This is a genomic window from Amycolatopsis thermalba (genome assembly GCF_003385215.1).
GTDB classification, from domain to species: domain Bacteria; phylum Actinomycetota; class Actinomycetes; order Mycobacteriales; family Pseudonocardiaceae; genus Amycolatopsis_E; species Amycolatopsis_E thermalba.
In genome coordinates, this window is the sequence record NZ_PQHW01000048.1 from 1 (window position 1) to 49069 (window position 49069).

Here is a 49069-nt window from a genome sequence, read left to right on the forward strand (position 1 = left end):
GTGAGCGTGCCGCGCGGACACCCGCCCCGCGCGGCACGCTCACCAGCCATCCCCCGCCGGCCGGACACCCCAACTAGGGTCGGGGCGTGCTGATTCTGCGCTCGATCGCGTTGTTCGTGCTCGCGGCGCTCGCCGAGATCGGTGGGGCCTGGCTCGTCTGGCAGGGCGTCCGGGAGCACCGCGGCTGGATCTGGGCCGGGGCGGGCGTCATCGCGCTCGGGCTGTACGGCTTCGTCGCCACCCTGCAGCCGGACGCCCACTTCGGCCGCATCCTCGCCGCCTACGGGGGTGTGTTCGTCGCCGGGTCGCTGGCCTGGGGCATGGTCGCCGACGGGTACCGGCCCGACCGGTTCGACGTCCTCGGCGCGCTCATCTGCCTCGCGGGGGTCGCGGTCATCATGTACGCCCCGCGCGGCTGAACACCGTTTCACCGGCCGCGCCCGGGGTAGTGGCACCGGTGTGGGGCACGTCGTGGCGCTGCGAGCGCTCAAACTCGGCGACTTCCTCGTGACCGTCCCGGCGCTGAAAGCGACCCGCCGCGCCTGGCCGCACCACGAGATCATGTTCGCGACCTCCGGCTGGCTCGGTCCGCTCGTCGAGCTGACCGGCTGCGTCGACACCGTGCTACCCACTCACGGCATGGCCCCGCTCGACCGCCGCGCCCACCACCCGGACGTCGCGATCAACCTGCACGGCACCGGCCCGCACAGCAACACCGTGCTCGACGCCCTCCACCCCGGCCGCCGCATCGGCCACAGTGGACACGGCTGGCCCGGTCCAGTGTGGATCGACGACCTCCACGAACGCGTCCGCTGGTGCCGTCTGCTCACCGAACACGGCATCCCCGCCGACCCGGGCGACCTCCACCTGCCTCCGCCCACGCGCGCCAGTCAGGCACCGGGCGCGATCGTTGTCCATCCCGGCGCCGCCTTCGGCAGCAAACGCTGGCCCGTCGACCGGTTCGCCACCGTCGCCCGTGCCCTTCGCGCGGCCGGGCACCGCGTGGTGATCACCGGTACCGCGTCCGAACGGGACCTCGCCGCCACTCTCGCGGCGCCGGTGGACCGCCTCGCGGGACGGACGGACCTGCTCGGTCTGGCCGCACTCGTCGCCGAGGCCCGGCTGGTGATCTCCGGCGACACGGGCATCGCGCACCTCGCCTACGCCTTCGGCACTCCGTCGGTCACGTTGTTCGGGCCCGTCCCGGCCCGGCACTGGGGACCGCCACCCGGCCCGCACCGCACGCTGTCAGCCGACGAGCTGCGCCGCGGGGACCCGTTCGCGCCCGATCCGGACCCCGCGTTGCTGCAGGTCCAGCCCGCCGACGTGCTCGCCGCGGCCGCCGAACTGGTTTGCGCACCAGCGGAAGTGGTAGCCGAGAGCGGACGAAGGGAGGCGACCGTGCCGGACGACAAGCACGACGAGCTGGCCGAGTCGAAGCAGGCACTGGCCGAGGCGAAGGAGGCGGCGCGCGCCGCGAACCTCACGCGGCCCCACGAGCAGGCCGAGCAGGAGGGCGCCCCGACCGAACACCCACCCCACCAGGAGGACGACGACCACTTCTCCCCGTCCTGAGGGGCGAGCTGTGCTGGTTGGGGCCGCGGCCGCCTTGGCGGCGGGTCAGGCCCATGGGCGCGGCCGCCGCACGTGGAGCGCACTGGGACCGCCTCGGCAAGGGTCAGGCCCGCCAGCGGGGCCCTATCGCACTGACGGCAGCGAGGCCGCCCGCCGCGGCGCTGCCCCTTGGCGGCTGGTCGGGCACCCCGCGGTGCCGCCCTTGACGGCCCTCGCCCACTCCGGCGAGCAGCACCTCCGGCGGCCCGTACGGGCGCGGCGGCGGCGTGAACACGGGCGTCATCACCGTGTGCGTGTCCGCAGCGCCAGCACAACCGCCCGCCGGAGAGTTCCTGCAGGTCGTTCGCGGTCTGGGCGACCGTCCTCGGGTTGCGTGCGAACGCCACCGCGATCGCCGTGCCCAGCGAGATCCGCGCCGTGGCGCCGGACGCTACCGCCTGCGGTTCCGGAACAGGCACTCCTGCGCGAGGCTCGCCAGCAGCACCCCGTCCCGCGTGCGCACGGTGCCGGTGTACCAGCCGCGGCCGCCCGCGACGCTCTGCGGCACCAGGTCCATGTGCACCCAGTCGTCGAGCCGGCCCGGCCGGTGGAACCACACCGCGTGGTCCAGGCTCGACGACGCGGACGCCTCTTCGTTGCCGAACGCCGCGACCCCCGACGAGATGTCCGACAGGTAGGTCAGGACACAGGCGTGGATCAGCGGGTCGTCGGGCAGGTCGAGCCGGCAGCGCGCCCAGAAACGCGTCGGCCACTGGCGGTCCGGGTAGGGCTGCGGCGGCAGCGCGCCCTGCATCGAGAACAGCCGCGGCATGCCGCCGCTGGGCAGCTGCTCCGGGTCGCCCTCGGGCCGCTCGGGGTGGGCCTCGCGGTCGACGCCCTCCTCCCGGCGGTGGAAGGACGCCGACATGTTGAAGATGACCTCGCCGTTCTGCACCGCGACGACCCGGCGGGCGGAGTAGCTACCGCCGTCACGGTCGCGGTCGACGTGGAAGATCGTCGGCCGGGTCGCGTCACCCGGCCGCAGGAAGTAGCCGTGCAGCGAGTGCGGCAACCGGTCCGCGTCCACGGTGCGGCCTGCCGCGGCGAGGGCCTGCGCCGCGACCTGACCGCCGTAGAGCGGCAGGGGGTCGTCGAACACGAGGTTGGCGCGGTAGAGGTCGCGGTCGATCTCCTCGAGGTCGAGCAGGTCGGCCAGGGTGGGCTCGTCCACCGCTTTCTCACTGACGGCGTGCATTACCGCACGGTAATACAGGAAGTGCGTCCAGGCAGGCAGGCGGTGGTAGACAGGTATCACAACGGGAGGAGGCGTCCGTGACCGAGCGCAAGCCCCCTGACGTCAGCTTCGAGACCTGGGTGGAAAAGCAGATCCGCGAGGCCGCCGAGCGTGGCGAGTTCGAGAACCTGCCCGGTGCGGGGAAGCCGTTGGCGTGGCTGAAGAAGCCGCACGACGAGAACGCGTGGCTGCGGGAGAAGCTGGCGCGGGAGAACATCACCTACCTCCCGCCGTCGCTGGCCCTGCGCAAGGAGGCGGCGCAGGCCAGGGCGGCGGCGGGCGCGGCGGATTCGGAAGCCGAGGTGCGGCGGATCCTCACCGAGATCAACGAGCGGATCGTCGCCGCGATCCGGCGCCCGCCGCCGGGGCCGCCGCTGAACCTGGCGCCGTTCGACGTGGAGCACATCGTCGCCGAGTGGCGTGCGGGCCACGCCTCGAGCGGGGGACACTGATCATGAACGCGCTCGCCGAGCACGTCGCCGCGGTGCCGCTGGTGGACCACCACGTGCACGGCGCGTTCACGGTCGAGCTGGAGCGGGCCGAGTTCGAGGGCCACCTCAACGAGGGCTCCCCCGATCCGATCCCGCCGTGGATGACGCAGTTCGACTCGCAGCTGGGCTTCGCGGTGCGGCGGTGGTGCGCCCCGGTGCTCGACCTCCACGCGCACGCCCCCGCCGACGAGTACTGGCAGCGGCGCGCCGAGCTGGGCGTCGAGGAGGTGACCCGGCGGTTCCTCGGGGGCGCCGGGGTGAGCGACTGGATCGTCGACACCGGGTACGCCACCAGCTCGCTGCTCGGGCTGGAGGGCATGGAGTCGGCCTCCGGCGGGCGGACGCACGAGGTGGTGCGGCTCGAGGCGCTGGCCGAGGAGCTGGCGCTGGAGAACGTGTCCGGGCGCGACTACGCCGACGCGTTCACCGCCCGGCTGGCCGCGCGGGCGGAGAACGCCGTGGGGGCCAAGTCGATCCTCGCCTACCGCACGGGTTTCGACATCGACCTGACCCCGCCGTCGCCGGCCGAGGTGACGCTGGCGGCCGGCCGCTGGCTGGACACCGCGGGCGACGAGCCGCGGCTGGACGACGAGGTGCTGATCCGGTTCGGCCTGCACGCGGCGATCGCGCGGGGCCTGCCGCTGCAGCTGCACACCGGGATCGGCGACCGGGACCTCGACCTGCACCGCGTCAACCCGCTGCACCTGCTGGACTTCCTGCGCGCGACGCCGGACGTGCCGGTCCTGCTGCTGCACTGCTATCCATACCACCGCGAGGCCGGGTACCTGGCGCAGGCGTTTCCGAACGTGCACTTCGACGTGGGGCTGGGCATCAACCACACCGGGGTGCGCAGCGTGGCGGTGGTGGCGGAGTCGTTCGAGCTGGCGCCGTTCGCGAAGCAGCTGTACTCGTCGGACGCATGGGGGCCGCCGGAGCTGCACTACCTGGGCGCGCTGCTGTGGCGCCGCGCGGTGGCCACCACGTTCGGCCGGTGGGTCGCCGAGGGCGACTGGTCGGAGGCCGACGCGCGACGCGTGGCGACCATGATCGCGCGCGACAACGCGCGGCGGGTCTACCGGCTCTGACCGCGGCGCGGGGTGCGGCGTCGGGCGGGCAGCACGCTCCCCCGCGCGACGGGTTGCCGCCCCGGCGGCACGCCCCCGGCGGGTTGCCGCCCCGGACGGGGGCACGCTCTCGGTGCGCCTCCGGTGGAGGCGCCGGGGTGCGTCAGCACCGGCCAGCCGCCCCGCCGGCGCGGGGCACGACCGCAGGCGCCACTCGTGCCTGCCCGTGCAGGCGGCGGTCCCGCTTCGCGCGCGTCACCGGCACCAGCGCCACCGGCGCGGACGGCACGGTGCGTCGGCGCTGCCTACGGCATCGCCACCGGCCGGCCGGGCCAGGCGCGCGCGGATTTCCCGGCCGGGGCCACCCAGCACCTACCGCCCAGGCGTCAGCGGCTCGGCCAGCCCAGGCGCCAGCCGACCGGGCCAGGCCGAGCGCCAGCCGGCCAGGTCAGGCCCGCGGCGGTCCAGTCGCTTGCTCAGGCCTACCAGCCCTGGCCGCGCAGCCGGTCCAGCAGGCGGCGGTCCCGCTTCGTGGGGCGGCCCGCTCCGCGTTCGCGGCGGGCTACTGGGGTCAGTGCCTCCGGTGGGGGCGCCGGGGTGCGGTCGATGTAGCACGTCGCCGCGTCGGGGGCTCCCACTCGCTTTTCGATGACCCGCACGACCTCCACGATCCGCGTCCGGTCATGCACCCTGGCCCGCACCGTGTCGCCGGGGTGCACGCCCGTCGCGGGCTTCGCTGGGCGGTCGTTCACCCGCACGTGCCCGCCGCGGCACGCCGCGGCCGCGTCCGATCGGGTCTTGGTCAGCCGGACCGCCCACAGCCAGCGGTCCACGCGCGTGGACTCCATGGTCATCCATCTTGCCTCGCCGGCGCCTTCACCGGCAGGATCGCCGCCAGGCCGGCCGCCAGGATCAGCACGATCCCCGCCATGCCGGCCCGCTGGCTGTCGAAGATCGCGATGAACCCGCTGAACGCCAGCGGCCCCAGGAAACTCACCGCGCGGCCAGTCGTCGCGTACAGGCCGAACGCCTCACCCTCGCGCTCCGGCTCCACGATCCGCGCCAGGAACGTCCGGCTCGCCGCCTGCGCCGGGCCCAGGAACACCGACAACGCCAGCCCGCACACCCAGAACGTCGCCTTGCCGGGCAGCGCGGTCAGCGCGACCCCGATGATCACCAGCGCGATCAGCGACACCACGATCACCGTCTTCGGGCCGAGGCGGTCGTCCAGCCGTCCCCCGCTGACGGCGCCGATCCCCGCGGTCACGTTCGCCACGATCGCGAACAACACGACCTCGGTCTGGCTGAACCCGAACGTCCCGGCCGCGATCACGCCCCCGAAGGTGAAGATCGCGGTCAGCCCGTCCCGGTAGACGGCGCTCGCGGCGAGGAACCACAGCGTCCGCCGGTCGGTTCGCCACAGGTGCGCCAGCCGCTTGGCGAGCACCTTGTAGCCGGAGAAGAAGTTGCCCCGCGCCTGTCCGCGCAACGGCGGGTTCTCCGGCACGAACAACAGCACCGGCAACGCGAACACCAGGAACCACACCGCGACGAACAACGCCACCGCGCGGATGTTCAGGCCGTCCTCGGAGGTGACGCCGAACAACCCGACGTCCGGCTGCACGAACGCGAACAACACCACCGCCAGCGCGATGACGCTGCCGAAGTAGCCCATGCCCCAGCCGAACCCGGACACCCGGCCCATCGTCTTCGGCGTGGACACCTGCACGAGCATCGCGTTGTAGTTGACCTCGGCGAACTCGAAGAACACGCTGCCGACCGCGAGCAGGACCAGCCCGGCCAGGAGGTACGACGGTTCGTCCTCGACGAAGAACAGCCCGGCGGTGCAGGCGATCGCGACGGCGCTGTGGATCCCCAGCCACAGCTTGCGCCGCCCGCCGACGTCGCTGCGCTGCCCGGTCACCGGGGCCAGCAGCGCGACCGCGACCCCGGCGATCGTCAACGCGACGCCAAGCGCTTGCGATCCGCTCTCCGTGTCGGCGGCGACACCGTCGGTGAGGTAGACGCTGAAGACGAACGTGAGGATGACGGCGCTGAACGCGGACGCTCCCCAGTCCCAGAACGCCCAGCTCAGCACGGCTTTCCGGGCACCTGGCGCGGCGTTGGTGGTGGCGGTCACGGCATGATTGTCCACGAGCCGGATGAACCGCTCCGCCCGGCCGGGTGAACGGCGTCACCAACGCCAACTGGCAAATGTTGACAAGCTCACGACCGGTAACCCGGACCCCTCCCCCGGCGATACCAGGGGTATCCGGAAGATCGCGGGAGGGTTCGCAGTGGGTTTCGGCCAGTCCAAGACACCGGTCACCGACCGTCCGGTCTGGCTCGTCCTGACGGCGGTGTTCGCGGTGACCGCGGCGGTGCAGGCCTACCTGGCGCTCGCCATGGGGGTGTGGTTGTCCGGCGTGCTGGCGGTCGTGCTCGCGATCGCCGCGGCGGGGTCGTTCGCCGCCGCGGCGAAGGCGACGCCGATCACACGTCGAAGTCGACCGTGAGCTCGTCCGACACCGGCAGCGACTGACAGGTCAGCACGAACCCGTCGGCGACCTCGCTCTCCTCGAGCGCGAAGTTGCGGCGCATGTCCACCGCCCCGGCGGTCACCTTGGCGCGGCACGTGCCGCACACGCCGCCCTTGCACGCGAACGGCAGGTCCGGCCGCGCGCGCTGGGCGCTGTCGAGCACCGGCACGTCCCGCGGCACGGTGATCGTGGTGGACCGTCCGTCCAGGACGATCGTCGCCTGGCTGACGATGCCGTCGAGCGGTTTCTCCTCGTGCCGCACCGGCTCCGGCGGCACGTCGTCCACGTAGAACAGTTCCTGGTGGATCCGTTCCGCGGGCACCCCGGCCGAGCGCAGCCGGTCCTGGGCGACCGTGACCATGCCGAACGGGCCGCACAGCCACCAGTGGCCGACCGCCGAGACGTCCGGGATCAGCGCCAGCAGCGCCGTCAGCTTCTCGCCGTCGAGCCGCCCGGTGAACAGCTCCGCCTCGCGGGGTTCGCGGGAGAGCACGTGCACCAGTTCGAGCCGGTCCGGGTAGCGGTCCTTGAGGTCGGCCAGCTCGTCGGCGAACATCACGGTGTCCGTGCGGCGGTTGCCGTACAGCACGGTGACCGTCGCCGCCGGGTCGCGCAGCACCGTCGCCGCGATCGACAGCACCGGCGTGATGCCCGATCCGGCCGCGATCAGCACGTGGTGCTCGGGCACCGACAGGTCCGGCGTGAAGTTCCCGGTCGGCGTGCCGACCTCGATCTCGTCGCCGGGCCGCACCTGGCGCACCAGCCACGTCGAGAACAGCCCGTCCGGCACCTCACGCACCCCGATGCGCGGCTTGCTGCCTTCGGCCGCGCAGATCGAGTACGACCGGCGTTCCTCGCGCCCGTCGATCGTCCGCCGCAGCGTCAGCGACTGGCCGGCGCGGAACGCGTAGGCCTCCGCCAGCTCGGGCGGCACGTCGAAGGTGACCGCGACGGCGTCGTCGCACAGGCGCGTCACCTCGGCCACGGTCAGCGTGTGGAAGTCGCCCCGCAGCCTGGACTTGGTGCTCGCGGTCACCTCAGATCTCCTTGACGTGCTCGAAGGGTTCGTCGCAGGACCGGCAGCGCCGCAACGACTTGCACGCGGTGGCCCCGAACTCCGACACCAGCTCGGTGTCCGCCGACCCGCACCGCGGGCAGGACACCCGCCGCACCGGCGGGCTCAGCGTCAGCGGGACCGGCCCGGACGGCCGCCGCGGCGCGCTGCCCGGGGGCGCGATACCCGCCTCAGCCAACGCCCGGCGGCCCCGCTCGCTGATCCAGTCGGTGCTCCAGGCCGGCTGCAGCACCGTGCGGACCTCGACGCGCGAGTACCCGGCGCCCTGCAACGCGTGCACCAGGTCGTCGCGCATGGTGTCCATCGCCGGGCAGCCGGTGTAGGTGGGCGTGATCGACACGGTCACCGCACCGTCCGATTCGGACACCTCGCGCAGCACGCCGAGGTCGGCCAGGGTCAGCATGGGCAGCTCGGGATCGCGGACGGTCTCCGCGACGGCGCGGGCGCTCACCATCTCGCCTCCGGATGGGCGCGGGCGACGCTCTGCAGCTCGGCCAGCAGGTAACCCATGGCCTCGGTGTGCCGGCCACCCCGTCCGGTCTGCCCGTTCACCCCGGCCTTCGCGGCGGCGTCCGGCCGGTCCAGCGAACCGGCGGCGAACACCTGCGCCAGCACGTCGTGGAACTCCGCGCGCACCTCCGCGGGGTCCACGGCGACACCGGCGGCGGCCAGGCGGGACTCGGTCTCGTGCGGCACGAACAGCTCGTCCACGTACGGCCAGACCTGTGCCAGCCCGGCCTGCATGCGCTCGTGCGAGAACGCCGTGCCGTCGCCGAGCCGCACGGCCCACTGGGCGGCGTAGTCGCGGTGGTAGGTCAGCTCCTTGACGCCCTTGTCGGCGATCGCGGCGAGCACCGGGTCCACCGACTCACGCAGCCGCTGGAACAACGCCAGCCGCCAGGTGGAGAACACCAGCAGCACCGCGATGAGCTGCCCGAAGTCGCCGCGCTCCAGCTCGGCGAGCCGGACGTTGCGGAACTCGTGCTCGTCGCGGAAGAACGCGTAGTCGTCCTCGCCGCGATCGGTCCCGTCGGCCTTGCCGGCGCGGGCGAGCAGCAGCCGGGCCTGGCCGAGCAGGTCGAGGCCGATGTTGGCGATCGCGACCTCGTCCTCCAGTTCGGGCGCGCGCGTGCACCACTGCTGCAGCCGGTGCGAGAACACCAGCGCGTCGTCGCCCAGCATCAGGCAGTACCGCGCCAGGTCCTCACCGTCCACACCGGACGGTACCGAGGTGTCCACCCCGGCGAGCGGCTCTTCGAACCCGGTGCCGAACGCCCACCGCGAGTCGTCGTGAGCGTCGATCAGTGCCTCGTAGGCGTTGTCAAAGGACATGGTCAGCTCACATGTGGGGGACGTTGTCGGGGATGTCGTAGAAGGTGGGGTGCCGGTACACCTTGTCGCCGGACGGCGCGAAGAACGGGTCCTTCTCGTCCGGGCTGGACGCGGTGATGTCGGCCGCCTTGACCACCCAGATGCTCACGCCCTCGTTGCGCCGCGTGTAGAGGTCACGCGCGTTGTGCAGGGCCATCTGGTCGTCGGCCGCGCGCAGCGACCCGACGTGCACGTGGTTGAGGCCTCGCTTGCCGCGCACGAACACCTCGTACAGCGGCCACTCGCTCTTGCTCACTTCGCCTCCGCCATCTTGCGCGCGTGCGCGGCCGCGGCCTCGCGGACCCACGCGCCGTCCTCGTGCGCCTGCCGCCGCCGCGCCAGCCGCTCGGCGTTGCACGGGCCGTTGCCTGCCACGACCTGCTTCATCTCGTCCCAGTCCACCGGGCCGAAGTCGTAGTGCCCGCGCTCGGCGTTCCACTTCAGATCCGGGTCGGGCAGGGTCACGCCGAGCGCCTCGGCCTGCGGCACCGTCATGTCCACGAACCGCTGGCGCAGCTCGTCGTTGGTGTGCCGCTTGATCTTCCACGCCATCGACTGCGCGGTGTTGGCCGATTCGGCGTCCGGCGGGCCGAACATCATCAGCGACGGCCACCAGAACCGGTTCACCGCGTCCTGCACCATGTCCCGCTGCGCCTGGGTGCCCTTCATCATCGTCATCAGCAGCTCGTAGGCCTGACGCTGGTGGAACGACTCCTCCTTGCAGATCCGGATCATCGCCCGGGCGTACGGCCCGTACGACGACCGGCACAGCGGCACCTGGTTGCAGATCGCGGCGCCGTCGACCAGCCAGCCGATCGCGCCGACGTCGGCGAACGTCAGCGTCGGGTAGTTGAAGATCGACGAATACTTCTGCCGGCCGCTGATCAGCTTCTCAGTCAGGTCCGCGCGGTCGGCGCCCAGCGTCTCCGCCGCCGAGTACAGGTAGAGCCCGTGCCCGGCCTCGTCCTGCACCTTGGCGAGCAGGATCGCCTTGCGCCGCAACGACGGCGCGCGGGTGATCCAGTTGCCCTCCGGCTGCATCCCGATGATCTCGGAGTGCGCGTGCTGCGCGATCTGCCGGATCATCGTCTTGCGGTAGCCCTCCGGCACCCAGTCCCGCGGCTCGATCCGCTGGTCCTTCTCGATGGTGTGCTCGAAGTGCTGTTCGAGGTCCTTCTCGGACAACGTGGCGGTCATCAGTTCTCCTTCGCAACCAGCGTCAGCACGTCGTACTTGGCGACGGACTCCGAGTTCTGGTTGGTCACGTCGGCGTCCCAGCGCACCTCGCCGTAGTCGGCGTTCTCGCGCGGGGTGATCTGCTTGGCGGTCAGGGTCACGGTCAGCTCGTCACCGGGCTTGACCGGGGTCAGGAAGCGCAGGTTCTCCAGGCCGTAGTTGGCCAGCACCGGGCCGGGCTCCGGCGAGACGAACAGGCCGGCGGCGAACGACACGACCAGGTAGCCGTGCGCCACGATGCCGCCGAACAGCGGGTTCGCGGCTGCCGCCTCGGGGTCGGTGTGCGCGTAGAAGGTGTCGCCGGTGAACTCGGCGAAGTGGTCCACGTCCTCCTGCGTCACCGTGCGCGGACCGGCGACCACGGAGTCGCCGATCTTCAGCTCCGCCAGGGACTTCCGGAACGGGTGCACGTCGTCTGTGTTGCGCGGCGCGCCCTCGACCCAGCGGCCGGTGACCGCGGTGAGCACCTTCGGGCTGCCCTGCACGGCGGTGCGCTGCATGTGGTGCAGCACGCCGCGGATGCCGCCCATCTCCTCGCCGCCACCGGCGCGGCCCGGGCCACCGTGCACCAGGCCCGGCATCGGCGAACCGTGTCCGGTGGACTCCTTCGCGTCGTCGGCGTCGAGCACCAGCAGGCGGCCGTGCCACGGCGCGACACCGAGGACGACCTCGCGCGCGAACTGCGCGTCGCCGGTCACGACCGACCCGGCGAGGCTGCCCTGGCCGCGGGCGGCGTAGCCGACGACCTGCTCGACCGAGGTGTAGGGCATCAGCGTGGAGACCGGGCCGAAGGCCTCGACCTCGTGCGGCTCGGCGCGCTCGGGGTCGCCCTTGAGCAGCACCGGGGAGATGAACGCGCCGCGCTCGGCATCGGCGTCGACCACCTCGACCCGCTCGGGGTCGCCGAACACGATGCTGGAGGCGTCCTGCAGGGCCTTCAGCGAGCGGCGGACCTCCTCGCGCTGCTCCAGGCTGGCCAGCGCGCCCATCCGGACACCCTCGGACGCCGGGTTGCCGATCCTGACCTTCGCCAGGCGCTCGGCGGCGGCCTCGGCGACATCGTCGAGCAGCTCCGCGGGCACGAACGCGCGCCGGATCGCGGTGCACTTCTGGCCTGCCTTGACGGTCATCTCGGTGACCAGCTGCTTGACGTAGAGGTCGAACTCGGCCGTGCCGGGCTTGGCGTCCGGGCCGAGGATCGAGCAGTTGAGCGAGTCGGCCTCGGCGTTGAACCGGACGGCCTGGCGGACGATGACCGGATGGGTGCGCAGCTTCTGCGCGGTGGAGGCCGACCCGGTGAACGACACCAGATCCTGCTCGGTGAGGTGGTCCAGCAGGTCACCGGCGCTGCCGGAGATCAGCTGCAGCGTGCCCTCCGGGATCAGGCCGGATTCGATGATCAGCTCGACGATCCGCTCGGTCAGGTAGGCGGTCTGGCTGGCCGGCTTCACCAGGCTCGGCACGCCCGCGAGGAACGCCGGGGCGAACTTCTCCAGCGGGCCCCACACCGGGAAGTTGAACGCGTTGATCTGCACCGCGACGCCGCGCAGCGGGGTGGCGATGTGCTGGCCGAGGAACGTGCCGCCCTTGCTCAGCGGCTCCACGTTGCCGTCGACGTACACGGTGTCGTTGGGCAGCTCGCGCTTGCCCTTGCTGGAGTAGGCGAACAGCACGCCGATGCCGCCGTCGACGTCGAACTTGGAATCGCCGAGCGTGGCGCCCGTCTTCGCGGACAGCTCGTACAGCTCGTCGCGGTGTTCGCGCAGGTGGGAGGCCACGGCCTTGAGCAGCGCGGCCCGCTGGTGGAAGGTCAGCTCCCGCAGGGCGGGCCCGCCGACGCGGCGGCCGTGGTCGAGCGCGGCGGCCATGTCGATGCCGGCGGTGGAGATCCGTGCGACCTCGGCGCCGGTGACCGCGTCGTGCAGGGCTGCACCCTCGCCCTCCCCGGTCCGCCAGCCGCCGCTGACGTAGCTGCGCAGCATCCTCGTCGACTGCTGGGCCATCGTTCCTCGCTTCCCCGGATTTACCAACCGAACGTTCAGGAAGTCATGGTAGCGTCTCGGCATGGCTGACGAAAGCACCAGCGACGTTGTTTCCGTTTCCCGCGAAGGCGCCGTGGCCACCGTGACCCTGCTCCGGCCGGCGCTCACCAGCGAGCTGAAGACCGAGCTGCGGGACGCGCTCGAACTCCTGTCCGCGGACGAGACGGTCCGCGCGGTCGTGCTCACCGGCACCGGCCGGGCGTTCTGCGTGGGCCAGGACCTGGCCGAGCACGCCGACGCGCTGCGGGCCGACCCGGCGACGGCGTTCGCCACCATCGACGAGCACTACAACCCGATCGTCACCGCGCTGGCGACCATGCCGAAACCGGTGGTCGCGGCCATCAACGGCACGTGCGTCGGCGCCGGGCTCGGGTTCGCCCTCGCCTGCGACCTGCGGGTCACCGCGGACACCGCGAAGTTCGGCACCGCGTTCACCGGCATCGGCCTGACCTGCGACTCCGGGCTGTCCGCCACGCTCGCGCGCGCGGTCGGCGCCGCCAGGGCGAGCGAACTCGTCCTGCTCGGTGAGACGTTCACCGCCGCGCAGGCCGCCGAGTGGGGCATTGCCGGACGGATCGTCCCCGCCGAGGAGGTCTCCTCGACCGCCGCCGAGCTGGCCGCCCGGCCTGCCGCGGGCCCGACGCTCGCCTACGCCGAGGCCAAGCGCGCCCTGGCCGCGTCCTGGGGCGCGCCGCTGCCGGACGTCCTGCGGCTGGAGGGCGAAGCGCAGGCGCGGCTGGGGCTCACCGGCGACCACCGCGGCGCGGTCGAAGCCTTCCTGAGCAAGTCGAAGCCGGTGTTCCAGGGGTCTTGACAGTGCCACGGCGAGACGCACATTATTAACCGTCCATTCGGTCAGTAACGATGGAAGGCAGTGCTGCCGTGTCCCAAGCCGCGCAGGCGATGTTCGCCGACGACGTCGCGTCGAAGTCGCTCGGCATCGAACTCGTCGAAGCGGACGGTGGCCGGGCGGTCGCCCGCATGACGGTCACCGAGCAGATGGTCAACGGGCACGCGATCGCCCACGGCGGCTACATCTTCCTGCTGGCCGACACCACGTTCGCGTGCGCGTGCAACAGCCACGGCCCGGTGACGGTGGCGGCGGGCGCCGAGATCTCGTTCGTCGCCAGCGCCCGCCTCGGTGACCGGCTGGTCGCCACGGCCGAGGAACGCACGCGCTACGGGCGCAACGGCATCTACGACGTCACGGTGCACCGCGAGACCGGCACCGGTCGCGAGGTGATCGCCGAATTCCGCGGCCGCAGCCGCACGATCGGGAAGAACTGAGGAGCCGGTCCCCATGACGACCATGCACAGCGACGTGCCCCACGCGAAGCGTCTCGGCACCGCGCCGGCGCCGGACGACCTGACCGCCGCCGAGCGGATGAGCGTCGACGAGCTGCGCGCCACCCAGCTGGAGCGTCTGCAGTGGACACTCCGGCACGCCTACCGGAACGTGCCGTTCTACCGCCGCAAGTTCGACGAGGCCGGGGTGCACCCGGACGACTGCCGCGAGCTGGCCGACCTGGCGAAGTTCCCCTGCACCACCAAGCACGACCTGCGCGACAACTACCCGTTCGGCATGTTCGCCGTGCCGCAGGAGCAGGTGCGCCGCATCCACGCCTCCAGCGGCACCACCGGCAAACCGACCGTCGTCGGGTACACCGAAGCCGACATCGACACCTGGGCGACGGTGATGGCCCGCTCGATCTACGCGGCGGGCGGCCGTCCCGGGCACAAGGTGCACGTGGCCTACGGCTACGGCCTGTTCACCGGCGGGCTCGGCGCGCACTACGGCGTCGAGAAGCTGGGCTGCACCGCGATCCCCGCGTCCGGGGGCATGACCGCGCGGCAGGTGCAGATCATCACCGACTTCCGGCCCGAGGTCATCATGGTGACCCCGTCCTACATGCTGACGCTGATGGACGAGTTCGAACGGCAGGGCCTCGACCCGGCGAAGTCCTCGCTGCGGGTGGGCATCTTCGGCGCGGAGCCGTGGACCGAGCAGATGCGGCGCGAGATCGAGCAGCGGATGGACCTGCACGCCGTGGACATCTACGGCCTGTCCGAGGTGATGGGTCCCGGCGTGGCGCAGGAGTGCGTGGAGACCAAGGACGGCCTGCACATCTGGGAGGACCACTTCTACCCCGAGGTGGTCGACCCGGTCGAGGGCACCGTGCTGGCCGAGGGCGAGACCGGTGAGCTCCTGTTCACCTCGCTCACCAAGCAGGCGATGCCGGTGATCCGCTACCGCACGCGGGACCTGACCGCGCTGCGCCCGGGCACCGCGCGCCCGGCGTTCCGGCGCATGGACAAGGTGACCGGCCGCAGCGACGACATGATCATCCTGCGCGGGATCAACGTGTTCCCCACGCAGATCGAGGAGATCGTGCTCGCCACCGCGGGCCTGGCGCCGCACTTCCAGCTCAAGCTGACCAAACAGGACCGGATGGACCACCTCACCGTCCTGGTCGAGGCGCGGCACGACACCCCGGCCGACCGCCGTCGCGGTGCCGCGGCGGAGATCGCCGCGCGGGTCAAGGACGGCGTCGGGGTCAGCGTCGGCGTCGAGGTGCTCGACCCGGACACGCTGGAACGGTCGATGGGCAAGCTGCGCCGCGTGATCGACCAGCGGCCGCCGGCCTGAGACCGGTTGGGATACTGGGGCCATGACGACCGCACCCCCGGCCCGGCCCGCCCGGCGCGGCAGGCCGGGCTACGACCTGGAGTCCCTGCTGGCGGTCGCGGTCAAGCTGTTCAACGAGCGCGGCTACGACGGCACCAGCATGGAGGACCTGTCGCGCAAGCTCGGCATCACGAAGTCCGCCATCTACCACCACGTGCCGAGCAAGCAGGAGCTGTTGCGGCTGGCGGTGAACCGCGCGCTGGACGGGTTGTTCGAGATCGTGGCCGAACTGGATTCGGTCGACGGGCGCGCGGTCGACCGGCTGGAGTACCTGGTGCGGGGCAGCGTGCGGGTGCTGGTCGACCGGCTGCCGTTCGTGACGCTGCTGCTGCGGGTGCGCGGCAACACCAAGGTGGAGCGGGACGCGCTGGCCCGTCGCCGCGAGTTCGACCACATCGTGTCCGAGCTGGTCACCAAGGCCGTGGACGAGGGCGACCTGCGGCCGGACATCGACCCGCCCACCGCGGCGCGGTTGCTGTTCGGCATGGTCAACTCGCTGATCGAGTGGTACCGGCCGCGCGGCGGGCAGAGCGGGGAGCAGCTGGCGGAGACGGTGGCGGCGGTCGCGTTCGACGGGTTGCGCATCCGGTCCGCTTAGGACTCCGATGCCGGGTTTCCCGGGTGAACGGCCTCACACCGGGAATGCCGGGGGTGCTCGCGGTGTCGGCACTGTCATGCCGGAAGACCGCAACCTGCGGCTGATCATGGTGGTGCTCGCGTTCTCGTGCGGCACCACGGTGGCGAACCTGTACTACGCCCAGCCGCTGCTGGCCGGGATCGCGACCGCGTTCGGCGTGAGCCAGGGCAGTGCCGCGCTGGTGGTGACGCTGACCCAGCTCGGGTACGCGGCCGGGCTCGCATTGCTGATGCCGCTGGGCGATCTGGTGGAGAACCGGGCGCTGGCCTCGCGGACGCTGGTGTTCACCGCGCTGGCGCTGGTGGTCACGGCGGTGGCGCCGGTGTTCGGGGTGTTCCTGGCGGCGTCGGTGCTGATCGGGGTGACCTCGGTGGTGGCGCAGATCCTCATCCCGTTCGCCGCGCACCTCGCGCCTGAGGAGCAGCGCGGCCGGTTCGTCGGCACCGTGATGACCGGGCTGCTGCTGGGGATCCTGCTGGCGCGGACGCTGTCCAGCCTGGTCGCCGGGGCGTTCGGGTGGCGCACGATCTACTTCGTGTCGGCGGTGCTGATGCTGGTGGTGGCGGTCGCGGTGCGCCGGATGCTGCCGCACCGCCGGCCTTCGCACGACGCGGGTTACCGGCGGCTGATGGGTTCGATTCTGACGCTGGCCCGGGAGGAACCGGCGCTGCGGCGGCGGGCGGTGTGCCAGGCGCTGATGTTCGGGGCGTTCTCGGCGTTCTGGACGTCGGTGGCGTTCGAGCTGGTCGGACGGCACGGGCTGTCCCAGACCGAGGTGGGTGTCTTCGCGCTCGTCGGAGCGGCGGGCGCGGCGGCCGCACCCCTGGCCGGCCGGCTGGGCGACCGGGGCCACGGCCGGATCGGCAGCGGGGTGGCGCTGGGGCTGGCCGCGGTGGCGATGGTGGTGGCCTGGCTCGGGGCGGGTTCGCTGGTGGCGCTGGCGCTGGCCGGGGTCGTGCTGGACCTCGCGGTGCAGGGCCACCAGGTGCTGAGCCAGCGGGAGATCTACGGCCTGCGGGCGGACGCGCGAGCCCGCATCAACACGGTGTTCATGACGACGATCTTCGTGGGCGGCGCGGTGGCATCGGCACTGGCGGGGAGTTTGTACGACGCTTTCGGCTGGGCCGGGCCCAGTCTCTTCGGCGCCGTGCTGCCGATGATCGGGCTGGCCATTTGGGCAACAGCAACGACGCGCCAAGCAACACAAGAGAAGCTGGGTGGTCATCCCGTCGCCTGACACCGGAACGATCACCTTGAGCCAGGGCCGCAACCCTCGCTGGGTGGTGAGATGACATGCCAACCTTGCGGCCCTGGCTCAAGGTGATATGCACAAACCGGAAGGCGACGGGATGACCGCCCGGCGACCACCCCGTCAAGGTGAGACGAGGGGCTTTTCCGTCATCCCGGAGCCTGCCCGTCCGGCGAGGACATCTTTTGATCTTTTCCTGCGCTTCGCGCAGGGTCAAAGGCGCCTACGGCGCCTAACGGTCACCTTGGGTGACCTCCCCCGCCCCCTCACCTCGAGTGTGTATTGGTCGCCGAGCAGCGGCGTCAAGGCGGGAAAGAGTACCTTGACCCCGCTGATCGGCGACCAAAAGCGGGCTGTGGATCGGGGGCGGGGGAGGTCTGGGGCGTAGTCGGTCAACTTGCGTTGCCGGGCGGCGGTTTGCTGGGCTGCCGCGCGGGCAGGCGAGTGCCGGGCCACTGCCGTTGCCGGGCGCCGGTTTGCAGGGCTGCCGCGCGGCCTGTGGCGAGGTCGGTTCCGTTGCGTTGCCGGCCGGCGGTTCGGGTGCGTATCTTCCTGGTGCCGTCCCGTTCCTAGATCATCTGTGCTTCACTTCCCGTGACCATCCGGGCACGAAGAAGGGAACTCCTGGGGTGACGACCTGGCGCGATCTCGCGACGTTCATCCGGCAGCAGTACAAGGTGATCCGGGACGAACCGGACGAACTGCGCATCCGGGTGCGTTTCCAATCCGATCCCGAGGAGGAAGAGCGCACCCAGATCGTCGTCATCGCCCGGGAGGTTCTCGATCGGCGGGACGAGTGGATCCAGATCGCGACCCCGTTCGCGCGGGTGGACGAAGTGGACGTGGTCGGGGTCCTCGCCGAGGTGGGGCACACCACCGTCGTGGGCGGGGTGGTCGTCATGGGCGAGTACCTGGTGCTGCGGCACTCCCTCCCGCTGGCGAACCTCGACATCAACGAGTTCGTCGACCCGCTCGCGCTGGTCACCAGCTCCGCCGAGCTGCTCGAGGAACAACTCACCGGGCGCGACGACTACTGAAATCCGGTTGCTCCGGGACCTTTCGCGGGTAACCCTGTGGATCCACTCCAGCGAAAGGATCTTCGGATGTTCACCGCCGTCGAGGGCGCCCGCGTGCCGATCCGCATGTGGGCCGACCCGGCGACCGTCGAGGACGCCGCGATGCGTCAGCTGCACAACGTCGCCAACCTGCCGTGGGTGCACGGTCTGGCCGTCATGCCGGACGTGCACTACGGCAAGGGCGCGACGGTCGGCAGCGTGATCGCCATGCGGGACGCGGTCTCCCCCGCCGCGGTGGGCGTGGACATCGGCTGCGGCATGAGCGCGGTCCGCACCTCGCTGACCGCCGACGACCTGCCCGACGACCTCGGCCGGCTGCGGCGCCGCATCGAGGACGCCGTTCCGGTCGGCTTCGCCATGCACCGCACCCCGGTCGACCCCGCCCGCGTGCCCGGCACCGGCGGCTGGAACGAGTTCTGGCAGGCGTTCGGGCACCTGCACACCGGCGTGCAGAACCTGCGCGACCGGGCGCGGGCGCAGATCGGCAGCCTCGGCGGCGGCAACCACTTCATCGAGGTCTGCCTCGAGCAGGGCGGCCCGGACGCCGGCCGCGTGTGGCTGATGCTGCACTCGGGCTCGCGCGGGATCGGCAACGAGCTGGCCAAGCGGCACATCGACATCGCCCGCAAGCTGCCGCACAACGCGGACCTGCCCGACCGCGACCTGGCCGTGTTCGTCGCCGGCACCCCGGAGATGGAGGCGTACCGGCGCGACCTGTTCTGGGCGCAGGAGTACGCGGCCCGCAACCGCGCCACCATGGTCGCGCTCGTGCAGCAGGCGGTGGCCGACACGGTGCCCGGCGTGCGGTTCGACGAGCCGATCTCGTGCCACCACAACTACGTCGCCGAGGAGACCTACGACGGCGTGGAGGTGCTGGTCACCCGCAAGGGCGCGATCCGCGCCGGCTCGGGTGACCTCGGGATCATCCCGGGCAGCATGGGCACCGGCTCCTACATCGTGCGCGGCCTCGGCAACGAGACCTCGTTCCACTCGGCGTCGCACGGCGCCGGGCGGCGCATGTCGCGGACCAAGGCCCGCAAGACGTTCACCGCGGCCGACCTCGCCGCCCAGACCAGCGGCGTGGAGTGCCGCAAGGACGAGGGCGTGGTCGACGAGATCCCGGCCGCCTACAAGGACATCGACTCGGTGATCCGGGCGCAGACCGACCTGGTGGAAGTCGTCGCGCACCTCAAGCAGGTGGTGTGCGTCAAGGGGTAGGCAGCGGCTTCGGCGGGTAGCTGCGCAACACGAGCGACGTGGTGACCGGCCCGAAGCGGGCCAGCGAGTCCACGACCTGCTCGAGCCGTTCGGCGTGCGTGCAGTGCACGTCGAACAGCAGGCAGTCCTCGCCGGTCACCCGGACCGTCGAGACGACGTCGGGGATCCGCTCGGCGAGGGCGAGCGCCTTCGCCAGCCGGGCGTGCGTGGTGCGCAACCGGACGACGGCGTGGATGTTCGACCCGACCGCGGCCGGGTCGACGACGGCGCGGTAGCCGAGGATGACGCCGCTCTTCTCCAGGCGCTGGATGCGCGCGGCGGCCGCCGGCTGGGACAGCCCCACCCGGCGGCCCACCTCGGCGCCGCTGAGCCGGCCGTCGGCCTGCAGCAACTCCAGGATCGCGCGGTCGATCTCGTCGAGTGATTCCATCGTTGTCGCCGCCACTTCCCTTGAGATCGCTTGCCACGCCCGTCACGCACAGCTGGTCCATTCACAATCCCCTCGGGCAGCGCCCGCGAGGGGCGGGCGCCACGAATGGAAGTGGCGGTGGACGTTGGTCGCGTACGTCATCATCCCCGGCATCGACGGATCGGACGAGAAGCACTGGCAGACCGCGTGGGAGGCGCGGTGGGGCGCCTCGGCCGTCCGGATCGCCCCGGCCTCCTGGGCCGAGCCGGACCTCGCGGACTGGGTGGCCGCGATCGGGGCCGCCCATACGGCCGCGGTGCGCCGCGACGACCGGGTTGTGCTGGTGGCGCACAGTCTCGGCTGCTGGGCGGCCGCCGAGTGGCTGGTCTCGGCACCACCGCACGGCGTCGCCGCCTTCCTGGTCGCACCACCGGATCCGCGGGGACCGGCGTTCCCCCGCCAGGCCGCGCCGGCGTTCGCAGACCTGCGGGCCCGGCCACTGCCCTGCCCCGGCCTGGTCGTCGCGAGCGACGACGACCCCTACTGCGACCCGGCGGCGTCCGCCGCGCTCGCCGACGCGTGGCGGGTCCCCCGGCGCGTACTCGCCGGGCACGGCCACCTCAACTCCGGCAGCGGCCTCGGCGAGTGGACGGCCGGCCTGGACCTCCTCGCCGAGGTCGCCGGCTGAGCTACCACTGCCGTCCCACGCGGACGGCGGCCAGTTCCGGCACCGACAGGTGCAGCACCTCGTACCGCTCGGTGGCCTCGCCGTCATCCTCGCCGAGGATGAACCGCGCCAGCTGCCAGTGGTGCGGGTCCAGCGCGAGCGCCACGCTGTGCACGCCGGACTCACGAGCGATCACGGACGCCCCGGCGAGTGCCTCTTCTACAGCGCTCGCCGGGTCGCCGTCCGGGATCGGCGTGATGAGACGGGAAGCCCGCCGCGGGACCGCGTCGAACACCGGGCCGCGCTCGAACGCCAGGCCCGTCCAGTGCCGCACCACCGGGCGGCCGAAATCCCGCACGATGTTGTGGAAACCGCCGCCACCGGCCAGGAACTCCGCCATCCGGCCGGTGTCGCGCCACAGGTAGAACGGCGCGTACTGGTTCGGGCTCTCCCGGACGAGGTACGCCTTCAGGCCGAGCCCCGCGCGGTCGTCCAGCGCGTGCCCGCGGTCGGCCACCCGCTTGCGGATGATGCCCATGTCGTAGTCGGCCGGCAGGCTGATCTCGTACTGCGTGGCGTACACCCGCGCGAGTGTACCTACTGGTATGTACGGAGCACGTAGCCGGTGTACTGGTACTCCGCGCCGTGCTCGCGCCGCATGGCGATCTCCCGCCGCGCCGCGGCGACCGCCTCGGCCATCGCCGGGTCACTGGTGTCGGCGGCGTCGGCGCGGGCTTCCAGGTGGTCGTAGAACTCGTCGAACCAGTCGCTGTCCGGCTGCGGCAGCACCGCGTCCACCCGGTAGCCGGCCGCTTCCGCCGCGGCGGTGTTCTGCGCGGTCGTCCGCAGTGGATACTGCGCGTCCCAGAACTCCCGGACCGCCGCGGACGGCTCGCCGGTGGACCATTCGCATTCGGTGAGCACGAGCGTGCCGCCCGGCTTGAGCAGCCGCTTCCACGTGCGCAGCGCGGTGTCGAACCCGAGGACGAACACCGCGCTCTCGGCCCACAGGAGGTCGAACGTGCCGTCCGGGAACGGCGACTCGGCCATCGAGGCGTTGACGGTCTCCACGTCGAGCCCCTCGGCCGCCCGGGCGAGGTCGTCGAGGAACGGCTGGTGGGTGTCGAGGCCGGTCACCCGGGCACCGGCCTTCGCCAGCAGCAGCGCGGACCGGCCGGGGCCGCACCCGAGGTCGAGCACGCGGGGCCGCTCGGGCAGCGGCGCGGCGAGTTCGAGGAGGCGGAGGGTGGTGGCGTCCGACCCCGGCCCCTGCCGCGGCAGGCCGTGGAACAACGCGAAGAACGCTTCGGTCACGTGCGGCAGCCTCACGTCCGCCGCGGGGTGGCGCAACCGGATTTCACCCGGCCAGGTCGACCTCGGCGACGAGCACACCGTGGTGGTCCTGCAGATCGACGCACCAGGTGCGGGCGAGGCAGTCGAGGATGTGCAGCGGGAGCCGCAGCGCCGCGTGACCGGGCAGGGTGCCGCAGCGCAGCTCGCGGATCTCGGCCCGCAGGCTCACGCCCTCGGCGTACCGCAACCGGACGGTGAACGGCGGGTGGGCGTGGCGGCAGGCGAGACTGGCGAGGGTGTCGACGACGACGAGCGCCCGCGCGACCGCTTCCTCGTCCTCCCCGCCCAGAAGCTCGCGGAGGTGCCGCCGGAGCCCGGCGAGGTGGGGCGCGCCCAGCAGGGGCACGCCGCTGGTTCTGTCGCAGATCTGGGCTGAATCCGGCAAGACGGTCCTCCGCTGTTCGTTCAACGGGCATGGAGCGTCGTTGTACCCCGATCAAGAGAACGCGAAACCTGCTCGTCGTCAGCGGACCAGATCCGGTGCCGCGTCGGCGATCCGCTGCCGCATCGGGCGCTCACGCAAGGCCTCGATCGCCTCGTCGACCAGCCGGCTGAGCGGGTAGGCGAGCCCGGCTTCGAAATCCTTCGCCGCCGCGGAGGTCGCCGCCCACTCCGCGTCCAGCACCGGCAGCAGGTCCGCCGCCTTGGGCGTCAGGTGGACGATGCGGTGACGGGCGTCCGCACCCGGGCTCAGCGTCACCAGCTCCGCCTTCACCATCTGCGCGACCGTCTGGCTCGCCGCCGAATGGGTGACGCCGATGGCGGCGGCCAGGTCCCGGATCGGCTGCGGGCCGGCGGCCAGCGTCCGGATGACGGGCGCGAACCGCGGCCGGAACCAGTCCAGCCCGAGGTCGGCGTAGATGGCGGCGACGTCGCCGTCCAGCAGCTCCAACAGGTGCCGCAGCCGGGTGGCGAGCAGTTCGGAGCCGGGAATTGTCACAGCGCTAATATAACAGCACTGTTGCATCTGGAGGGATCATGACCCAGCTCCACCCCGTCGCCGAACCCCACACCGAAGGCATGCTGGACGTCGGCGACGGCAACCGAATCCACTGGGCCGAGTGCGGCAACCCGGCCGGCAAGCCCGCCGTGTTCGTCCACGGCGGCCCCGGCTCCGGCGGCTGGACCAGCTCACGCGGCTTCTTCGACCCCGAGCGCTACCGGATCATCCTGTTCGACCAGCGCAACTGCGGCCGCAGCACCCCGCACGCGAGCGATCCGGCGACCGACCTGACCCACAACACGACCGAGCACCTGATCGCGGACATGGAACGGCTGCGCGAGCACCTGGACGTCGAGCAGTGGCTGCTCTTCGGCGGCTCGTGGGGTTCGACGCTGCAACTCGCCTACGCCGAGCGGCACCCGGAGCGGGTCAGCGAGATCGTGATCGCCGGGGTCACCACCACCCGCCGGCGCGAGATCGACTGGCTGTACAACGGGGTGGGCCGGTTCTTCCCGGCGGAGCTGGAGCGGTTCCGGGCCGGCGCCGGCGACGTCGAGGGCGACACCTTCGACATCCTTGCCGCCTACGCGCGCCTGCTGGCGGATCCGGATCCCGAGGTGCGGAACAAGGCCGCGCGGGACTGGAGCACGTGGGAGGACGCCGCGGTCTCGCTGGAACCCAACGGCGTGCCCAACTCCTACAGCGACCGGCCGTCCCGCGACCTGCTCGCGATGACCCGGATCTGCGCGCACTACTTCTCCAACGCCGCCTGGCTGGAGGAGGGCGTGCTGATCCGCGAGGCCCACCGGCTCGAGGGGATCCCCGGCAAGCTCATCCACGGCCGGTTCGACATCAGCAGCCCGGTGGAGACCGCGTGGGAGCTGACCCGGGTGTGGCCGGACGCCGAACTGATCGTGATCGACGACTCCGGCCACACCGGCAGCGACGCGATGCGTGCGGCGTGGCGCGCCGCACTGGACGAGTTCGCGGTCAGGCCAGCTCGGGGATGACCTTGTTCGTGAACAGCTCCACCGACGCGCGGTCGTAGGCGATGTCGGCGAAGTAGGTGATCGCGTAGGTCATGCCCAGGCCGCGCAGCTCGGTGAGCCGCTCGGCGATCTGCTCGGGGGTGCCGACCAGCGGACCGTTCGCGAACGAGTTCACGGTGCTCTCGAGCAGGTCGGCGGACAGGTGCGGCTCGAAGTGCGCGCGGATCCACGCGAGGCGGTCGGCCACGTCCTTCTCGGTCTCGCCGATGACGACGTGGTAGTTGGCCGAGCGGACGATGGCGTCGAAGTCGGTGCCCACGTCAGCGCAGTGCGCGGCGAGGACCTCGGACTTGTGCTTGAAGTCCTCGGCGCCCCCGGCGAAGTTGGTGTACTGGGCGTACCGGGCGGCGATCCGCAGCGTCTTCTTCTCGCCACCGCCGGCGATCCACAGCGGGATCCCGCCGTCCTGCAGCGGCAGCGGGTACGACAGGGCGCCGTCGACCTGGTAGTACTTGCCGTCCAGGGTCGCCGTGCCCTCGGCCCACAGCTGCCGCATGATCTGCACGCCCTCGTCGAGCATGCCGAGCCGCTGACCGGCGGGCGGGAAGCCGTAGCCGTAGGCCCGCCACTCGTGCTCGTACCAGCCGGCGCCGATGCCCATCTCGACGCGGCCGCCCGAGATGACGTCGGTGGTCGCCGCGACCTTGGCCAGGTAGGCCGGGTTGCGGTAGCTCATGCAGGTGCACATCTGGCCCAGCCGGACGCGGCTCGTGGTCGCGCCGAGCGCCGCCATCAGCGACCACGCCTCGTGCGTGGCCTCGGCCAGCGGGGCCGGGACGGTGTGGAAGTGGTCGTACACCCACACCGACTCGTACGGCCCGTTCTCGGCGTAGCGGGCGATGTCGAGCATGGTCTCCCACTGGCGGGCGGGCTCGATACCGGTCAGGTCCAGCCGCCAGCCTTGGGGAACGAAGAGTCCGAAGCGCATGCGGCCAGCGTAGCCGGGGTGCGGGTGACCACCTGCGGACGCCTGCGTGTCCTGTTTGGACGTTTTGACGGCTTCCTCAGCGGCTGATGCGGCCCGGCATCGGCTGAGGCTTGCTCGGCGGCGGCTGCGGGCTCGGTGGCCGGCGCTGCCACGGCCGTGAACTGGTCTTGCGCACCTGACCCCCCGGGACGGTCTCGACGACATTCGCTGGCGAAGACTAACCACACCCCGGGTGTGACTCACGCAGTGCACCCTCGTTCTGCGACGAGAGTTACCGGAGAGACTGGTGTTACCGCTGGTGTGATCCTTTTTGCATGGTTCGCGCCGGTCCGGAAGATCACGGCAGGCGCCCGGTCCGGGCGTCGAGGACGTCCGATTTCGTCACATCGGCCTGAGCGGGGTCAGGCCATGGGCCCGTCACCGACGGAGCGGGCACGACCGGGTCAATCCACAGTGGACCCGGCCGGCTCCCACAGGCCCGCGGCGCGGCCGGCCGCCACGTGCTCGGCGTACACCGTCACCTTGTGCCGGATCACCGCGAGGCTCTCCCGCAGCTCCGCGATCCGCTCCCGCACCCGCTCCTCGTGCTCCCGCAGCAGCGCCAGCCGCTCGGGTTCGTTGCCCGGGCCCTGCCGCACCAGGGCCGCGAACCGGCGGATCGCCTCGAGCGGCATGCCCGACGCGCGAAACCGCGTGCAGTACTCCAGCCACTCGACGTCCGCCTCGCGGTAGACGCGGCGGCCGCTCGCGTCGCGGGAGACCGGGCTCGCCAGCAGGCCCTCCCGCTCGTACAGCCGCAGCGTGTGCACACTCAGCCCGGTGCGCCGCGCGACCTCGCCGATGCTCAAGTCCACCGGCCCAGCGTAACTTGACCTAGACGCCGGTCGAGCTCCTAGCGTCGCGGCCATGATCCAGAAACCCCTCGGCACCGGCTTCGGTGCCCGCACCACCGCCGACGAGGTCCTCGCCGGGGTGGACCTCACCGGCAAGCTCGCCATCGTCACCGGCGGCTACTCCGGCATCGGCCTGGCCACCACCCGCGCGCTCACCCGCGCGGGCGCCCACGTCGTCGTTCCCGCCCGCCGCCCGGCGGCCGCGCGCGAAGCGGCCGAAGTGGACGAACTCGATCTCGCCGACCTCGGCAGCGTCCACCGGTTCGCGGAGAGGTTCCTCGCCTCCGGCCGCGCCATCGACATCCTCATCGCCGGCGCCGGCATCATGGCCGCCCCGGAAACCCGCGTCGGGCCGGGCTGGGAGTCGCACTTCGCGGTCAACCACCTCGGCCACTTCGCGCTGGTCAACCTCCTCTGGCCGGCCATCGCCCCGGGCGCGCGCGTGGTGGTGGTGTCCTCGGCCGGGCACCAGCTGTCCGGAATCCGGTGGGACGACGTCCACTTCGACGGCGGCTACGACCGCTGGCTCGCCTACGCCCAGTCGAAAACGGCCAACGCGCTCTTCGCGCGGCAGCTGGACGTCCTCGGCCGCGAGCGCGCCCGCGCGTTCTCCCTGCACCCCGGCGCGATCCTCACGCCACTGCAGCGGCACCTCGACACCGCGGACATGGTGGCCGCCGGCTGGATCGACGAGCACGGCAACCCCGCCGACCCCAGCTTCAAGACCCCGGAGCAGGGCGCGGCCACCCAGGTCTGGGCCGCCACCTCACCCCAGCTCGACGGCCTCGGCGGCCTCTACTGCGAGGACTGCGACATCGCCGAACCCACCGAAAGCACGGAGATGATCGCGGGCGTGCGCGACTACGCCGTGGACCCCGCCCAGGCCGAGCGGCTCTGGGCACTGTCCGCGGAGCTGACCGGCGTCACGGCGTTCTGAGCGACGCCAGCTCCCGCGCGAGGTTCACCTTGGCCGCGGCCTCCCACCGCGCCCGCGCGGCCGCCGTGGCGTACAGCGGCTCCCGCGCCGGGTTCGCCCCGACCGCCGCCTCCCACCACGACCGCGCGGGGGCCGCCGTGACGTACAACGGGCCCCGCGCCAGCACGGCCGAGCGGCTCTGGGCACTGTCCGCGGAGCTGACCGGCGTCACGGCGTTCTGAGCCACGCCAGCTCCCGCGCGAGGTTCACCTTGGCCGCGGCTTCCCACCGCGCCCGCGCGGCGGCCGTGGCGTACAGCGGCTCCCGCGCCAGCAGGTCCGCGAGCACGGCCGACCGCCCGGCGCGCCACAACTCGGTCGAGATCGGGGCGTACTCGGCGCGCACCGCGGTGCGGTAGCGGTCGTAGGTGGCTTCGCCGGCGGCGAGGATCGCCAGGTCGGCGTCGAGCAGCGCCTGCGCGGTCAGGTCGCCGTCCGGAGCCGCGTGCGTCAGCGTGGCCAGCACCAGCTCCTCGACCCGCGACACGTGGCCGGCGGACACCCCGGCCCGGCGCAGCCACGAGACCGCCCACTCGGCGCTGCGCCGTTCGTCCTCACCGGGCCGCCCGTCGTACACGACGTCGTGTGCGGCGGCGGCCAGGGTGAGCACCGCGCGCTCCTCCGGCGGCAACCGCAGCTCCGCCGCGAGCGCCGCCGAATCCCGCAGCACCGCGAGCACGTGCGCCGTGTCGTGGTAGCGGCGATGCGGCTCCGCGTACCGGGCGGCCAGGTCCGCCGCCACATCGCCGTCGCCACCGAGCGCCCGTACCGCGCTCACCCACTCCGTCCGCACGTACCCATCATCGCGCGGGACGGATGTTCTGGTTGACGTGGAAGACGTTCTCCGGGTCGTACTGGGCCTTGATCCGCGCCAGCCGGTCGTAGTTGCCGCGGTAGGACGCCCGCACGCGCTCCTGGCCCTCGTCGTCCATCATGAAGTTGACGTACGCCCCGCCGGCCGACGTCGGGTGCAGATCGGACCAGTAGTCCTTGGCCCAGCGGGTCATCTCGGCCACGTCCGACGGCTCCGGCGACACCCCGACGATCACCCCGGCCCACCCGCCGTCGCGGTAGCCGAACGCCGTCGATTCGGCCCGGACGCGCGCCGCGGCGCCGTCGATCGGGTACAGGTGCATCGTGGAGAACGGCGTCGGCAGCATCTGCCCGTACCGGACGTGCACGTCGATCGCCTCGTCGGTGATCTCCGAGAAGAAATCCGCCTTCCAGTACCACCGCAGCCCGGGCGGGTACAGCGCGTCGAAGGCGGTCTGCAGGACGTTGTGCGGCATCTCCTGCAGGCCCACCACCAGCGGCGAACCGTGGGTCTTCACCGGCTCCAGCACCTCGTCCGCGCGGTCGTGCGACCCGGTGTAGCACCAGACGATGCCGCACGCCTTGCGTCCCCACAGCTCCTCCGGGAACGGCGGCGCCGGCGGGATGGTCAGCAGCCCGAGCCAGCCGGACAGCTCCTCCGGCAGCGACGGCAGCAGCTCGCGGTACCAGCGCATCACGTCCGCGGTGTCGGCCAGGTCGTAGAGCACCGGCCCGCCGATGATGACGCCGCGCTCGCCGATGTCGTGCGCGCGGAACGTGAACGACGTGACCACGCCGAAGTTCCCGCCACCGCCGCGCAGCGCCCAGAACAGGTCCGGGTGGGAGGTCTCGTTCGCGGTCACGAGCGTGCCGTCGGCCAGCACCACGTCGGCCGAGAGCAGGTTGTCCACGGTGAGCCCGAACTTCCGGGACAGGTATCCGACCCCACCGCCGAGCGTCAGCCCCGCGACCCCGGTCGAGCCGAGGAACCCGCACGGCACGGCCATGCCGAACGGGACCGTGGCGTGGTCGACGTCGGCCCACGTGCACCCCGCGTCGGCGCGGACGGTGTGGTGCTCGGGGTCGACGGTGGTGCTGTGCAGCAACGCGAAGTCGATCACCAGGGCGTCGTCGGCGACGCCGAGGCCGCCCGCGTTGTGGCCCCCGCCGCGGACGGCGATCGTGATGTCGTGCGCCCGCGCGAACTTCACGCACGCGACTACGTCCGCGGTGTCGCGAACCCGGACGACCGCGGCGGGCCTGCGGTCGATCAGGCCGTTGTAGACGGCGCGCGCGGCGTCGTAGTTGGGGTCCTGGGGCAGCACGAGGTCTCCGCGCAGGGCGGCGGCGAGTTCGGAGAACGGCGCGGTGGCGATGGTGGTCATGGCTCCTCCTCGGGTGGGTCGCCACGACGCTAGGGACCGGGCGTTCGCGCAGCGTTCGCCCGCGCGGGCTCACGCCCGGACGCCGAGGTCGTGCTCGCACCGCCGCACCAGCGCGAGACTGCCCTGCGCCTCGGCGAGCCGCACCGCCGAGCGCAGCCGGGAGATCGCGGTGGCCGGGTCGTCGAGGGCGGCGCGCTTGCGCATCACCTCGGGCATCCACCACACGTCGTCGCGGGCCTGCCCGGCGACGATCGCGGCGTCCAGGGTCGCGCGGCCGGCGTCCGGCGCGGACAGGTCGGCCAGTAGCGCGAGCCAGTACGGCATCCGCGCGAACGAGCCCTCCGCGCGCAGGTTGTCGATGCCGCGCCGCGCGACGCCGGGCCGCCCGGCCCGCCAGCCGCCCAGCACCAGGCCCCATTCCCGGTAGTAGGCGAACCCGTATCGGTCGCACAGCTCGCCCAGCTCGCGCACGGTGTCGCCGAGCCGGTCCACCTCACCGCACATCTGGTAGGTGATCCCGGCGTAGGCCAGCGCGACGGCGAGGCTGTACGGGTGCTCGGTGGACCGGGCGAGGTCGACGGCGTCCTGGCAGGCGGCCAGCGCCTCGCCGGTGTGGCCGAGCAGCCAGTGCGGGTGCGCGGCCCACGCGGTGGCGTGCACGTCCGGGCGGGTGCCCACGGTCAGCGACGGGGCCTCCCGGGTCAGTTTCACGGCGAGGTCGAAGTGCCGCAGCGCCTCGGCGGGCCGCCCGAGGCTCGTCGCGGACCCGCCGAACGCGAAGTGCGCCGATCCACGCAGCTCGGAGTCCGGGTCGACGAGGTTCAGCACGGTCGTGGCGACCTGGTAGGCGTCGGCGGTGCGGCCCTGCACGAAGCGCGACGCCCAGAGCCCGACCATCGCGGTGAGCATCGAATCCCGCCGCCCCAGCCGCTTGGCGAGGGCGACCGTGCGTTCCAGGGCCTGCTGCAACTGCGGGGAGGCGTACCCGTGGCGGGCGTTCAGCGGTGCCGCCATCGTCTCCAGGATCGCCAGCTCCTGACGGGCGGACTCGGCGCTGTCCGGGTGCGCGCGCACGATGTCCAGGGCCTGCTGGTGCAGCCGGATCGCCTCGGCGTGGGCGAAGGTGCTGGAGGCGAAGGCCGCGGCGCGCCGGTAGAAACCGACCGCGCGGTCCGGCCGCCCGCCTCGCGCGTACTGCTCGGCGAGGCGGCCGGAGACCGGGTCGGTGTCGCCGGCGTGCAGCAGTTCCAGCGCCTGCGCGACGCGCTGGTGCAGCAGCCACCGGTTGGGCGGGCTGACCAGGTGGTAGGCGGTGTCGCGGAGCAGGTCGTGGCTGAAGTCGTAGCCGCCGCCGATCTCGTGGATGATGCGGCGCCGCCACAGCTCGTCGACGGCCTGGACGACGGTGTCCGGTTCCAGGTCGCTGGCCTCGGTGAGCAGCGCGAGCGTGAAGTCGCGGCCGACCGCGGCGGCGAGCCCGGCGATCTTGCGCGCGGCGGGGCCGGCCTGCTCGATGCGGTTGCGCAGCACGTCGGTGAGATCGCTGCCGGGCAGTGCCTTGCCGCGGACGGCTTCGACGACGTAGAGCGGGAACCCGCCGGTGGTGGCCTGCAGCAGCGCGCGGTCGGCCGGGGTGAGCGGCTGCCCGGAGATCAGTTCGGCCAGCCGGGCGGACTCGGTGACGTCGAGCGGGTTCAGGGGCAGCTCGGTGAGCAGGCCGGTGGCGCGCATGCGGGTGGTCCACTCGCCCAGTTGCGGCCACTCGCCGTCGGTGCGCAGGGTCGCGGCGACGAGGACCGGCGCGTCCGTGGTGAGACCGAGGCAGAACACCAGGAACGCCAGGGTTTCCTGATCGCACCACTGCAGGTTGTCCAGCACCAGCAGCGTCGGGCGGCCGGCGCCGGTGAGCGCCCGCGCGAGCCCTTCGAAGAACCGGTGCCGCTGCCAGGCGTCGACCATCGCGCGGGGGCCGGTGTCCGGCTCGCTCCGGGACCGGCCGGCGGGCACGAGCCGGTCCACCTCGGCGCGCCACACCGGTTCCAGGTTCGCGGTCGCGGCCCGCACCGCCGGCGTGCGCAGCCAGTCCGCGACCGGCGCCAGCGGCAGCCGCCCGGGCGTGCCGAAGCACTGCGAGGTGGCCACGATCGCGCCGTGCGCGCGGGCCGCGGCGGCGAGTTCGGCGACCAGGCGGCTCTTGCCGACCCCGGCGCCGCCGCTCACCAGCACCAGTCCGGGGCGCCCGGCCGCCGCGGTCTGCCAGACGCGCGACAGGACGGCCATCTCCCTGCCGCGCCCGACGAGCCCCGTGGTGCCGGGGCGCGGGCCCGCGGCGGGGCGGTCGAGCAGGCGCCGCAGCGCGCGGCGAGTCGCCTCGTCCGGGACGACGCCGAGTTCGCGTTCCAGAGTGGACGCGCACTGGTGGTAGGTGCTGACGGCGCTGGCCCGGTCACCCATCGCGGCCTGCAGGTCCATCAACGCGCGGTAACCGTGTTCCTCCAGCGGCCGCAGCTGGATGCGGCGGCGGGCGGCTTCGGCGGCGCCGGGCAGGTCCCCGCGGCTCTTCCGCGCCTCGCACAGCAGATCGCACAGCCGCACGCAGGAGGATTCGAGTTCGGCGCGCGGCTGGATGACCCACTCGTCGGTGGTTCCGGGCAGGAATTCACCGTGGTAGAGCGCGATCGCGGCCGGGGCGTGGTCGAGGACGGCGTGGCCGGACTGGATCGCCGCGCAGGTGAGCTGGAAGTCGCGCACGTCCACGCGGACGGTCGCGCTGTCCCGCCAGCACAGGTCCTTCGGCGTCACCACCAGGCAGTCCTCGCCGAGGGTGTGACGCAGGTGGTGCAGTTCGCGGCGGAGGTTCGTCAGGGCCTGCGGTTCGGACGAGTCGGGCCAGAACAGCTCGGCGATGCGCTGCCGCGGCTGCGGCACGCCCGCGTGCACGACGAGGAACGCGACGAGCGCGACGGTGCGTGGCGAACGTGTCACCACCGAGCCGTCCGCTTCGTCGAGGATCGCCTGCTCTCCCAAGAGGGAGACCCGCAGCATCCAGACAGCCTAGACCGCGGCGGGGACCGGATCGACGACGAAATCCCTAAACCCCTTGCCGGGCCAGTGCGTTGCCGAGAATCCGCGCCCCCTCGGGAAAAGCGCCGGGGTTCGGGCCGGAGTAGTTGAGCCGCAGGTACACCCCGGGCGGCTCCGCGGGGAACCACTCGCTGCCCGGGTTCACCACCACCCCGGCCGCCTCGCAGTCGCGGGCCAGGCGCGGTGCGTCGGTGGCGTCGGGCAGCCGCACCCACAGGTTCAGCCCGCCCTGCGGCACGCCGTCCAGGCGCGCCGCAGGGACGTGTTCCCGCAGCGCCTCGACGAGCAGGTCGCGGCGCGCGGCCAGCTGGCGGCGCAGGCCCCGCAGATGCGTACGCCATCCGGGCTGCGTGACGACGTCGAGCGCGACCGCCTGCAGCAGCCCGCTCACGTACATCGACTCGCCCTGCGCGCTGGCCAGGATGCGTTCCCGGGCGGCGCCCCGCGCGACGATCCCGGCCACCCGCACCGCCGGGGACACGCTCTTCGTCAGCGAGCGCAGGTACACCACGTGCCCGCGGTCGTCGCGAGTGGCGAGCGGGACCACCTCCGCCGAGATCCCGAAGTCGTGCGCCCAGTCGTCCTCGATCAGGAACGCGCCGTGCTCGCGGACGACGCCGAGGACCCGGTCCCCCAGCTCCGGCGACCACCGGGCCCCGGTCGGGTTGGCGAAGTTCGGTTGCGCGTAGAACGCCCGCGCCCCGGTCCGGCGGAACGCGCAGTCCAGCTCGTCCGGATCCGGGCCGTGCGGCCCGCTGGGCACCGGCACCACCCGCACCCCGGCCTTCGCGGCGGCGAGGATCGCGCCCCAGTACGTCGGCGATTCCAGCACCAGCGGCGCCCCCGCCCCGACCAGCCCCCGGAACGCCGCGCTGAGCCCGCTCTGGCTCCCGGGGAACACGACCACGTCGCCCGGCGCCGCGCAGCCCAGCTCGGCGGCGAACCACGCCTGCAGCTCCGGCAACCCGGCGACCGGCGGCCGGCTGACCGCGGAACCGCCCCGGGCGGCACGGGTGAACGCGGCCCGCACCAGCCGTTCGGGCAGCAGCTCGCGGTCCGGGTAGCCCGAGTGCAGCGCGATCGCGTCGTTGGGCACCGAGCGCAACGCGGTCGACATCCGCGGCAGGCGGTGCGGCGGCGACCCGAGCGCCGCGGTCTGCCACCCGTAGTCGTTCGCGCGCGGCACCCGCACCGCCCGCACGAACGTCCCCACGCCGGGCCGGCTCTCCACCAGCCCGTGCGCGGTGAGCGTCCGCAACGCCTTCTGGACGGTCACCGGGCTCGCCGCGTACTCGGCGACCAGCGTCCGCGTGGACGGCAGCCGCGCACCCGGCTCGGCGGACGCGATCCACTCGCGGAGCCCGGCGACGATGCGGGAGCTGCTATCGTCAGACATGAGGCAGGATAGTAGCGCTACTCTCGCTGACCGCCCGGTGCTATCCCCCGCGCGGGCCGGTCTCGGCTGGGGTCTGCTCGGGGTCACGGCGTTCTCGTTCACCGTCCCGTTCACCCGGGTCGCCGTCGGCGCCATGTCGCCGCTGTTCATCGGCTGCGGCCGGGCCGTCGTCGCCGCCCTGCTCGCCGCCGGCGCGCTCGCGGTCACCCGGCAACGCCTGCCGCGGGGCGTGCAGTGGTTCCGCCTCGCGATCGTCGCCGCGGGCGTGGTCGTCGGGTTCCCCGTGCTGACCTCGTTCGCGCTGACCACCGCCTCGGCCAGCCACAGCGCCGTGGTGATCGCGCTGCTGCCCGCCGCGACCGCGGTGATCGCCGTGCTGCGCGGGCGGGAACGGCCACCGGTCCGGTTCTGGGTCACGGCGGCGGTCGGCGCCGTCGCCGCGGTCGGGTTCGCGTCCCTGCAGGGCGGTTTCGGCCGCCTGCACTGGTCCGACCTGCTCCTGCTCGGGGCGGTGCTCGCGGCCGGGATCGGTTACGCGGAGGGCGGTCTGCTGGCCCGCGAACTCGGCGCGTGGCAGACGATCTCGTGGGCGCTGGTCGCGTCCGCGCCGGTGATGATCGCCCTGACCGGGTTCGCGATGTGGCAGCACCCGCCGTCCGGCACCGCCGTGGACTGGGCCGCGTTCGCCTACCTCGGCGTGGTGAGCATGTTCCTCGGCTTCTTCGCGTGGTACCGGGGACTCGCGATCGGCCCGATGGCGCGGGTGAGCCAGATCCAGCTGGTCCAGCCGGTCCTGACCATCTGCTGGGCGGTGCTGTTCCTGCGGGAGGCGATCACCTGGCCCACCGCGCTCGGCGGCCTCGCGGTGATCGCGTGCGCCGGTCTCGCCGTGCGCACCAGGATGGTCAGGCGAGCGTGACCTCTTCCGGCCGCCGGTCCGGCCGCAGCCCCCGCCACGACGGCGCCCGCAACCGCCCGTCCGAGGTCCACTGCCGGAACTCCACCTCGCCCACCAGTTCCGGCTCCACCCAGTGCGCGTTGCGGGCGTACTCGCGGGGAACCGGGCTGTCGAACGGGCTGGTGCGGCGCGCGAGCGGGCGCAGGCGGGCCTGCAGATCGTCGAGCATGCGGTCGGTGAAGCCGGTGCCGACGTGCCCGGCGAAGCGCAGCCCGGTCTCGTCGTGCAACCCGAGCAGCAGCGCGCCGAACGTGCCCGACCGCCGCCCCTCGCCGGTGGTCCAGCCCGCGATCACCACCTCCTGCGTGCGGGTCAGCGGCGTCTTCACCCAGTCCGGCGACCGGACGCCGGGCTGGTAGGCCGACCCGAGCCGCTTCGACACCAGCCCCTCCAGGCCGACCTCGCGGGCGGCGCGCAACAGCTCCGCACCCTCCACATCGGACGCCAGGAAATGCCGCCGCACCCGCACCTGCGGCCGGTCGATGCCCAGGCCCAGCAACCGGTCCCGGCGTTCCTCGTACGGCAGGCCGGTGCAGTCCCGCGTGCCTTCGCGGAGCAGGTCGAACGCGAAGAACACGACCGGCACCGAGGACAGCCGCGCGGGTGTCGGCGCGGACAGGTTCATCCGCTGTTGCAGGCGCCCGAAATCCGGCCTGCCGTCCTCGTCCAGCGCGACCACCTCGCCGTCGATCAGCAGCGTGCGGGTGTCCCGGCCGAGCACGGCCAGCTCCGGGTAGGTGGCGGTGACGTCACGCAGCCGCCGCGAGTAGAGCCGGACCTGTCCGCCGGACACCGCGGCCTGGCACCGCACCCCGTCGTACTTCCACTCGAACGCCCAGCCCTCGCTGTCCCGCACGGGTCCGGGAACGGCCAGCATGGGGGCGACGGGCTCGGGCAGCGGCATGTCCCCGATGCTGCGCCGGATCGGGTGCCGCCGCCAGTCGGTCACCCGAGCAGGCCACGCCGGTGCGCCAGGGACACCGCCTCGGCGCGGCTGCCCGCTCCCAGCTTCGCCATGACCCGCGACAGGTGCACGCTCGCGGTCTTCTCGCTGATGAACAACCGCTCGCCGACCTGGCGGTTGGTCAGCCCGTCCGCGACCAGTTCCAGCACAGCCCGTTCCCGCGGGGTCAGCACGTCGGTGGCGGGCGCGGCGGTCAGCCTGCCGCGCCGGGCCAGGTCCGCCACCGCCGACTCCAACGGCCGCGCACCCAGCTCGCCCGCGGCGTCCCGCACCAGCCGGACCTGCTCGGCCGCCGCGTCCCGCTCGCCGTGGGCCAGCAGCGCCGCGGCCCACCGCCATCGGGCGAGCAGCTGCCAGTACGGCAGGGGCGCGGCCTCCTCGACCGCGACCGCCCACGCGGCTGGCGCGTCCGCGCCGCGCAGGCGGTTCAGTTCCGCGGCGAGCCGCGCGGTCGGCGCGCGCGTGTCCGGGCTGCGTTCCTCCAGCCGGACCTGCATCGGCGACACCAGTTCGCCGCAGGCGGCCAGCTCCTCGCCCTGGCCGACCTGATCGCCCGTGTCCGCGCCGCGGCGCCGGGCCTGCTCGGCGAGGTCGGCCAGCGCGGACACGCCGGTGACGACCGCCCACCGCATGTCGGCCAGGCTGGAGCGGGTGAGCGTGCTCAGCCGGTCGGTCACGGTGCGGATCTCCGCCACGGCGGTCGCCGGATCGCCCCGCCACTGCGCGGCTTCGGCCAGCGCGATCCCGAGCAGCACACCGGCCCGGGCGTCGTCGCGCTGGCCGGCCAGCCGCGCGCCGAGGTCCTCGACCTCGGCGAACCGCCCCTGCGCGACGAGGATCGGCGCGGAGTACGCCCCGATCCGGGCCCGCGCGAACCGCGGCGCGCCCGGCACCTCCGCGCGGTCCAGCGCGGTGTCCCAGTCGCCGAGCACGTACAGGTCGAACAGCTCGGCGGTGCGCCCGTCGACGCCGACGTCGCTCCAGCCGAGCCCGGTCCGCTCCGCGCGCTGCCACACCCGCGCCGCCATCCGCGCCGCCCCGCGCAGATCCCCGCTCACCAGCAGGTTGCAGGTGACGTTGTGCAGCGCCCGCAGCTCGACCCGGACCGCACCGATCTCGGCGGCCCGCTCCGCGGCGGCCAGGCCCAGACGCGTGGACAGCTCGATGTTGCCCTGCCAGTCCTCGAACGCGGCGAGCGTGACCATCCCGTCGGCCTCGACCTCCGGCGCCCCGGCCGCCCGCGCGTCGGCGATGGCCTGCTGGACGTGACCACGCAGCTCGTCGACGTCCACGTCCGGCACGCCCCACACCCAGGCGCGGGCCCGCAGCGCGAGCACCCGCGCGCGCACGACGCTGGCCGGGCGGTCGCGCACCAGCTCCCACGCCTCGGCGACGGCCTTGGACACCTCGCCGCGGTGCACGTCGAACGGGATCAACGCGATCGCCAGCTGGTGCCGGGTGTCGGCGGCCAGCTCGGGATCGTCCCGCAGGTCCGCCTCGGCCACCGCGGACCGGGCGTAGGTGACGGCCCGCTCCACCTCACCGGCCGCGGACGCCATCGCGGCCGCCGACCGCAGCAGCGCCAGCTGGTCCCGTCCGCAGATCCGCTCCGGCCCGTCCACCGCCTCCCACAGCTGCATCGCCTGTTCGAGGTGGTGCAGCGCGTCGCCCGGCGCGTCCATCCCGGCCGCCTGGTCCGCGGCGCGCACGGACGCGGCGAGCGCGGTCGGCAGGTCGTGGCTGCGGAAGCTGTGGTGCGCCAGCGCGGCCGCGGTGCCGTTCTCCCCGGCCAGGCGGGCGAACGCGGCGTGCAGGCGCACCCGTTCCCCGGGCAGCAGGTCGTCGTAGACCGCTTCGCGCAGCAGCGCGTGCCGGAACGCGTACCCGTCCTCCGCGGCGACGAGGACGTTGTGCAGCACGGCCTCGCGCAACGCGCTCTCCAGCGTGTCCTCGTCCAGGCCGCACACCGTGCGCAGGCTGGCGTGCGCGACGAGCTGCGCCGCGCCGGAGACCGCGCGGACCACGCGCTGCGCCTCCGGGCTGAGCCGTTCGACGCGGGCCAGCAGCAGTTCGGCCAGCCCGTCCGGCAGGGTCGCGCCGCGGCGCACGGCGGCGGTCAGCTCCTCGCAGAAGAACGGGTTGCCCTCGGAGCGTTCGGCGACGGTGTGCACGGTGGTGTCCGGCAACGCGCCCTCGGCGAGCGCGGACACGAAGGCGACCGTGTCGACGGCGCCGAGCGGGGCCAGTTCGATCCGGGCCACCGCGGGCAGCCGGGACACCTCGGCCAGCAGCGGGCGCAGCGGGTGACGGCGGTGCAGGTCGTCGGTGCGGTAGGTAGCCACCACCAGCAGCCGCTGGGTGTCCAGCCGGGACAGCAGGAACAACACGAGGTCGCGGGTGGAGGCGTCGGCCCAGTGCAGGTCCTCCAGCGCGAGCAGCACCGGGCCGCGCGCGGCGAGGTCCACCAGCACCGCGTGCACCGCGTCGAACAGCCGCAGCCGCTCCATGGTCTGGTCGGCCCGCTCCGGCGGGGTCAGGCCGGGCAGCAGGCGGCCGAGCACGGGCCACCGCTTCGCGGCTTCCCGCTGCGCGCCCAGCGCCTCGGCGAAGGGCAGGTACGGCAACCCGGCCTCGCCGACGTCGAGACACCGGCCGGACAACACCGTCACCCCGTCGGCGCCGGCGACCAGTTCGCCGAGCAGGCGGGACTTGCCGACCCCGGCGTCACCGGCCAGCAGGACCGCACCCGCCCGCCCCTCGCGGGCGCGGCGCAGCGCGGCACGCAGGGTGTCCAGCTCGGGTTCGCGGCCGATCAGCGGAATCCCGGTGGCGAGGCGAGGCACGCCTCATGATCCCACGGGCACTCTCAGCGCGCGGGCCGTTCGTCGGCGAGGGCGGCGACCGAATCGGCCAGCCCGAACCGGTCGCGCACCCGGCACAGGAAGTCCGGTTCGTCGAGGCGGACCAGTCGCGCCCGTCGGCTCGCCGCCTGCACGGTGATCCAGTCGCCCGGCTCCAGCACGCCCCGCAGCTGCCCGTCGACGCTCACCGCGGCCTCCCCGGAATGCTCCAGCACCCGGATGCCGACCCGCTGGTGCGGCGCCAGCACCACACTGCGGTTGAAGACCATGTGCGGCGCGACCGGGGTGAACACCAGCGCGTCCAGGCCGGGCGAGACGATCGGGCCGCCCGCGGAGAAGCTGTAGGCGGTGGACCCGGTCGAGGACGCCACGACGAACGCGTCGGTGGAGTAGACGGCGAACTGCCGCCCGTCGACGTAGACCGCGAGGCTCGCCTGCCGGTCGCGGGCCAGTTTCTCCACCACGATGTCGTTGAGTCCCAGCACGTCGAGCTGGATGCCGTCGCCGTCGGACGGGGCCCGGCGGGTGGTCGGCGGCGGCAGCGCCGGGCCGCGCCCGTAGCGCAGCATGGGCTCGATGACCTTCGGGATGCTCAGCGGCCGGGACGCGCACATGGTCAGCGTCATCCGCGAGTCCTCCTGGAAGGCGCCGTCGTTCACCGCGTCCAGCGCGGCCACCACGTCGTCGGTGGCGACCTCGGTGAGGAACCCGACGCGGCCCACGTTCACACCGAGCACCAGCGACTCGACCGGCGCGGCGACCCGCACCCCGCGCAGGAAGGTGCCGTCCCCGCCGACGGTCACGATCAGGTCCGGGTTGCCCGCCCGCTCGGCCTCTTCCTTCGCGTGCCGCCGGTGGCCGTCGAAGTCGTCCCACACGTCGATGTCGGTGCACGGGATGCCACGGGCGGCCGCCCAGGCGCGGACCTCACCGGCGGTGCGCCGCGCGGCCTCCTTGCCGCCGTGCACGACCAGCCCGATCCGGGAAACGGAAGCCATGTCCCTCCTCGCGACCGGAGGCACTCGGAATCCGGCCTCCTCGGTACCCAAGCTAGTCCCGGCGCGTCAGGACGCGAGCGGCTCGGCGCCTTCGGGCACCGCCACGAGCGCCGGTTTGGGCAGTTCGGCGCAGCTCACCCGCAGTTCGGCCGGCCGCGGGGTCGCCCAGGTGCCCAGCATCAGGAAGGTGACGGACTCGCCAGGGCCGAGGTCGAGCGCGTCGGGCAGCCGCCGGGTGAGGGTGCGGTCGTAGCGGTCGCCGAAGTCGACCCGGACGCCGGTCGCGAGGACGGGGCCGGTGTTGGTGAGGCGGTACCACTGCTGCGGCTGGGCGTCGAGGCGGAACGCGGGCACCGGGCCGGCACCGCGCCGCGGCCGGGCCGACCGGCGGCCGAACCAGAACGCCGTCGCCACGGCCACGACCAGCACGGCCACCTCGATCATCAATCGCACAACGCAGTGATCGTCCGTTCGGGGCACCGCGCTACCCGCGGTGATCGAACCGTGATGTGACATCGCCGATCATCAACGTCCCGTCCACCACGCATTCGGGCAGCGGTCACCCGGCCTGCTTAGCGTGTGCGCGCCTTCTCCCCGAACCCCCGAAAAGGTGACGCATGTCCGACCTCTCCCCCACGCGCCGTCAAGTCCTGATCGCCGGTGGCGCCGCGCTCGGCGCGGCCGCCTTCGCCGGCTGGGGCACCGCCTCCGCCAGCCCCGTCCGCGACCCGTTCACCCTCGGCGTCGCCTCGGGCGACCCGCTGCCCGACGGCGTGGTGCTGTGGACCCGGCTCGCGCCCGAGCCGCTGGCCGCGGACGGCCTCGGCGGGATGCCGTCGAAGGTCGTGCCCGTGCAGTGGCAGGTGGCCGCGGACGAGCGGTTCCGGCACGTGGTGCGCGCGGGCGCCGAGATCGCTCGGCCGGAGTCCGCGCACACCGTGCACGCCGAGGTGTCCGGCCTGCGGCCCGGCGCCGAGTACTTCTACCGCTTCCGCGTGGGCAACCAGATCAGCCCGGTCGGCCGCACCAAGACGGCACCACGGCCGGGCGCGCGGCTGGACAAGTTCTCCTTCGCGTTCGCCAGCTGCCAGAACTACCCGGACGGCTTCTACACCGCGCACGCCCACCTGGCGCAGGAGGACCTGGACCTGGTGGCGTTCCTCGGCGACTACATCTACGAGGGCAACGGCCAGGGCAGCATCGGCCGCGGCCACACCCCGGTGGCGGAGACGTTCACCCTGGCCGACTACCGCGTCCGGCTGGCCCAGTACAAGGGCGACGCGGACCTGCAGGCCGCGCACGCCGCGTTCCCGTGGGCGGTCGTGTTCGACGACCACGAGGTGGAGAACAACTGGGCCGGCGACATCTCCCAGCCGGACACCGAGCCCGACCAGGACCCGGCCGTGTTCCGGCAGCGGCGGGCGCAGGCGTTCCAGGCGTACTGGGAGCACATGCCGCTGCGCCGCGCCCAGCACCCGACCGGGCCGGACATCCGCATCTTCCGCCGTCTCACCTTCGGCGACCTGGTGGACGTGCACCTGCTGGACACCCGCCAGTACCGCGACGACCAGGTCGCCGGCGACGCGCGGCTGGACCCGTCGCGCACGATCCTGGGCGCACAGCAGAAGGAGTGGCTGCTGCGCAACCTGTCCGGCCCGACCGCGCGGTGGAACGTGCTGGCGCAGCAGGTGTTCTTCTCCCAGCGCGACTTCACCTCCGGCACGGCGGACTCGTTCAGCGACGACGCCTGGGACAACTACTACGTCGAACGGAACCTGGTGCGCTCGCGGCTGGCCCAGGCGAGCAACCCGGTGGTCATCACCGGGGACGTGCACGCGAACTACGTGGCCGACGTGAAGGCCGACTTCGAGGACCCGGCGTCGCCGACGGTGGCGACCGAGCTGGTGGGCACGTCGATCACCTCGGGCGGGGACGGGACCGACCAGAACCCCGGTGACCGCGTGCAGCTGGCGGAGAACCCGCACATCAAGTTCATCAACCGCAAGCGGGGCTACGTGCGCAACACGATCACGCGGGAGTCGTGGACCGCCGACTACCGGATCGTGGACTACGTGACCCGGCCGGGCTCGCCCGTCCGGACGCGGGCCAGCTTCGCCATCGAAGCCGGCCGCGCGGGGGCGCAGCAGGGCTGATCCGGGGTCCTCACCCGCCGGTCTCGCGCAGCCGGCGGGTGAGGAACTCCCGCTCGGCCGCGTTCTCCGTCCGCCGCAGGGCTTCCTCGTAGGCGCGCGCCGCTTCCTCCCGCCGGTCCAGCCGGCGCAGCAGATCCGCGCGGATCGCGTGGCACAGGTAGTACTCCGCCAGGTCGAGCTCCTCGACGAGGGCCAGCCCGGCCGCGGGACCGTCGACCTCGGCCACCGCGACCGCCCGGTGCAGCGCGGCCACCGGGGACGGTGCGACCACCAGCAGCTGGTCGTACAGCGCGACGACCTGCCGCCAGTCGGTGTCCGCGGCGGTCGGCGCGTCGCTGTGCACGGCGTTGATCGCGGCCTGGATCTGGTACGGCCCGGGCTGCCCGTGGCGCAGGCACCGCCGCACCAGCTGCTGCCCCTCGGCGATCAGCGCCCGGTCCCACCGGCTCCGGTCCTGGTCGGCCAGCAGCACCAGCTCGCCGCCCGGCCCGGTGCGGGCGGCGCGGCGCGACTCGGTAAGCAGCATCAACGCGAGCAGCCCCAGCACCTCGGGCTCGTCCGGCATCAGCCCGGCGAGCACCCGCGCCAGCCGGATCGCCTCCGCGCACAGGCCCTCGCGCCGGGCGGTGTAGCCCTCGTTGAACACCAGGTACAGCACCGCGAGCACGGCCCGCAGACGGTCCGGCAGGTCCACCTCGTCCGGCACCCGGTACGGGATGCGCGCGGCGCGGATCTTGCCCTTCGCGCGCACGATCCGCTGCGCCATCGTCTTCTCCGGCACCAGGAACGCGCGCGCGATCTCAGCCGTCGTCAGGCCACCCAGCAACCGCAGGGTGAGCGCGACCCGCGCGGCCGGGGCGAGCGCCGGGTGGCAGCACGTGAAGATCAGCCGCAGCCGTTCGTCGGGCACGGCACCCTCCTCCACCGGCTCGTCGCGCGCGTGCAGCAGGGCCGCGTGGGCCTGCCGGTCGTCGCGGGTGGCCTCGCGCCGCAACCGGTCGATGGCGCGGTTGCGGGCGGTGGTGATGATCCAGCCCGCCGGGCTGGGCGGCACGCCCTCCTCCGGCCAGCGCTGGACCGCGGTGGTGAACGCGTCCTGGACCGCTTCTTCGGCGATGTCGATGTCGCCGAAAACGCGGACCAGGACGGCCACCGCGCGCCCGTACTCCGCGCGGAAGACGCGGGCGATCTCGCCGGTCAACCGCAGGACCCGTCGACCAGCGGCCGGACCTCGATGGGCAGTGTGGTCGCCGCCGTGAGCTTGCGGCCCCACTCCAGCGCCTCGTCCAGGTCGGCGGCCTGGATGACGGTGAACCCGCCGACGTGCTCCTTGCCCTCCAGGTACGGCCCGTCGGTGACGAGCACGTCGTCGCCCTGGGCGCGCACGACGGTCGCGGTGGACGGCGGGTGCAGGCCGGCGTTGAACACCCAGGCGCCCGCGGCCCGCAGCTCCTCCTGGAACGCCGCCACGTCCTCCATGATCGGCTCCAGGATCTCCGGCGCGGGCGGCTCGCCGTCGGGCTGGTAGATCGTGAGCAGGTAGTGCGTCATGGTCCCTCCTCGGGGTCGGTGTCACCCTCTACACGAACGGCGTCCCGGCGGATCGACACCCGGCCGAAAACACTTTGACGCACACCCGGTCCGGGGACGACAGTGGAGCGCACCGAAACTCCACGCGACGCCCGCCCGTTCCGGCGCGCCCGGCTCCACACCGCGCGCCCGGCCCGGTCGCCGAGGCGCGCGTGCGCGGGCCCGCTATCGAACGGGCCGCCCCCGGCCGGCGCGGACCGAAGCCGTGCCGGCCGGGGTGACCACCGGCGCCACCGCCTTCAGGGTCCGCAGGATCGGCGCGGTTTCCAGGTGCGTGATGGCGGGCAGCGCGAGCCGGGTCGTCAGGTAGCGGTGCAGCGCGGCGGTGTCCGCGCACAACGCGTTCGCCAGCAGGTTGGTCCGCCCGGTCGTGGCGGCGACGACGGCCAGTTCCGCGTGCCCGGCCAGTTCCGTCGCGACCGCGTCCAGGTGCGCCGGCGGCACGGACATCCACAGCAACGCCGAAGCCGTGATGCCGAGCAGCGCGTCGTCGATCTCGACGTCGAAGAACAACGCGCCGCGCGCGCGGAGGTCCTCGACCCGCCGCGCCACGGTCGATGCGGACCAGCCGGTCGCCGACGCCAGATCGGTGTAGCCGGCGCGGCCGTCCTGCGCGAGCGCAGCCAGCAGCGTCCAGTCCGCCTCCCCGAGTTCGGCCGGCTCGCCCGACGGCGCCGGGCGAGCCAGTTCCCGTTGCTGCGCGGGCGTCAGCGCGTCCAGGTGACCACGCCACGCGGTGGGCCCGCCGAGGTAGGTGTGCAGCAGGTAGTGGGCCGAGACCGACGTGACGCTCGCGGCGCGCGGGATGTCGCGCAGCAGCAGGGAGTTCCCCGCGCCCGGTTCGGCCCGGACGATCGCGACGATCTCCGTCCCGCCCGAGGTGAGCCGCACCCACGCCGTGTCGGTCCGCCGCGCGAGGGCGTGCGCGATGTCGTGCGCCGTGCTGGGCGCCGCGGTGAGGCGGACGATCCACTGCTGCCGGCGCGTCCCGGCGGCGTCCGGGAGGCCGGTCACGCGCAGCCCGGCTTCGCGCGCCAGCCGCTGGTGGCGCCGCACCACGGTCTGCGTCGACGTGCCCAGCACGGCGGCGATCTTCGTGAACGGCGCCCGCGCGTCGAGGTGGAGGGCGTGGAGCAGCCCGCGGTCGAGGTCGTCCAGCGCGGTCATATGCCGCACTGTAGCCCTTGCTGCGGAAGAATCCGGCAGATCTGGCCGAGCGAATGGAATTGCGATCGGTGGCCTTCCACCCTGTCGGCGACCGATCCGAAGGGAAGTTCCATGCGTGACCGAGCGGCGGCCCTGACCGCCCTACTGACCGCCGAGGCGATGAACCTGCTGGACTCGACGATCGTCCAGGTCGCCGCGCCCGCCGTGCACCAGAGCCTGCCCGGGCCGGTGTCGGACATCCCGTGGTTCAGCGCCGCCTACACCCTGCCGTTCGCCGTGCTGCTGATCACCGGCGGGCGGCTGGGCGACCTGGCCGGGCGCCGCGGGGTGTTCCGCATCGGCGTGACCGCGTTCCTGCTCACCTCGCTGGCCTGCGCGCTCGCGCCGGCTTCGGCCGCGTTGATCGTGTTCCGCGCCGCGCAGGGCGCCGCGGCGGCCGTGATCATCCCGCAGACCATCGGGCTGATCCGCGCGATGTTCACCGGTGCCGCGCTGTCCCGGGCGCTCGGCGCGATCGGCCCAGTGATGGGACTCGCGGCCGTGTGCGGGCCGGTGCTCGGCGGCGTGCTGACCGAGGCGTGGTCCTGGCGCTCGGCGTTCCTGGTGAACGTGCCGCTGTCCGCGCTCGTCCTGCTGCTGGCCCGGAACCTGCCCGAGGACCGCGCCCCGGGACGCCCGCGCCTCGACCTGCCGGGCACGGCACTCGCGATCGCCGGCACCGGGCTGCTGGTCTACCCGCTGGCCGAGATGTCCACTCCGGACTACCCGCTCCTGGCGGGCGGTGTCGCCGTGCTCGTCTTCTTCGTCCTGCACCAGCGTCGCACCCGGACGCCGCTGGTCGAGCCGTCGCTGTTCGCCGGCCGCCGGTTCCCCGCCGCGCTCGTCACGTCCGCGTTGTTCTTCACCGCGACCTCCGGTCTGACCCTGGTCGTGGTCCTGCACGAGCAACTCGACGCCGGGGCGGGCGTGCGGGCCGCCGGGCTGACGCTCGTGCCGTGGTCCGCCGGGCTCGGCGTGGCGTCCTGGATCGCGGGCTCGATCCTGGTGCCCCGCTTCGGAAACCGCGTGATGCCGGCCGGGATCGCCGTGCTGGTCGCGGGTCTGGTCACCGCGTGCGTGGTGACCGATCACGGCGTGTTCCTCGGCGCGCTCGGGGTCATCGGGATCGGCGCCGGCTTGTTCAGCCCGGCGTTCTTCACCGCGGCGCTGCACGCGGTGCGCCCGGCGGAAGTCGGCTCCGCCGCCGGGCTGCTCAACGCGGTGCAGCAACTCGGCGCCACAGTGGGCGTCGCGCTGCTCGGCGGCGTGTTCTTCGGCGGCGGAACCGTGGCGGCGTACCGGATCGCGATCGTTGTGATGATCGGCGCCGCCGGTGGTTCCGCGCTGATGGCGGGAAATCGGCGCTCTCGGTTTTCCCGGGACCGGGGTTATCGTGTTTCGTGACCATTCCGCGATTCCGGCCGCGGACGTTGCGGTGGCGGGTCTTCCTGCTCGTCGCCGGGTTGCTCGTGCTGCTCACGACCACCTCGATCGTCGCCACCGCGGCCCGGGTCCACGTGAGCGACGCGGGTTCACGCGTGCGGGACACCCTGCGCCCGGCGCAGGCCGCGGTGGCCGCGCTCGGCAAGGGTTACGTGGACATGGAAACCGGCGAACGCGGTTTTCTGCTGACGCGTGATCCGCAATTCCTGCAACCCTACGATTCGGGGCGCGCGGCGGTCAGCGAAGCGGAGAACCACATCGCGCGGCTGCTGGCGGACGACGCGGAAACGATCACCCTCCTCCGCGAAGCCCGCGCCGCGGGCACCGCCTGGCGCACGCAGTCGGCCGAGCCCGCGATCGCACTGGCCCGGCGGGACGGCACGCTCGCGGACAACCAGCCGGGCAAGGCGTTGTTCGACACCCTGCGTGCCCGGCTGGCCGCGCTGCAGAACCGCGTCGACCAGCTGATCGAGGCCGAACTGGCGTCCTCGCGCCGCGTGAACGCCACCGCGAACGTGACCACCGGGGTGTGCGTGGGGCTCGCCCTCGTGCTGGGCCTGGCGAGCGTGTTCATCCTGCGCCGGTCGCTCGTGGCGCCGCTGAACCGGCTCGTCGCGCAGGTGCGGGAGGTCTCCGGCGGCGATCTGCACCGCACGGTCGAGGCGGCCGGGCCGGACGAGCTGACCGGGCTGGGCGAAGCGGTCGAGGCGATGCGGGTGCGGATCCTGTCGGAGAGCGAACAGGTGGCGGCGGCCGCGAACCGGATCGCCCGGCTGGAGGAGACCGACCGGATCGCCCACACGCTCGGTGAGACCGCGATCCGCCGGCTCTACGGCATCACGCTGGACCTGCAGTCGGCGGCCGCCCGGTTCCCGCGGTCCGGGCCGGTGATGGCGACCGCGATCAGCGGCATCGACCGGACCATCGCGGCGCTGCGGACGTCGGTGTACGGCACGGCGGCGCCCACCCGGTCGTCCCTGCGCGCCCAGGTCAGCGAGGTGGTCGGGGAGCTGGAGACGACCCACGGCCGCGTGCCGGAGCTGGTGCTCACCGGCGATCTGGACGTGGCGCCGCCGGAGGAGGTCGTCGCCGAGGTGACCCAGGTGCTGCGCGCCCTCGTGCGCGCCGCCGCGGTGCCGGGCGGCGGCGCGGAGGAGGTCGAGCTGGTGCTGTCCGGTCAAGCGATCCGGCTGCGGGTGGCGTGCGTGGTGCCGGACTCGCGGGTGGCCGGGGTGGAGCGGGCGGTGGCGGAGGCGTCCGGGGACGCGGTCGTGCGCCGGGAGGCGGGCCGCGTCACGGTCGAGTGGCGGCGTCCGTGGTGACGACCGGGTAGGCCGGTTCGCTCATGTCCGCGAGGGCGGTTTCGCGGTCCTCGGGGGTGAGGTGGTCGAGGTAGAGGCGGCCGTTCAGGTGGTCGGTCTCGTGCTGGAAGCAGCGGGCGAGCAGGTCGCGGCCGGGCACGGCGACGGGGTTGCCGGCGAGGTCGAACCCGCGGACGGTGACCTGGGCGGCGCGCCGGACGACGGCCCGGGCGCCGGGCACGGACAGGCAGCCCTCGGGGTGGGCGCCGGTGTCGTCGCCGGTGATCTCGACGACCGGGTTGACGACGTGGCCGGCGTGCCACGGCTCGTCGTCGCCGCGCTGGTAGCTCTCCGGGCAGAGGTAGACGAACACGCGCAGCGGGACGCCGATCTGGTTGGCCGCGAGGCCCACGCCGCGGGCGGTGCGCATGCTGACGAACATGTCGGACACCAGCTGCGCCAGGTCGTCGCCGAATTCGGTGACGTCGGCGCCGGGGTGGTGCAGCACGGGGTTGCCGACGACGGTGATCGGGCGGGATTCGCCGCGCGCGTAGTGGTGGGCCAGGTCGCCGCCGGTGGCGACGTCGTAGTGGACCGCGATCTCGGACATGGGACGAGTAAACCAACCGCGGGCGGGTATGACGGCGAGTGCCCAGTTCGACGTGGACCGGAGGCAGGCGAAGATGACCAAGGCTCGCGATATCATGACGCCCGATCCCGAGTGCGTGCGTACCAGCGACACCGTGCTGGACGCCGCGAAGCGGATGGCGGAGCTGCAGGTGGGGGCGATGCCCATCTGTGGTGAGGACAACCGGTTGAAGGGCATGCTGACCGACCGGGACATCGTGGTGAAGGTGCTGGCGGAGGGCAAGGACCCGCGCGCGGTGAACGCCGGTGAGCTGGCGCAGGGAGAGGCCGTCACGATCGGCGCGGACGACAGCGCGGAGGAAATCCTGCGCACGATGTCGCAGCACCAGGTGCGCCGGCTCCCGGTGATCGACGGCCACGACCTGGTGGGGATCGTGGCGCAGGCGGACGTGGCCCGCTCACTGGACGAACCCCAGATAGGCGACCTGCTGCAGGCCCTGTCGGCGGACTGACGTCCGCGCGGCCGGGGACTGCTTCGGGGCGGGGGCTGCTCGAGTCGTCGGGCGGCCCCCGCCCAGGCGCGGCGTCTGCCGCTGCGGGCGCGGCCGACCGCGCCCGCAGCGGCACTCCCAGCCATGCGGCCCAGCAGCACACTCCCAGCCACGCGGCCTCGCAGGCCACCACGCGCCACCACCACTCCCAGGCACGCGGCTCCGCGCACGTCGCAACCGCCACGCGCCACGACCCGTTGCGGCCACGCGGCCCAGTAGCGCGCCGCACCCCACGCACACCCCCGCACAGCCTCCCCCGGGCCGGGCGCGCCCGGCCGAGGCACCGCAAGCGAAACTCCCGCCGCGAGCACCATTTCCCGTCAGCGGCAACGGATCATCGACCCCGCCGAACCGGCCCCAAGCGCCAGAACCCCTTGCTCCAGTCGGGTGATTCAACGCATTCGACCCGATAGGGTGGCGATTTCCCAGCCGCTGCGGGATTTTGTCGGTCCCCGAACCTAACCTGGTGCCATGAACTCCAACGCCCTCACCGCAGCCCGGTTCGGTCTCAAGTGGACATTCCTGCGGCGTGCCCTGCACACCGTGGCCCGGTCAGTCCGCGTCCTCCAGCCGGAACCCGACCTTCAGCCCGACCTGGAAGTGCCCGATAGCGCCGTTCTCGATGTGGCCGCGGATCTCGGTCACCTCGAACCAGTCCAGTCCCCGCAACGTCCGCGCCGCACGCTCGATCCCCCCACGGATGGCGGCGTCCAGACTCTCACTCGACGAGCCGACGATCTCGGTGACGCGATAGGTGTGCCCAGCCATGACAGGCCTCCTTGCCCTAGGCGAATACCGGCCCCGGAATTGTCACCCGCCACGCGCGGCCCCGCATCCGCGCGCGATCTCACCGCGCGCGGCTCCCACGAGCCCATCCCCCCACCTGAAGTGGCGCCACACAACCACTCACCCGCCAGCCCGCGAGACGCCCCGAAACCACCCTCCCCCCCTTTCTCCTTTACACACCTCCGAACCCACGAGACTAGGCCTGATCTCGTATTCCTTCTTCTTCTTGACAAAAAAACATA

At 72.9% G+C, this 49069-nt stretch carries 50 protein-coding genes and 1 pseudogene; 20 read left to right on the plus strand and 31 right to left on the minus strand.

The window, feature by feature from the left end; genetic code table 11:
* Positions 1-86: 86 nt before the first annotated feature.
* Together D0D15_RS19560 and D0D15_RS19565 are read left to right on the plus strand one after the other, a co-directional pair.
* The gene (locus D0D15_RS19560) at positions 87-419 is read left to right on the plus strand and encodes a YnfA family protein (RefSeq protein WP_094004238.1); all 333 of its coding nucleotides are present in this window, start codon (positions 87-89) and stop codon (positions 417-419) included.
* 40 nt (positions 420-459) lie between these two features.
* Complete coding sequence (locus tag D0D15_RS19565; protein WP_198958149.1) at positions 460-1575, plus strand: glycosyltransferase family 9 protein; 1116 nt, start codon at positions 460-462, stop codon at positions 1573-1575.
* 353 nt (positions 1576-1928) lie between these two features.
* On the opposite strand, the pseudogene D0D15_RS37705 reads toward D0D15_RS19565, so the two are convergent.
* Positions 1929-2033 (minus strand): annotated as a pseudogene (locus D0D15_RS37705) (hypothetical protein); the annotation flags it as partial.
* On the minus strand, positions 2006-2809 hold the full coding sequence (locus D0D15_RS19575) for an acyl-CoA thioesterase (protein ID WP_094004237.1): 804 nt from the start codon (positions 2807-2809) through the stop codon (positions 2006-2008). The gene D0D15_RS19575 and the pseudogene D0D15_RS37705, both read right to left, overlap by 28 nt.
* A 77-nt stretch (positions 2810-2886) precedes the next feature.
* On the opposite strand from D0D15_RS19575, the gene D0D15_RS19580 reads away from it, so the two are divergent.
* Positions 2887-3300 carry a DnaJ family domain-containing protein gene (locus tag D0D15_RS19580; RefSeq protein ID WP_094004236.1) on the plus strand — a complete coding sequence of 138 codons (414 nt, stop codon included), beginning with the start codon at positions 2887-2889 and terminating at the stop codon, positions 3298-3300.
* 2 nt (positions 3301-3302) lie between these two features.
* A complete protein-coding gene (locus D0D15_RS19585; RefSeq protein WP_115944639.1) occupies positions 3303-4424 on the plus strand; it encodes an amidohydrolase family protein in 1122 nt (373 codons plus the stop codon).
* 461 nt (positions 4425-4885) lie between these two features.
* Here D0D15_RS19585 and D0D15_RS19590 read toward each other — a convergent pair whose 3' ends face one another.
* Positions 4886-5251, minus strand: coding sequence for an RNA-binding S4 domain-containing protein (locus D0D15_RS19590; protein ID WP_020422842.1), 366 nt, complete (start codon positions 5249-5251; stop codon positions 4886-4888).
* A gap of 2 nt (positions 5252-5253) precedes the next feature.
* Positions 5254-6543: an MFS transporter gene (locus D0D15_RS19595; RefSeq protein ID WP_094004234.1), complete on the minus strand. Its 1290-nt coding sequence runs from the start codon at positions 6541-6543 to the stop codon at positions 5254-5256.
* Positions 6544-6700: 157 nt separating this feature from the next.
* Between D0D15_RS19595 and D0D15_RS19600 the strand changes: the two genes are divergently transcribed.
* On the plus strand, positions 6701-6919 hold the full coding sequence (locus D0D15_RS19600) for a hypothetical protein (protein WP_094004233.1): 219 nt from the start codon (positions 6701-6703) through the stop codon (positions 6917-6919).
* On the opposite strand, the gene paaE is transcribed toward D0D15_RS19600, so the two are convergent.
* Genes paaE through paaZ form a run of 6 tightly spaced genes read right to left on the minus strand, consistent with a single transcriptional unit; the run spans position 6897 to position 12607 of the window.
* Entirely contained in the window at positions 6897-7979 is a 1083-nt protein-coding gene (paaE, locus tag D0D15_RS19605; protein WP_094004232.1) for a 1,2-phenylacetyl-CoA epoxidase subunit PaaE, read from the minus strand. The genes D0D15_RS19600 and paaE overlap by 23 nt on opposite strands.
* A gap of 1 nt (position 7980) precedes the next feature.
* Entirely contained in the window at positions 7981-8472 is a 492-nt protein-coding gene (gene paaD, locus D0D15_RS19610) for a 1,2-phenylacetyl-CoA epoxidase subunit PaaD (protein ID WP_094004231.1), read from the minus strand.
* Positions 8466-9350, minus strand: coding sequence for a 1,2-phenylacetyl-CoA epoxidase subunit PaaC (gene paaC, locus D0D15_RS19615; RefSeq protein WP_094004230.1), 885 nt, complete (start codon positions 9348-9350; stop codon positions 8466-8468). Before paaC ends, paaD begins: the two co-directional genes overlap by 7 nt.
* A 7-nt stretch (positions 9351-9357) precedes the next feature.
* On the minus strand, positions 9358-9645 hold the full coding sequence (gene paaB, locus D0D15_RS19620; protein ID WP_017984160.1) for a 1,2-phenylacetyl-CoA epoxidase subunit PaaB: 288 nt from the start codon (positions 9643-9645) through the stop codon (positions 9358-9360).
* Positions 9642-10586: a 1,2-phenylacetyl-CoA epoxidase subunit PaaA gene (gene paaA, locus D0D15_RS19625; protein ID WP_094004229.1), complete on the minus strand. Its 945-nt coding sequence runs from the start codon at positions 10584-10586 to the stop codon at positions 9642-9644. Before paaA ends, paaB begins: the two co-directional genes overlap by 4 nt.
* Positions 10586-12607, minus strand: a complete 2022-nt coding sequence (paaZ, locus tag D0D15_RS19630) for a phenylacetic acid degradation bifunctional protein PaaZ (RefSeq protein ID WP_094004228.1) — start codon at positions 12605-12607, stop codon at positions 10586-10588. The genes paaA and paaZ overlap by 1 nt, the downstream gene beginning before the upstream one ends.
* 82 nt (positions 12608-12689) lie before the next feature.
* Between paaZ and D0D15_RS19635 the strand changes: the two genes are divergently transcribed.
* From D0D15_RS19635 to D0D15_RS19665, 7 genes are all read left to right on the plus strand, one after another.
* The gene (locus tag D0D15_RS19635) at positions 12690-13481 is read left to right on the plus strand and encodes an enoyl-CoA hydratase/isomerase family protein (RefSeq protein ID WP_115944640.1); all 792 of its coding nucleotides are present in this window, start codon (positions 12690-12692) and stop codon (positions 13479-13481) included.
* 89 nt (positions 13482-13570) lie between these two features.
* Positions 13571-13954: a hydroxyphenylacetyl-CoA thioesterase PaaI gene (gene paaI, locus D0D15_RS19640; protein ID WP_162830612.1), complete on the plus strand. Its 384-nt coding sequence runs from the start codon at positions 13571-13573 to the stop codon at positions 13952-13954.
* Positions 13955-13967: 13 nt separating this feature from the next.
* The gene (paaK, locus tag D0D15_RS19645) at positions 13968-15314 is read left to right on the plus strand and encodes a phenylacetate--CoA ligase PaaK (protein ID WP_094004225.1); all 1347 of its coding nucleotides are present in this window, start codon (positions 13968-13970) and stop codon (positions 15312-15314) included.
* A gap of 22 nt (positions 15315-15336) precedes the next feature.
* Positions 15337-15951 carry a TetR/AcrR family transcriptional regulator gene (locus D0D15_RS19650; protein WP_094004224.1) on the plus strand — a complete coding sequence of 205 codons (615 nt, stop codon included), beginning with the start codon at positions 15337-15339 and terminating at the stop codon, positions 15949-15951.
* 76 nt (positions 15952-16027) lie between these two features.
* Entirely contained in the window at positions 16028-17227 is a 1200-nt protein-coding gene (locus tag D0D15_RS19655; protein WP_115944641.1) for an MFS transporter, read from the plus strand.
* A 641-nt stretch (positions 17228-17868) separates the two neighbouring features.
* The gene (locus D0D15_RS19660; RefSeq protein ID WP_094004222.1) at positions 17869-18276 is read left to right on the plus strand and encodes a hypothetical protein; all 408 of its coding nucleotides are present in this window, start codon (positions 17869-17871) and stop codon (positions 18274-18276) included.
* Between the two features lie 66 nt (positions 18277-18342).
* Entirely contained in the window at positions 18343-19533 is a 1191-nt protein-coding gene (locus tag D0D15_RS19665; RefSeq protein ID WP_094004221.1) for an RtcB family protein, read from the plus strand.
* Here D0D15_RS19665 and D0D15_RS19670 read toward each other — a convergent pair.
* Positions 19523-19963 (minus strand): Lrp/AsnC family transcriptional regulator, encoded by a 441-nt coding sequence (locus D0D15_RS19670; protein WP_094004220.1) that lies wholly within the window; start codon positions 19961-19963, stop codon positions 19523-19525. The two genes, D0D15_RS19665 and D0D15_RS19670, sit on opposite strands and share 11 nt — an antisense overlap.
* 124 nt (positions 19964-20087) lie before the next feature.
* On the opposite strand from D0D15_RS19670, the gene D0D15_RS19675 reads away from it, so the two are divergent.
* Positions 20088-20630, plus strand: a complete 543-nt coding sequence (locus D0D15_RS19675) for an RBBP9/YdeN family alpha/beta hydrolase (protein ID WP_094004219.1) — start codon at positions 20088-20090, stop codon at positions 20628-20630.
* A gap of 1 nt (position 20631) precedes the next feature.
* Here the strand turns inward: D0D15_RS19675 and D0D15_RS19680 are convergent, their stop codons facing one another.
* From D0D15_RS19680 to D0D15_RS19695, 4 genes are all read right to left on the minus strand, one after another.
* On the minus strand, positions 20632-21192 hold the full coding sequence (locus D0D15_RS19680; RefSeq protein WP_094004218.1) for a DUF4865 family protein: 561 nt from the start codon (positions 21190-21192) through the stop codon (positions 20632-20634).
* Between the two features lie 14 nt (positions 21193-21206).
* Entirely contained in the window at positions 21207-21923 is a 717-nt protein-coding gene (locus D0D15_RS19685; protein WP_094004265.1) for a class I SAM-dependent methyltransferase, read from the minus strand.
* A gap of 43 nt (positions 21924-21966) precedes the next feature.
* Entirely contained in the window at positions 21967-22347 is a 381-nt protein-coding gene (locus D0D15_RS35995; protein WP_158224398.1) for a hypothetical protein, read from the minus strand.
* Between the two features lie 78 nt (positions 22348-22425).
* Entirely contained in the window at positions 22426-22902 is a 477-nt protein-coding gene (locus D0D15_RS19695; RefSeq protein WP_094004216.1) for a MarR family winged helix-turn-helix transcriptional regulator, read from the minus strand.
* A gap of 38 nt (positions 22903-22940) precedes the next feature.
* Between D0D15_RS19695 and pip the strand changes: the two genes are divergently transcribed.
* On the plus strand, positions 22941-23915 hold the full coding sequence (pip, locus tag D0D15_RS19700) for a prolyl aminopeptidase (RefSeq protein WP_094004215.1): 975 nt from the start codon (positions 22941-22943) through the stop codon (positions 23913-23915).
* On the opposite strand, the gene D0D15_RS19705 is transcribed toward pip, so the two are convergent.
* The gene (locus D0D15_RS19705) at positions 23896-24882 is read right to left on the minus strand and encodes an LLM class F420-dependent oxidoreductase (protein ID WP_094004214.1); all 987 of its coding nucleotides are present in this window, start codon (positions 24880-24882) and stop codon (positions 23896-23898) included. The two genes, pip and D0D15_RS19705, sit on opposite strands and share 20 nt — an antisense overlap.
* 443 nt (positions 24883-25325) lie before the next feature.
* Positions 25326-25736, minus strand: coding sequence for a MerR family transcriptional regulator (locus tag D0D15_RS19710; RefSeq protein WP_094004213.1), 411 nt, complete (start codon positions 25734-25736; stop codon positions 25326-25328).
* 52 nt (positions 25737-25788) lie between these two features.
* On the opposite strand from D0D15_RS19710, the gene D0D15_RS19715 reads away from it, so the two are divergent.
* Positions 25789-26712 (plus strand): SDR family NAD(P)-dependent oxidoreductase, encoded by a 924-nt coding sequence (locus D0D15_RS19715; protein ID WP_094004212.1) that lies wholly within the window; start codon positions 25789-25791, stop codon positions 26710-26712.
* Here the strand turns inward: D0D15_RS19715 and D0D15_RS36000 are convergent.
* From D0D15_RS36000 to D0D15_RS19735, 5 genes are all read right to left on the minus strand, one after another.
* Positions 26699-26938: a hypothetical protein gene (locus tag D0D15_RS36000; RefSeq protein ID WP_094004211.1), complete on the minus strand. Its 240-nt coding sequence runs from the start codon at positions 26936-26938 to the stop codon at positions 26699-26701. The genes D0D15_RS19715 and D0D15_RS36000 overlap by 14 nt on opposite strands.
* Positions 26920-27543: an HD domain-containing protein gene (locus tag D0D15_RS19720; protein WP_115944642.1), complete on the minus strand. Its 624-nt coding sequence runs from the start codon at positions 27541-27543 to the stop codon at positions 26920-26922. Before D0D15_RS19720 ends, D0D15_RS36000 begins: the two co-directional genes overlap by 19 nt.
* A 7-nt stretch (positions 27544-27550) precedes the next feature.
* Complete coding sequence (locus D0D15_RS19725) at positions 27551-28948, minus strand: FAD-binding oxidoreductase (RefSeq protein WP_094004209.1); 1398 nt, start codon at positions 28946-28948, stop codon at positions 27551-27553.
* Positions 28949-29017: 69 nt separating this feature from the next.
* A complete protein-coding gene (locus tag D0D15_RS19730; RefSeq protein ID WP_094004208.1) occupies positions 29018-31993 on the minus strand; it encodes an ATP-binding protein in 2976 nt (991 codons plus the stop codon).
* A 46-nt stretch (positions 31994-32039) separates the two neighbouring features.
* The gene (locus D0D15_RS19735) at positions 32040-33428 is read right to left on the minus strand and encodes an aminotransferase-like domain-containing protein (protein WP_115944643.1); all 1389 of its coding nucleotides are present in this window, start codon (positions 33426-33428) and stop codon (positions 32040-32042) included.
* A 37-nt stretch (positions 33429-33465) separates the two neighbouring features.
* On the opposite strand from D0D15_RS19735, the gene D0D15_RS19740 reads away from it, so the two are divergent.
* Positions 33466-34347 carry a DMT family transporter gene (locus D0D15_RS19740; protein ID WP_094004206.1) on the plus strand — a complete coding sequence of 294 codons (882 nt, stop codon included), beginning with the start codon at positions 33466-33468 and terminating at the stop codon, positions 34345-34347.
* Here D0D15_RS19740 and ligD read toward each other — a convergent pair.
* The 4 genes from ligD to D0D15_RS19760 all read right to left on the minus strand — a co-directional run bounded on the left by ligD (position 34334) and on the right by D0D15_RS19760 (position 39653).
* Positions 34334-35290: a non-homologous end-joining DNA ligase gene (gene ligD, locus D0D15_RS19745; RefSeq protein ID WP_198958153.1), complete on the minus strand. Its 957-nt coding sequence runs from the start codon at positions 35288-35290 to the stop codon at positions 34334-34336. The two genes, D0D15_RS19740 and ligD, sit on opposite strands and share 14 nt — an antisense overlap.
* A 41-nt stretch (positions 35291-35331) precedes the next feature.
* Positions 35332-38193, minus strand: a complete 2862-nt coding sequence (locus D0D15_RS19750; RefSeq protein ID WP_115944644.1) for a helix-turn-helix transcriptional regulator — start codon at positions 38191-38193, stop codon at positions 35332-35334.
* A 23-nt stretch (positions 38194-38216) separates the two neighbouring features.
* Positions 38217-39209 carry an NAD(+)/NADH kinase gene (locus tag D0D15_RS19755; protein WP_094004204.1) on the minus strand — a complete coding sequence of 331 codons (993 nt, stop codon included), beginning with the start codon at positions 39207-39209 and terminating at the stop codon, positions 38217-38219.
* Between the two features lie 66 nt (positions 39210-39275).
* Positions 39276-39653, minus strand: a complete 378-nt coding sequence (locus D0D15_RS19760) for a hypothetical protein (RefSeq protein ID WP_094004203.1) — start codon at positions 39651-39653, stop codon at positions 39276-39278.
* A gap of 173 nt (positions 39654-39826) precedes the next feature.
* Between D0D15_RS19760 and D0D15_RS19765 the strand changes: the two genes are divergently transcribed.
* Positions 39827-41362, plus strand: coding sequence for an alkaline phosphatase D family protein (locus tag D0D15_RS19765; protein ID WP_094004202.1), 1536 nt, complete (start codon positions 39827-39829; stop codon positions 41360-41362).
* Positions 41363-41372: 10 nt separating this feature from the next.
* On the opposite strand, the gene D0D15_RS19770 is transcribed toward D0D15_RS19765, so the two are convergent.
* From D0D15_RS19770 to D0D15_RS19780, 3 genes are all read right to left on the minus strand, one after another.
* Positions 41373-42563 carry an RNA polymerase sigma factor gene (locus D0D15_RS19770; protein ID WP_115944645.1) on the minus strand — a complete coding sequence of 397 codons (1191 nt, stop codon included), beginning with the start codon at positions 42561-42563 and terminating at the stop codon, positions 41373-41375.
* Positions 42560-42913: a YciI family protein gene (locus tag D0D15_RS19775; protein WP_094004200.1), complete on the minus strand. Its 354-nt coding sequence runs from the start codon at positions 42911-42913 to the stop codon at positions 42560-42562. The genes D0D15_RS19770 and D0D15_RS19775 overlap by 4 nt, the downstream gene beginning before the upstream one ends.
* A gap of 204 nt (positions 42914-43117) precedes the next feature.
* Positions 43118-44119 carry an Lrp/AsnC family transcriptional regulator gene (locus D0D15_RS19780; RefSeq protein ID WP_094004199.1) on the minus strand — a complete coding sequence of 334 codons (1002 nt, stop codon included), beginning with the start codon at positions 44117-44119 and terminating at the stop codon, positions 43118-43120.
* Between the two features lie 111 nt (positions 44120-44230).
* Here D0D15_RS19780 and D0D15_RS19785 point away from each other — a divergent pair, with 111 nt between their 5' ends.
* Positions 44231-45562 (plus strand): MFS transporter, encoded by a 1332-nt coding sequence (locus tag D0D15_RS19785; protein WP_115944646.1) that lies wholly within the window; start codon positions 44231-44233, stop codon positions 45560-45562.
* A complete protein-coding gene (locus D0D15_RS19790; protein WP_233157122.1) occupies positions 45559-46923 on the plus strand; it encodes a CHASE3 domain-containing protein in 1365 nt (454 codons plus the stop codon). The genes D0D15_RS19785 and D0D15_RS19790 overlap by 4 nt, the downstream gene beginning before the upstream one ends.
* Here D0D15_RS19790 and def read toward each other — a convergent pair.
* Complete coding sequence (gene def / locus D0D15_RS19795) at positions 46895-47512, minus strand: peptide deformylase (protein ID WP_094004197.1); 618 nt, start codon at positions 47510-47512, stop codon at positions 46895-46897. The two genes, D0D15_RS19790 and def, sit on opposite strands and share 29 nt — an antisense overlap.
* A gap of 73 nt (positions 47513-47585) precedes the next feature.
* On the opposite strand from def, the gene D0D15_RS19800 reads away from it, so the two are divergent.
* Positions 47586-48002 carry a CBS domain-containing protein gene (locus D0D15_RS19800; protein WP_094004262.1) on the plus strand — a complete coding sequence of 139 codons (417 nt, stop codon included), beginning with the start codon at positions 47586-47588 and terminating at the stop codon, positions 48000-48002.
* Positions 48003-48593: 591 nt separating this feature from the next.
* Here D0D15_RS19800 and D0D15_RS19805 read toward each other — a convergent pair.
* Positions 48594-48809: a dodecin gene (locus D0D15_RS19805; protein WP_094004196.1), complete on the minus strand. Its 216-nt coding sequence runs from the start codon at positions 48807-48809 to the stop codon at positions 48594-48596.
* Positions 48810-49069: the final 260 nt, after the last annotated feature.

Excerpts from the sequence above, each read along its gene's own strand:
- D0D15_RS19575 (WP_094004237.1), bottom strand. The coding sequence starts at position 2,809 with ATGCACGCCGTCAGTGAGAAAGCGGTGGACGAGCCCACCCTGGCCGAC.
- D0D15_RS19585 (WP_115944639.1), top strand. The coding sequence starts at position 3,303 with ATGAACGCGCTCGCCGAGCACGTCGCCGCGGTGCCGCTGGTGGACCAC.
- D0D15_RS19590 (WP_020422842.1), bottom strand. The coding sequence starts at position 5,251 with ATGGAGTCCACGCGCGTGGACCGCTGGCTGTGGGCGGTCCGGCTGACC.
- paaD (WP_094004231.1), bottom strand. The coding sequence starts at position 8,472 with ATGGTGAGCGCCCGCGCCGTCGCGGAGACCGTCCGCGATCCCGAGCTG.
- paaC (WP_094004230.1), bottom strand. The coding sequence starts at position 9,350 with ATGTCCTTTGACAACGCCTACGAGGCACTGATCGACGCTCACGACGAC.
- paaA (WP_094004229.1), bottom strand. The coding sequence starts at position 10,586 with ATGACCGCCACGTTGTCCGAGAAGGACCTCGAACAGCACTTCGAGCAC.
- paaZ (WP_094004228.1), bottom strand. The coding sequence starts at position 12,607 with ATGCTGCGCAGCTACGTCAGCGGCGGCTGGCGGACCGGGGAGGGCGAG.
- D0D15_RS19635 (WP_115944640.1), top strand. The coding sequence starts at position 12,690 with ATGGCTGACGAAAGCACCAGCGACGTTGTTTCCGTTTCCCGCGAAGGC.
- paaI (WP_162830612.1), top strand. The coding sequence starts at position 13,571 with ATGTTCGCCGACGACGTCGCGTCGAAGTCGCTCGGCATCGAACTCGTC.
- paaK (WP_094004225.1), top strand. The coding sequence starts at position 13,968 with ATGACGACCATGCACAGCGACGTGCCCCACGCGAAGCGTCTCGGCACC.
- D0D15_RS19650 (WP_094004224.1), top strand. The coding sequence starts at position 15,337 with ATGACGACCGCACCCCCGGCCCGGCCCGCCCGGCGCGGCAGGCCGGGC.
- D0D15_RS19655 (WP_115944641.1), top strand. The coding sequence starts at position 16,028 with ATGCCGGAAGACCGCAACCTGCGGCTGATCATGGTGGTGCTCGCGTTC.
- D0D15_RS19665 (WP_094004221.1), top strand. The coding sequence starts at position 18,343 with ATGTTCACCGCCGTCGAGGGCGCCCGCGTGCCGATCCGCATGTGGGCC.
- D0D15_RS19670 (WP_094004220.1), bottom strand. The coding sequence starts at position 19,963 with ATGGAATCACTCGACGAGATCGACCGCGCGATCCTGGAGTTGCTGCAG.
- pip (WP_094004215.1), top strand. The coding sequence starts at position 22,941 with ATGACCCAGCTCCACCCCGTCGCCGAACCCCACACCGAAGGCATGCTG.
- D0D15_RS19705 (WP_094004214.1), bottom strand. The coding sequence starts at position 24,882 with ATGCGCTTCGGACTCTTCGTTCCCCAAGGCTGGCGGCTGGACCTGACC.
- D0D15_RS19715 (WP_094004212.1), top strand. The coding sequence starts at position 25,789 with ATGATCCAGAAACCCCTCGGCACCGGCTTCGGTGCCCGCACCACCGCC.
- D0D15_RS19725 (WP_094004209.1), bottom strand. The coding sequence starts at position 28,948 with ATGACCACCATCGCCACCGCGCCGTTCTCCGAACTCGCCGCCGCCCTG.
- D0D15_RS19730 (WP_094004208.1), bottom strand. The coding sequence starts at position 31,993 with ATGCTGCGGGTCTCCCTCTTGGGAGAGCAGGCGATCCTCGACGAAGCG.
- D0D15_RS19735 (WP_115944643.1), bottom strand. The coding sequence starts at position 33,428 with ATGTCTGACGATAGCAGCTCCCGCATCGTCGCCGGGCTCCGCGAGTGG.
- ligD (WP_198958153.1), bottom strand. The coding sequence starts at position 35,290 with ATGCCGCTGCCCGAGCCCGTCGCCCCCATGCTGGCCGTTCCCGGACCC.
- D0D15_RS19755 (WP_094004204.1), bottom strand. The coding sequence starts at position 39,209 with ATGGCTTCCGTTTCCCGGATCGGGCTGGTCGTGCACGGCGGCAAGGAG.
- D0D15_RS19760 (WP_094004203.1), bottom strand. The coding sequence starts at position 39,653 with ATGATCGAGGTGGCCGTGCTGGTCGTGGCCGTGGCGACGGCGTTCTGG.
- D0D15_RS19765 (WP_094004202.1), top strand. The coding sequence starts at position 39,827 with ATGTCCGACCTCTCCCCCACGCGCCGTCAAGTCCTGATCGCCGGTGGC.
- D0D15_RS19775 (WP_094004200.1), bottom strand. The coding sequence starts at position 42,913 with ATGACGCACTACCTGCTCACGATCTACCAGCCCGACGGCGAGCCGCCC.
- D0D15_RS19780 (WP_094004199.1), bottom strand. The coding sequence starts at position 44,119 with ATGACCGCGCTGGACGACCTCGACCGCGGGCTGCTCCACGCCCTCCAC.
- D0D15_RS19785 (WP_115944646.1), top strand. The coding sequence starts at position 44,231 with ATGCGTGACCGAGCGGCGGCCCTGACCGCCCTACTGACCGCCGAGGCG.
- def (WP_094004197.1), bottom strand. The coding sequence starts at position 47,512 with ATGTCCGAGATCGCGGTCCACTACGACGTCGCCACCGGCGGCGACCTG.
- D0D15_RS19800 (WP_094004262.1), top strand. The coding sequence starts at position 47,586 with ATGACCAAGGCTCGCGATATCATGACGCCCGATCCCGAGTGCGTGCGT.
- D0D15_RS19805 (WP_094004196.1), bottom strand. The coding sequence starts at position 48,809 with ATGGCTGGGCACACCTATCGCGTCACCGAGATCGTCGGCTCGTCGAGT.